The sequence below is a fragment of the Telluria sp. ZB2R32 genome, from assembly GCF_059685715.1.
The window spans coordinates 686,405-743,425 of the sequence record NZ_JCASIG010000001.1 but is presented as its reverse complement, the minus strand read 5'-3'; the positions used below and the strand labels follow the sequence as shown (position 1 = coordinate 743,425).

Genomic DNA, 57,021 nt, shown 5'->3' with positions numbered 1-57,021 from the left:
ATCGTCAATGAAATATTGTTAAGGACTGCGCATGGACGTGTTCGGACACCTCGGCCCCTATGGCCTCGAATGGCTCAACCTGCTCGTGCGCTGGCTGCACATCATCACCGGCATCGCCTGGATCGGCGCTTCCTTCTATTTCGTCTGGCTCGACAACACCATCCGGCCGCCGGCACCGGGCTCCGACCTGGCGCAAAAAGGCGTCGCCGGCGAACTCTGGGCCGTGCATGGCGGCGGCTTCTACAATCCGCAGAAGTATCTCGTCGCCCCGGCCGAACTGCCCAAGGAGCTGCACTGGTTCAAGTGGGAAGCGTATTCGACCTGGCTGTCCGGCTTTGCGCTGCTGTTCATCGTGTACTACCTGAATGCGCAGGCGATGATGGTCGACCGCAGCGTGGCCGACCTGTCGAGCTGGCAGGCGGTCGGCATCGGCCTGGGCAGCCTGGTGGTCGGCTGGCTGGTCTACGACCTGCTGTGCAAATCCCCGCTGGGCAAGCATGACCTGGCCTTTGGCGCCGTCATTTTCGTGTTCCTGGTGGGCGCCAGCTATGTGCTCACGCACCTGCTGAGCGGACGCGCGGCCTACCTGCACGTCGGCGCCATGATCGGCACCATCATGGTGGCCAACGTCGCCCACGTGATCATTCCCGGCCAGCGCAAGATGGTGAACGCGATGATGGCTGGCCAGAAGCCCGATCCCGTCTACGGCATCCGCGCCAAGCAGCGCTCGGTCCACAACAATTATTTTACGTTGCCGGTGCTGTTCCTCATGATCAGCAACCACTATGCGATGACCTACCGCCACGAACACGCCTGGGCGGTGCTGGCCGTGATTATGGCGGCCGGCGTGTTGATCCGCCACTTCTTCAACCTGCGCCACAAGGGCCGCATCGCGTGGAAGTATCCGGCCGCCGGCGTCGCGTTGCTGGCCGTACTCGCCGTGCTGATCGCGCCGCGCGCGCCGCTGGCGCAGCAGCCGGGCGTCGATGTCGCCGCCCAGTTCACGCAAGTCAAAACCATCGTCGACCAGCGCTGCGTCAGCTGCCACGCCGCCACCCCGACCCAGCCGGGCTTCGCCGCCGCGCCGGCCGGCGTGATGCTCGATTCGCCCGAACTGGTGGCCCAGCACGCGGCGCGCATCTACCAGCAGACCGTGCAACTCAAGGCGATGCCGCTGGCGAACCTCACCCACATGACCGATGCCGAACGGGCGCAGGTCGGCGCCTGGTTCGAAGCCGGCGCAAGAACTGGAAAATAAGCAGGAAAATAGTCCATGGACACAAGACAGCAGCTGCTCGACTGGATCGACGCCCACTTCGACGAACAGGTCGCATTCCTGCAATCGGTGGTGCGCATCCCGACCGATACTCCGCCCGGCAACAACGCACCCCATGCCGACGCTGTGGCGGACATGGTGTCCCAGTTCGGCTGGCAGGCCGAGCGCCATACCGTGCCGGCGCAGGACGTGCGCAACTACGGCATGGAAAGCATCACCAACCTGATCGTGCGCCGTCCCTACGGCGACGGCGGCCCGACCATCGCCCTGAATGCCCACGGCGACGTGGTGCCGCCGGGCGAGGGCTGGAGTCACCCGCCCTACGGCGCCGAGATCGAGGATGGCTTCCTGTACGGGCGCGCCGCGGCCGTTTCTAAGAGCGACTTCGCCACCTACATCTTCGCCGTGCGCGCGCTCGAAGCATTGGGCGCGCCGCTGCAGGGCGGGGTCGAACTGCATTTTACGTATGACGAGGAATTCGGCGGCTTGCTCGGCCCAGGCTGGCTGCTCGAACAGCGGCTGACGCAGCCAGATTTGGTGATCGCGGCCGGCTTCGGCTACCAGGTCGTCACCGCCCACAACGCCTGCCTGCAGCTGGAAGTGACGGTGCACGGCAAGGCCGGCCACGGCGCGATGCCCGAGACCGCACACGATGCGCTACAGGCAGCCACACGCATCCTGAACGCAATTTACGATCAGCTGCCGGAGTTAAGAAAAATTAAATCGGGCGTGCCCGGCATCGACTCGCCGACCATGCTGGTCGGGCGCATCGACGGCGGCACCAACACGAATGTCGTGCCGGGCAAGGTGGTGCTCAAGATGGACCGGCGCATGATTCCCGAGGAAGATCCGGTCGCGGTGGAAGCGGGCGTGCGCGCGCTCATCGAGAACGCGGTGGCCGGGCTGCCCGGCATCCGGCTCGAGATCCGGCGCCTGCTGTTGTCGCAGGCGCTGCGCCCGCTGCCGGGCGCCGACGCGCTCGTGGCCAGCCTGCAGCGCAATGCGCAGGCCGTGTTCGGCGAAGCGATTCCCGCCGTCGGCACGCCGCTGTATGCGGACGCGCGCCTGTACGGCGAGCGCGGCATTCCGGCCGTGATGTACGGCGCCGGCCCGCGCACCGTGCCGGAATCGAATGCGAAAAAGGCGGACGAGAAGCTGGCGCTGGAGGATTTGCGGCGGGCGACCAAGGTGGTGGCGCTGACCTTGTTCGATCTGTTGTCCGTGTAGGGCGGGCATGCACGCCGATTTGTGATACGTCCTGTGCCTGTCGATCAACGCCGGCGCTGATCGACGGATGCATCGGTGGCATGCCCACCCTACGTCCTGCTGCCCACGTTACGGTCATTCCCGTTACGGCTGCCCGGTCTGTCCCGCCTTGCCCAGCGATTCGGTCAGCCGCACCAGCCTGACGAATTCGGCGCGGTAGCCTTCCGTGTCGGCGCCGCGTGCGCCGTTGGCGAGGTCGGCGATGTCGGCATAGCTGTAGTCCGCCACCTGCGGCTCGCCGCGCAGGCGCTGGCCGAAGGCGGCCACCGCCACCGCAAAGCGCTGGTCGGGCGGGGCCGCCGCCAGCGCGCTGCGCGCCGAGGCCGCACGTACCGGCTGCTCGGCCAGGCGGCTGCTCGATTCGCCCGGCAGCTTGTAGCGCACCCGCACGAAACACAGTTCGTCGCTCTTCGACGCAAATGAAGGGGCAGGCGCCGGCCGCTTGCCGTCGCCATAGCGCAGCGGATCGACCAGCGTGCCGGCAGCACTGGCGGGTGTGATCTCGTAGATCGCGGTCACCGTGTGGCCGGCGCCCATGTCGCCGGCGTCGACCTTGTCGTCTTTGAAATCCTGGCGCGCCAGCATGCGCGTTTCGTAGCCGATCAGGCGGTAGGCGGCGACGCGCGCGGGATTGAATTCGACCTGCATCTTGACGTCGTTCGCGATCGGGAACATGGTCGAGCCGAGTTCTTCGCCCAAGGCTTTGCGCGCTTCCAGCAGCGAATCGATGTAGGCGGCGTTGCCGTTGCCCGATTGCGTCAGGCGCTGGATCAGCGCGTCGTTCAGGTTGCCGCTGCCGACCCCGAGGATCGACAGGTAGACGCCGCTCTTGCGCTTGCCGGCCACGAACTTCTCGAGTTCGCGCGGATCGGTGATGCCGACGTTGAAGTCGCCGTCGGTGGCGAGGACGACCCGGTTGACGGCGCCCTTGTCGAAGTGGCGCTCGGCCAGCGCGTAGGCGCGCTGCAGGCCTTCGCTGCCGGCCGTCGATCCGCCGGCACCGAGGGCGTCGATGGCGGCGATGATCTTGCCCTTGTCCTGGCCGGTGGTCGGTTCCAGCGCCACTGCGGTACCGCTGGCATAGGTGACGATCGCGACCCGATCTTGCGGGCGCAGGCCGTCGGCGAGCAGGCGGAAGCCCTGTTTCAGCAGCGGCAGGCGGTCCGGCGGCCCCATCGACCCGGAGACGTCGACCAGCAGCACCACGTTCAGCGGCGGCCGCGCGGCCGCCTGCAGGTCATAGCCGCGCACGGCGATGTGCAGCAACTGGTTCTCGCGCTGCCATGGGCTCGGCATCACCTCGGTGGTCAGCGCGAACGGCTGCGTGCGCGTCGCCGGCCGCGGATAGGCGTAGGGGAAGTAATTCACCATTTCCTCGACCCGTACCGCAGCCGCCGGCGGCATGCGCCCGGCATTGAGCTGGCGCCGGACGAAGGCGTAGGAGGCCGTATCGACGTCGCTGCTGAAGGTGGAGACGGGCTGCTCGGCGACCAGGATTGCCTTGTTGGCCTGCGCGTCGGGGAATTTGTCGGCGCCCGGTAGCTGTCCGATGTACGGCCCGCCCCAGGTCATGGAGGGCGAGGGCCGCACGGAGGGGTGGGCCCGCTGGTTGATGGACGAACCGGTCACCGCCACCCATTCCGACGTTACCGGCGCGGCTGCCGGCGGCGGGGGCGGTGCCGGCGGTGCCGGCGGTGCGGCCGGCGCCACCGCCACCGGCTGCGCCGTGTCCACCGGCGTGCCGCAGGCGGCCAGGAGGAGCGAAAGTACGGCGAGGGCGGGCAGCGTGGCGGACGGGCGTCTCATGGCGGGGACCTGTGGATTTATTTTTCACACAAGATGCGCCTGCGGCGGCGCCGATGCAATCGCCGTTACAAGTTGTAATCGTTTACGGCTTACCGGGCAGGCGCCTGGCGCGGCACGATCGCGAACTGCGGCGCCTTGCCGTAGTCGGGCTTCACGCTGCGCGCCATGAACACGGCCCAGGCCTTGCGGCCTGCTTCGCCGCTCACGTCGGCGGCGTACGCCAGGGCCGGCTGCATGTTCGAGGGGAAGCCCGTGGCCGAGGCCGAATAGCCACCCATGTCGCCCGGCTTGTTTTCCAGCGCCGCCGCCAGCTGGTCGCTGCCGCAGGGCAGGGCCGCCGCTTGCGGTCCGACCGTGGCCGCGTAGGCGGCGCCGATGGTGTCGAACAGGGGCGCTTCGCGCGCCGGGCGCACCGCATAAGAGTAGTTCGCGCCGGCCATCCAGCACACGCCTTCGCCGACCATGCGGCCCACCGGGAAGCGCGCCTTCCACTTGAGCAGCGGCTCGGCATTCTTGAAGCCGAGTTCAGCGACGTGGCCGACGGCCGCCGTGAAGAAGTCGTCCTGCCAGGGCGCGACACCGGTCTTGGAGCGGTACACGACGGCATACCGGGTATCCACCACGCCCAGCTTGTTCGCCGCCGGATTGCTGCTGTAGGTGGCGTTGTACCAATCCAGATTGCTGTCGAGGACCGCGGTCAGGTGACGCTTGAGCGGGTGCGCGTCCGGCGTGATGTAGGCGGCCTGGCCGAGCGTACGCAGGCTCCAGGCCTGGCCGCGTACCTGCTGCGGCGAGAACAGGCCCTGGATGTTCTTGCGGTAGCCCGGGTTCGAGGAGAAGGCGTTGTACATCGCCCAGAACTGCAGTTCCTCGAGGTAGTAATGGTCGCCCGTGACCAGATAGGGCAGGTAGGCGAAGCCTGGCTGGTGCGCGGTGTCGGCGAAATTGGGGGTCTTGCAGACTGTCTTGGGGCAGGGCGGAAACGCTTCGAACTTGCCGGTCTTCGGGTTGCGCGTGTCGGTGGCCTTGCCGAGCAGCGTCATGTACGGGTAGTCGATCAGGCTGACCGGAAGGCCAGTGCGCTTGTCGCGGTAGTGGGTGGACCAGCTGCCGGCCAGGTCGGCAGTACCGAGCGTGACCAGCTTCGCGCGTGCGTCCATGCTGAGCAGGTAAGCGGCGGCCCAGCCGGGCAGGAGGCCGAGGTCGTTGCGTCCGCCGGTGGTCGGCATCGAACGCGCCGCCAGGCCAACGCCCATCGGCTCGCTCTTCGGACCGTTCCAGTCGGCGCCCAGCCTGGCCAGCACATCGTCGCGCATCACGACCGAGCGGTCGTAGTTCGGCAGCGCGCGCGAGGCGATCAGGTAGCCGGTATCGTGGCGCAGGTGCAGCGCCGGCGCCTCGCCGGTCCAGGCCAGGGTGCGCCAGCGCGCATGGTGGTAATGGGTCAGGCCCTGCCTGGCGTAGACCTGTTTGCCGCCGGCCGTGATCGTTGCGTCGTAGGTGATGTTGCGCGGGTCGGCTTCATAGGCCCAGGCGTTTTCGACCGTGACGTCGATCCGCGCCTGCTTCGCCGCGCCATACCAGCGGATCGCGAAGCGCGCCGCCAGGTGCGGGTGTTCGGCGCCTTTCGCATTCCTCAGCGGCGCCGCCGCCTGCAGTTCGGTGACGACGGGACCCTGCAGCCAGGCCTGCGCCTTTTGCGCCTTGAACAGCGCGGCGCTCGATGCGGTGTAGCGCTCGCCATCGACGACGACGTTCACCACGGTGTCGGCCGCAGCACCGGCGCCGGACGCGTCCGCGTTCCCTGCCTTCCCAGTGGTTTTGACCAGCGCCATGCCGATATCCTTGCCGGCGCCGAGGCGCGGCAGGATCGCCGAAATGACCGCATGGCGCACCGAGCCGTCCGGGTGGCTCGCCTTGACGTCGAGCTGCAGCGGCAGCAGCGTGCCGTCGGCCAGCTTGCCGGCCAGTGTGGCGCCGCGCGCCAGGTCGCCCGGGGCGAATACCTGGCCGAAGGTGAGCGGCACGTCCGACTGCGCTGCGCGCCCGGTGCTCTCGATGACGACGCCGGTGATGCCGCCGGCCGGGATGGCGAAGGGCGCCGGGGCCGCCGCCCGCGGCGCGGCCTGCTCTTGCGTGCGCTCCGGCTGCGCTTGCGCTGCCGCCCTGGCGGTCCCCTTGCGCGCCGCTTTTCCTTCAGGCGCCGGCGCCGTCCCTGCCGCCTCGCTTTCCTGTGGCGCAGGCGCGCCATGGCGTTCGCTCAAAACCCGGCCCGGATCGATCTTGCCGGTCGACGGCAGCCCGACATAGGCGGGCGCATCGGCCTCGCCGCGGTGCTGGGCCTGGGCGGCGCCGCACAGGGCGGACACGAAAAGGAGGGAAAGGCGAAACGGCGGGCGAGGGAGCATCATGAGAGTCAATCGAAAGCTGAAACGAAAAAACGAAACCGAACAGTAAAACAAAAGGCGCCCCGCGGGGCGCCCGTTTGTTGGCGATTTACTGCTTGAGCGTACGCTCGAACAGTTTGAAGATGCGGCGGTACTGGTCGAACCAGCTCTCCGGCTGGGTGTAGGCATGGCGCTCGAGCGGGTAGCTCGCCAGTTCCCAGTTGTCTTTTTTGAGTTCGATCAGGCGCTGGGCCATGCGCACCGAGTCCTGGTAGAACACGTTGTCGTCGACCATGCCGTGCGCGATCAGGAGGTTCCCCTGCAGCTTGTCGGCGTATTCGATCGGCGACGAGATTTTATAGGCTTGCGGATCGAGGTCCGGCGTGTTCAGGATATTCGCCGTGTACTCGTGGTTGTAGGTGGTCCAGTCGGTCACCGGACGCAGGGCCGCGCCCGACTTGAAGGTCTCCGGCGCCCGCATCAGCGCCATGAAGGTCATGAAGCCGCCGTAGCTGCCGCCATAGATGCCGACATTGGCCGCATCGCCCTGGTGCTTGGCCACCATGTACCTGACGCCGTCCTGGTAGTCGACCAGTTCCGGATGGCCCATCTGGCGGTAGATCGCAGTGCGCCAGTTGCGGCCGTAACCCTGCGAGGCGCGGTAGTCCATGTCGAGCACGATGTAACCCCTCTCGACCAGCAGGTTGTGGAACATCTGCTCGCGGAAGTAGACCGGGAAGCGGTGATGGGTGTTCTGCAGGTAGCCGGCGCCATGCACGAACATCACGACCGGATATTTTTTACCGGGTTCCATCTGCGCCGGACGATAGAGTTTCGACCAGACCGGGTCGCCGCCGTCGCTCGATGGGACGGCCACGATTTCGGGTTCGATCCAGGTGCGCGCCTTGTAGTCGGCGGTGCGGGTGTCGGTCAGTCTGGTCGCCGCGCCGCCGCCGGCCGGCATGGTCGCCAGCTGCGTCGGCATGTAGCTCGACGAATAGTGCACCAGCAGCTTGCGGCTGTCCGGCGACAGGGTGAAGCGCTCGACGCCTTCCAGGTTCGTTACTTCGCGCGTGGCGCCGTCCTTGGCGTTGACGGCGCAGACTTCATAGGTGCCTGGATTCTTGCGGTTGCAGAGCATCCAGGCGGCGCTGCCATCGACGTTCCAGCGCACGTCGGTCGCTTCCCATTTGCCGCTGGTGAGCGCGCGCGGACGGCCGTCGACCGGCTGGGTGTACAGGTGCGCGTAGCCGCTTTCTTCCGACACGTACCAGAGCGTGCGGTTGTCCGGCAGCCAGCCGAAGTCGCTGTTGTCGTAGTTGACCCAGGCTTCGTCGCTGAGGCGGTGTTGCGGCTTGAGTTTGGCGGACGCCAGGTCGATGGTGGCGATCCAGCGGTCCTTGTTGTCGACGGCGCGCAGCATCACGGCGACCAGCTTGCCATCCAGGCTCCAGCGCACGGCGTCGGCGCGGTCGGCGATGCGCAGCGGGCGGTTGCCTTTCAAAGGATCGAGCTTGGCGTCGGCGCGCAGTTTGGCCAGCGGATCGGTTGCGATGCCGGGCAGGGCGTCGAAGGCGAGGTCCTGCACCTTGTTGGTGGCCAGGTCGATCAGCTTCAAACCATGCGCGGCCGGATTGGCGCGGCCCACGCGGGTGCGCTGGTCGTCCATCTCTTCGTAGCCGGACTCGGTCACGTAGCGCGGCATCTTGCCGACGCGTCCCTTTTCGGCGCCCTTGGCGGCGGTGACCACGACCAGCCAGCGGCCGTCCGGCGACAGCGCGCTGCCTTCGATCGTAACCTTGTCGCCCAGGTAGACCGGACTTGGCGCGCGGGTCGGATCGAAGCGGCGTTCTTCTTCGCTGCGCGCGCGGGCGGCGTCGCGGTCGTCTTTCGCGCGTTTCAGGGTCGTGATCAGGCGCAGCTGCATGTCGCGCAATGCGTCCGCGTCCGGCACTGCGGGGTCCTTGGCGGCGCGCGGCAGGGCGAGCGGCGCCTGCAGGCGGCTGCCGCGGTCCCAGCTGAACCAGTCGTGGCCGACGCGGAACTGCACGGCGCGCTCGTCGCTGGAATATTGCGGGTCTTCGGCCTTGACGCCGCGCGTGACCTGAACCAGTGCACCGCTTTTCAAATCGCGCTCGAACAGGTCGCCATTACGCACCATGATGGTGCGTGTATGCGCACGGTCGTAGACCACGGCCGGGCTGTCGAGATTGGCCAGCCCGGCGTCGGCTACCTTGCGTGCGCCGCCGGCGGCCGCAACGAAGGTATCGCGCAGCTGCGAGCCGGTGCGCTTCTGCTTGAAATACACGTCCTTGCCGTTCCAGCCCCACCATGCCTGTTCGACCGGATTGCCGATCCAGTCCGGATGGGCCATGGCCTGGTCGAGGCTGATCGGCGTGGGAGGGGACGTTGGCGCAGCCGTGGCCGTGGTTGCAGCGGGAAGCGCAATCAGCGCACAGAGTGGCGCGGCAAGGAAGGTCAGTGCAGGAAGTCGCATCGTGGAGTCTGGTGAGTGAGGAAATAGCTTTCTGGCTAGAAAGTGCGGATGCATTCTAGCGCAGTCACTCAGCAGCAGGGGGATTCCGGCGGCGATCAATAAAAAGCGGCCGCGTACCTTGGGGTACGGGGCCGCTGATGCGCGAGACGAGGTGCGGGTCAGGCGGGCTGCCCGGACTTGCGCGGTAGCAGCAGGGTGATGCGGACGATGACGGCGAGCGCGGCGACGCTGGCGTGGAAGTATTCGATTGGCGACATAGACATTTCCTGGTAAGTACGTTGATGTTGCGGTGCAGTATAAATGCCGTCAGGCTATAAAGGAACTTTCGGTTTGTGATGCATGCGATCAGGTTCGTGAATGTTCTGCCAGGAGACTTATTGCAGATATTGGCCGGAAGAATATCGCTTCTGTCGGAAACCGTATGAGAACTGGCGCGCTTCTTGCATTTGCGTCCAGCATGAAACGAGAAGAGAAGCGTGCCGACCCCTCACCCAGCCTGCGCATCGTCGTCGTCACCGGGGGACAGGTGGCCGCCGGTGACGCCGCCCTGGCCGCGCAGGCTTGCCGCAGCGCGGCGCTGCGCGTGGGCTTGCTGGAATCGGGCTACGACATCGTCGCCTCGCTGCCGCCGGACATCTTCCTGCCCGAGCGGATCGCCCAGCTGCAGCCGGACCTGATCATCGTCGACAGCGAGTCCGACGCGCGCGACGTGCTCGAACACATCGTGATCGCCACCCGCGACGCGCGCCGCCCGATCGTGCTGTTCACCGAAGACGACAGCGCCTCGACCATGGAAGCGGCGGTGGCGGCCGGCGTATCGGCCTACATCGTGGCCGGCCTGCGCGCCGAGCGCGTGCGCCCGGTATTGGACGTGGCGCTGGCGCGTTTCAGGCGCGAACAGAAACTGCTCGGCGAACTGGCCGACACGCGCCAGAAGCTGGCCGAGCGCAAGACGGTCGACCGCGCCAAGGGCGTGCTGATGGCGCGCCACCGCCTCACCGAAGACGAAGCCTACGGCCGCCTGCGCAGCCTGGCGATGAACAAGAACATGAGACTGGCCGAGATCGCGCAGCGCATCCTGGACGTCGAGGACTTGCTGGGCTGATCCGGCGAAAGGAAGCGCATGACTGACAAGGACGTGCACGTCGCCGGCTCGGACCGGCCCGAGAAAACCGTGCTGCGCATCGGCTTCATGCCGCTGGCCGATTGCGCGCCGCTGGTGATGGCGTCGGTGCTTGGCTTCGACGAGAAATACGGCATCGAACTGGTGCTGGAAAAGCAGCACTCGTGGTCCGCCATGCGCGACCGCCTGACGAACGGCGAGCTCGATGCGGCCCAGGCTTTATATGGCCTCCTGTACGGCCTGCAAATGGGGATCGGCGGCGCCGCGCGCGACATGGCGGTGCTGATGAACCTGAACCAGAACGGCCAGTCGATCGTGCTCGCACGCGCCATCGCCGCCGCCGGCGTCACGGACGGCGCCGGCCTGCGCGCGCTGATGCAGGCGCAGCCGCGCCGCTACACCTTCGGCCACACCTTCCCGACCGGGAACCACGCCATGTGGCTGTGCTACTGGCTGGCCGCCGCCGGCATCGATCCGATGACGCAGGCGCAGCTCGTCACCGTGCCGCCGGCGCAGATGGCGCCCAACCTGGAAGCCGGGCACATGGATGGCTTCTGCGCGGGCGAACCGTGGAGCCGGCGCGCGCTGATCGAGGCCAGCGGCGTGCTGGCCGCGCCCAGCAGCCAGGTCTGGCCGGACCACCCCGGCAAGGCGCTCGGCGCCCGCGCCGACTTCGTCGCGCGCCACCCGAACAGCTGCCGCGCGCTGGTGGCCGCCTTGCTGGAGACGGCGCGCTGGCTCGACGCTTCCCCGACCAACCGCGAAGCCGCCGCCGAAGTGCTGGCCAGCCCCGCCTGGGTCGGTGCCGACATCGCCCTCCTGCGCACCTGCCTGCTGCCGCGCCGCGCCGATTTCCCTGGCCTGCGCTTCTTCGGCGACGGCGAAGCGACCTTCCCGTGGCTGTCCGACGGCATGTGGTTCCTGACCCAGCAGCGGCGCTGGGGTTTGTTGCGCGAAGACCCGGCTTACCTCGATGTGGCCTGTGCGGTGAACCAGATCGGGCTGTATCGCGAAGCGGCGGCGCTGGCGGGAGTGGACGTGCCGTCGACGTTCATGCGCAGCAGTACATTGATGGATGGGCGGGTGTGGGATGGCAGCGATCCGGCGGGGTATGCGGCGGCGTTCGATATTCACCAACGCTGAGACACGGTAGGGTGGGCGCCCCGTGCCCACGCGGAACGACGCGCCAACGCGACGCATGCTTCACGCGTGGGCACAGGGCGCCCACCCTACGGTCAAGCACCTCGATGCCATCAGAGTGCGCCGTTCCGCATCATTAACGCGCATTGTGCACTGCAATAGAGCGTCTTCCTTCAAGCCGCTGCGCCGCACGCCCCGCACCAAGTCTGGCACGCCTCTTGCAATTACTCCAGGCAGGATCAACGGCGATCCCTTCAGCTACAAACATTGAAAAGCGCAGGTCCAACGCTGGACCCGCATCCGGACAACGGCGTCCGCCTCCCTGGTACCACCACCACGGGACGCGGACGCCTTTTTGTTTTCAACCCGAGGGATACCATGGCCAGCAAAGCGAGCAGCATCAGACTCACCGACTTCCACACGCCCCAGATGCGGGCCTTCCACCTGACCTGGGTGGCGTTTTTCATCTGCTTCTTCGCCTGGTTCGCCTGCGCCCCGCTGATGCCGGTCATCAAAGGCGAGTTCGGCCTGTCGGTGGCGCAAATCGCCAACATCAATATCGCCGCCGTCGCCATCACGATCCTGGTGCGCCTGATCGTCGGGCCGCTGTGCGACCGCTACGGCCCGCGCAAGACTTATACGGGACTGCTTGCCCTGGGCGCGATTCCCGTGCTCGGCGTCGCCTTTGCCCAGAGCTATGAAAGTTTTCTCTTGTTCCGCCTCGGCATCGGTGCGGTCGGCGCCAGCTTCGTCATCACCCAGTACCACACCTCGGTGATGTTCGCCCCGAAGGTCGTCGGTACCGCCAACGCGGCCGCCGCCGGCTGGGGCAATGCCGGCGGCGGGGCGGCGCAGGCGGCGATGCCGCTGCTGCTGGGCGCGCTGCTGATGGCGGGCGTCTCCGAAACCCTGGGCTGGCGCGTCGCGCTGATCGTGCCGGGCGTGGCGATGCTGGTGATGGCCGTCGTCTACTGGCGCTATACCCAGGACTGCCCGGCCGGTAACTTCAGCGAGCTGCGCGCCGCCGGCATCCCCTTCGAGGGCGGCGGCAAGGGCGGCTGGGCGAGTTTCAAGGCAGCCTGCCGCAACCACCGCGCCTGGCTGCTGTTCGTCACCTACGGCGCCTGCTTCGGCATCGAGATCTTCATCCACAACATCGCCGCCATCTATTACGTCGATCATTTCGGCCTGTCGCTGAAAAGCGCCGGCATGGCGGCGGCCAGCTTCGGCCTGCTGGCGCTGTTCGCCCGCGCCCTGGGCGGCTGGCTGTCCGACCGCTGCGCCCTGCGTGGTGACCTCAACAGCCGCGTCACCGTGCTGTTCGTGCTGATGGTGGGCGAGGGCCTGGGCCTGCTGTGGTTCGCGAACGCCGACGGCGTCGTCTTTGCCTTGATTGCCATGCTGTGCTTCGGCCTGTTCACCCACATGGCCTGCGGCGCCACCTATGCGCTGGTGCCCTTCGTGGCGCCCACTGCGCTGGGCGGCGTGGCCGGCATCGTCGGCGCCGGCGGCAATGTCGGCGCGGTGCTGGCCGGTTTCCTCATGAAAGGGACGGGCGACGTGCGCGACACCCTGATGATCCTCGGCGGCCTGGTCGTCGTCGCCAGCCTGTGCGCACTCGGCGCCCGTTTCAGCAGTACCGCCACCGTCGCTGCAGCAGCGCGTGCTTGAGTAATCAGGAGAGCAATATGAACGTCATCGTCATCGGCCACGGCATGGTGGGCCACAAGTTTGTCGAATCCCTCGCTGCCGCCGCACCGCACATCCACATCACGGTGCTCGGCGAAGAGCCGCGCCCGGCCTACGACCGCGTGCACCTGTCCGAATTCTTCGCCGGGAAAACGGCGGGAGACCTGTCGCTGGTCGCACCCGGCTTCTTCGAGCGCGCCAACCTTGACCTGAAACTCAACGCTAAAGTCGTCGCCATCGATCGCGCCGCGCGCAGCGTCACGCTGGCAAGCGGCGAGGCGCTCGGCTACGACAAGCTGGTGCTGGCCACCGGATCGTCTCCCTTCGTGCCGCCCATACCGGGCCGCGAACGCGCCGACTGTTTCGTCTACCGCACCATCGAAGACCTGGAAGCGATGCGCGAATGCGGCGCCCGCGCGCGGACTGGCGTCGTCGTCGGCGGCGGCCTGCTCGGCCTGGAATGCGCGAAAGCCTTGCGCGACCTGGGACTGCAAGCGCACGTAGTGGAATTCGCACCGCGCCTGATGGCGGTGCAGGTCGACGATCCGGGTGCGCGCGTGCTGCGCGGGCGCATCGAGGAACTCGGCGTCACCGTCCACACGGGGAAAAACACGCTGGCGATCGTCGATGGCGAAGCGGGCACGCACCGCATGCAGTTCGCCGACGGCAGCCACCTCGATACCGACATGATCGTGTTCTCGGCCGGCATCCGCCCGCGCGACGAACTGGCGCGCCTCTGCGAACTGGCGCTGGGGCCGCGCGGCGGCGTCGCCATCGACGACGATTGCGTCACGTCCGACCCGCACATCTACGCCGTCGGCGAATGCGCGGCCTGGCGCGGCCAGCTGTTCGGCCTGGTCGCACCGGGCTACGACATGGCGCGCACCGCTGCGCGCCACCTGCTCGGCGCGCCCGGCGGCTTCGCCGGCGCGGACCTCAGCACCAAGCTGAAACTGATGGGCGTGGACGTGGCCAGCATCGGCGACGCCCATGGCGCCGCCACCGGCAGCCGCAGCGTGCAGTACCTCGACGAGCGGCGCCAGACCTACAAGAAGCTGGTCGTCAGCGACTGCGGCAAGCGCCTGCTGGGCGCGGTGCTGGTCGGCGACGCCGCCGAATACGGCACGCTGCTGCAGATGGCCTTGAACGGCATCGCGCTGCCGGATGCGCCGGAAAGTCTGATCCTGCCGCAAGCGAGCGGCGCGCCGAAGACTGGCCTGGGCGTTGCCGCCTTGCCGGACGCGGCCCAGATCTGTTCCTGCAACGACGTCTCGAAAGGAGCGCTGTGCGCGGCGGTGCAGGATGGCGCCACCAGCATCGGCGCACTGAAAAAATGCACGAGCGCCGGCACCGCCTGCGGCGGCTGCGTGCCGCTGGTGACGCAAGTGCTCAATGCCGAACTGGCGAAGCAGGGCGTGACGGTCAGCCGCGCGCTGTGCGAGCACTTCAACCACTCGCGCCAGGAACTGCACCACCTGGTGCGCGTCGGCCGCATCAAGAGCTTCGGCGAACTGCTCGCCAAACACGGCACGGGCCTCGGTTGCGACGTCTGCAAGCCGGTCGCCGCCAACATCCTGGCCTCGACCTGGAACGATTTCGTTCTCAAACCCGAGCATGCGAGCCTGCAGGATTCGAACGACTACTTCCTCGGCAATATCCAGAAGGACGGCACCTATTCGGTGGTGCCGCGCATGCCGGGCGGCGAAGTCACGGCCGACGGCCTGATCGCGGTCGGCATGATCGCGAAAAAATACGGCTTGTACACCAAGATCACCGGTGGCCAGCGCGTCGACCTGTTCGGCGCGCGCGTCGACCAGCTGCCGCCGATCTGGGAAGAGCTGATCGCCGCCGGCTTCGAGTCCGGCCACGCCTACGGCAAGTCGCTGCGCACGGTGAAATCCTGCGTCGGCTCGACCTGGTGCCGCTATGGCGTGGGCGACAGCGCCGGCTTCGCCATCGCGCTCGAGAACCGCTACAAGGGCTTGCGTACGCCGCACAAGGTGAAATTCGGCGTCTCCGGCTGCACCCGCGAATGCGCCGAGGCACAGGGCAAGGACGTCGGCCTGATCGCCACCGACAAGGGCTGGAACCTGTACGTGTGCGGCAACGGCGGCATGAAGCCGCGCCACGCCGAACTGATCGCATCGAACCTGGACGAGGCGGCGGTGGTCAAACTCGTCGACCGCTTCCTGATGTTCTACGTGCGCACCGCCGACCGCCTGCAGCGCACCAGCACCTGGCGCGAACACCTCGAAGGCGGGCTCGATTACCTGAAACAGGTCGTGGTCGAAGACAAGCTGGGTATCGGAGACGAACTGGAAGCCGACATGCAGGCGGTGGTCGACACCTACGCCTGCGAATGGAAAAACGCGGTCGAAGACCCGGAAGTACGCAAGCGCTTCCGCCATTTCGTCAACAGCGAAGCCAAGGACGACAACGTGGTCTTCATGCCCGAACGCGGCCAGGTGCGTCCCGCCACAATCGAAGAACGCCGCCGCACCATCCCGATTGCGATTGCCAACTAAGGAGTTCGCCATGCACAGAGATATTCAACTCGATAACTGGAATGCCGTCTGCGCTTTCGACGACATCGTGCCCGACACCGGCGTGTGCGCGCTGCTGAACGGACGCCAGGTCGCGGTATTTCGCGTTGGCCAGGAACGCCTGTTCGCGATCGATAACTACGACCCGAACGCGAATGCCGCCGTGCTCTCGCGCGGCCTGGTCGGCAGCCTGGGCGAACGCATCGTGGTCGCCTCGCCTATCTACAAGCACCATTTCGATTTGCAGACCGGCGAATGCCTGGAAGCGCCGGCGCATTCGGTGAGCAGCTTTCCGGTGCGGGTCGAGAACGGCACTGTATGGGTCGCCTCATGAGAGCGAAATTGGTCGTGGTCGGTAACGGCATGGCCGGCATGCGCACGGTCGAGGAGCTGCTGAAACTGGCGCCCGAGCTGTACGACATCACTGTCTTCGGCGCCGAACCGCACGGGAATTACAACCGCGTGCTGCTCTCGCCGCTGCTGGCCGGCGACAAGCAGGTCGACGAGATCATGCTGCATCCGCGCGCCTGGTATGCGGAGCACGGCATCACCCTGCACGCGGGCGATCCGGTCGTGCGCATCGACCGCAAGCGCCGCGTCGTGATCGCCCGTTCCGGCCTGGAGGCGCGCTACGACCGCCTGCTGCTGGCGACCGGCTCGACGCCCTTCATGCTGCCGATTCCCGGCAATACGCTGGCGGGCGTGGTCGGCTTTCGCGACCTGCACGACGTCGATACGATGCTGGCGGCGGCGCACCAGGGCGGACGCGCGGTCGTCATCGGCGGCGGCCTGCTCGGGCTGGAAGCGGCGCACGCGCTCATGCGGCGCGGGATGGACGTCACCGTGGTGCACGTCGCCTCGCGCCTGATGAACCAGCAGCTCGACGGCGAAGCGGGGCGCCTGCTGAAAGAATCGCTGGAACGCTCCGGCCTGCGCATCCTGCTCGGCGCCCAGACCAGCGCCATCGTCGGTGAGGCCAAGGTGGAGGCGGTGCATTTCGCCGACGGCAGCGAATTGCAAGCCGACCTGGTCGTGATGGCCGCCGGTGTGCGCCCCAACGTGGCGCTCGGGCGCGACGCCGGCCTGCACTGCGAACGCGCGATCGTCGTCGACGACACGCTGCAAACCTACGATCCGCGCATCTATGCGGTCGGCGAATGCGTCCAGCACCGCCGCGCCACCTTCGGCCTGGTGGCGCCGGTGTGGGAGCAGGCGCGCGTCTGCGCCGCCCACCTGGCCGGCGCCGGGCATCGCCGCTACGTGCAGGCGGCGACCGCCACCAAGCTGAAAGTGACGGGCATCGACCTGTTCTCGGCGGGGGACATCGCCGGCGGACGCGACACCGAAGAGCTGGTGCTGCGCGACCGCAGCGCCGGCGTCTACAAGCGTCTCGTGCTCGATGGGACGCGCGTGACCGGCGCCGTGCTGGTGGGCGACGTCGGCGATGGTCCCTGGTATTTCGATTTGATCCAGCGCGGCGCCGATATCTCGACATTCCGCGACCGCCTGCTGTTCGGCGAGGCGCTGTGTGCGCCGGCTACTTGAATAGGGAAATCCCATGGACATGACCTTGCCCGTGCAGACCGTGCGCACCACCTGTCCATATTGCGGCGTCGGCTGCGGCGTTACGGCGACCGTGCGGCCCGGCAGCATTCCCATCATCGCGGGGGACAAGCAGCACAGCGCCAGTCAGGGCCGCCTGTGCGTCAAAGGCGCGGCCCTGGGCGAAACGCTGGATCTCGACGGGCGCCTGCTGTATCCGGCGCTGCGCACACAAGACGGCATGCGCCGCGCCAGCTGGGACGAGGCGCTCGGCCGCGTCGCCAGCGGCTTCGCCGACATCATCGCCACGCACGGCCCGGATGCGGTGGCGCTGTACGTCTCCGGCCAGCTGCTGACCGAGGATTACTACGTCGCCAATAAATTCATGAAGGGTTATGTCGGCAGCGCGAACATCGACACCAATTCGCGCCTGTGCATGTCGTCCAGCGTGGCCGGCCACAAGCGCGCCTTCGGCGAAGACCTGGTGCCGGGCTGCTACGAGGATTTCGAACTGGCCGACCTGATCGTGCTGGTCGGCTCGAACACGGCCTGGTGCCATCCGACCCTGTTCCAGCGCATCCTGCGCGCGAAGGAAGCGCGGCCTGGCTTGCGCATCGTGGCGATCGACCCGCGCCGCACCGCGACCTGCGAACTGGCCGACATCCATTTACCGGTCAAGCCGGGCACCGACGTCTGGCTGTTCAACGGCTTGCTCAGCTACCTGGCGCGGCAGGGCATCAATGACACCGCCTTCGTCGCGGCGCATACCGAAGGGTTCGGGCAGGCGCTCGCCGCCGCCGACGTCGATTGCAGCGACCCGGCCCAGGTCGCGCGCATCTGCCGCGTCGACCCGGGCCAGCTGCTTGCCTTTTACGAAGCCTTTGCCGCGACCGAAAAAACCGTCACCGCCTGGTCGCAAGGCGTGAACCAGTCCTCGAGCGGCACCGACAAGGTCAACGCCATCATCAACTGCCACCTGCTCACCGGCCGCATCGGCAAGCCCGGCATGGGGCCGTGTTCGCTGACCGGCCAGCCGAACGCGATGGGCGGGCGCGAAGTGGGCGGCCTGGCCAACATGCTGGCCGCGCACATGGACCTCGACAACCCCGCTCACCGCGACGCCGTGCAAACCTATTGGGATGCGCCGCGCATCGCCGCAAAGCCGGGCCTGAAGGCGGTCGACCTGTTCCGCGCCGTGGAAGAGGGCAGCGTCAAGGCAGTGTGGATCATCGCCACCAATCCGCTGGTCAGCCTGCCCGACGCCGACCAGGTGCGGCGCGCGCTGGACAAGTGCGAACTGGTGGTGGTCAGCGACATCGTCGGCGCCACCGACACCACCGCATTCGCCGACGTGCTGCTGCCGGCGCTGGGATGGGGAGAAAAGGATGGCACGGTAACCAATTCCGAACGCTGCATCTCGCGCCAGCGCGCCTTCCTGCCGGCGCCGGGCGAGGCGCGTGCCGACTGGTGGGCCTTGTGCGAAGTCGCGCGGCGCATGGGTTTTACTGGTTTCGATTACGCCGGCGCGCATGCGATCTTCGACGAACATGCGCGGCTGTCGGGCTGGCGCAACGATGCGGCGCAGGCGGGCCGGCGCATGTTCGACATCTCGGGCATGACAGGACTGAGCCGGCAGGCTTACGACGCGCTGGAACCGGTCCAGTGGCCGGTGCGGGATAACAAGGAAGGAACGCGCCGCCTGTTCGGCGACGGCCGCTTTGCGCATTCGAGTGGCCGCGCACGCTTCGTCGCCACGCCGCCGCGCCTGCCCGTGCACGCGGTCGACGCCGACTATCCGCTCGCCCTGAACACCGGCCGCCTGCGCGACCAGTGGCACACGATGACGCGCACCGGCAAGTCGCCGCGCCTGGCGAACCATGCGCCGGAACCCTTCATCGACCTGCATCCGAACGACGCGTTATTGTGCGGCGTGCGCGAGGGCGAACTCGCGCGCGTCACCAGCCGCTGGGGCGCGATGGTGGCGCGCGTGAGCCACGGCGGCGGCATTGCGCGCGGCAGCGTGTTCGTGCCGATCCACTGGAGCGGGCAGACGGCGTCGGATGCGCGCGTCGGCGCCATCGTCAATCCGGCGGTGGACCCGGTCTCGGGCGAGCCGGAGTTCAAGCACACGCCGGTGCGGGTCGAACCTTTTGTGGTCGAGTGGCAGGCCTTTGTGCTGTCGCGCACGGCGCTGGCGGTCGACCGGGTCGCAAACTGGACGCGCGTGCAGGGAGACGGCTTCGTGCGCTATGAACTTGGCGGGCGCGGACCGGCACATGCCGACTGGGCGCGCGACGTTTTGAAAGTGTCAGGCGAGACCGACTGGATCGAATACGACGATGCCGGCGCTGGCGTCTACCGCGCCGCGCACCTGGTGGCAGGGCGGCTGCAAGCTTGCGTGTTCGTCGCGCGCCGTGGGGCGGCGCTGCCGCCGCGCCAGTGGCTGGCCAGCTTGTTCGCGCAGGAGACCCTGGCGCCGCGTGATCGCGCGACCTTGCTGGCCGGACGCGCGCCGCACCAGGGCGCGGACCCGGGGCCGACCGTATGTTCCTGCTTCGGCGTGGGGCGCAACACGATCTGCGCGGCGATCCGCGCACAAGCGCTCACGACCACGGCGCAAGTGACGGCCTGCCTGAAGGCGGGCGGCAATTGCGGCTCGTGCGTGCCGGAGATCGGCAAGCTGCTGGTGCTGGCCCGGGACGGCGAGGCGGCGTAATGGCGGGGGAGGCAAGGCGACCCGGGCGCGGCGGGCGCCGACGCTCCGGGTAGGGGAGGGGGATTTGCGTGTCGGCTGCCGCTGGGGGCGGCGAACGCTGAACGCGAGGTCCTGCGGGTACTACGAACTAATGCTTAGCGGTTCGCCATCCAGCGCAGTTCCGCGGCCAGGTTCGGCGAATGCTTGTCGGCGTCGGCTGCCAGTGCGAACAGTTGCGCCCGGCCTTCGCGCTCGGCGATGGCGGTCGAGGCGCGGATTGCGCGTTCTTTACGGGCAGCCATCCAGCCGCCGTGGGCTGCAAACAGCTGCTCCGAGAAGCTGCGGATGGGGGCAAACAAGCCGCCGGATTGGTGGCGCAGTCCCTCGTCCTGCGCCTGGGTGATCGTTGCTGCGTTCATGTGTCGCTCCGAATAAATACTGATATGTTGCGGTGCAGTATAAATTCCTCGAGGCTATAAATATACTTTCGGTTCATGATGACTGCGATAAGCCAGGCGTATATTTATCGGGGCGTCAACGTCGGGTGACGGTAGCGCACGATTTACAACCTGCTGATCAGTGAAGGAGAATGCAAAAAAGACATGAGATGGCAAAATGACCGGAAATAGTTCACTGCTGACGTATGGATTGGCATGCATCCTCGGCGCCACCTGCGCCGCATCCGCCGCTGCCGAACCCTCCAACGCCGCAGCGCTGGCGCCCTACCAAACCCAGTTGTTCAACCTGCTCACGAACGGGAAGAGCATCCTGGACAAGAAGAATTACCATCAGCCCGCCTTTTCCGCCCGGTTCGACGCGCTGCTGGCGTCGTCAAGCCTGGCCAAGGCCGACAAGACCGGCGTCTCGCTGAAAAAGCGCCTGCTCAGCGGGCCGGCCGCGGAGGGCGCGGTGCTGACGGGCCTGCCCGGCGGCCGCCAGTTCCTGTACTACGACGCTTGCCAGGCGCACCGGTGCGACGACACCTCGCTCGGCCTGCTGTTCGATCCGGCGTCGGGCAGGATGGTCGGCAAGCTGAACCTGGACAAGCAGTCCGAATACCTGGGCGCGCCGAGCGAGTCGGAAAAACGCCTGCTTCAGCGCGCCGAGAGCCAGTAGGCCGGCAACGCGACCAGCTCTCTCCCCAGCGAGTAGAGATCGCGCGCCTCGATGTGGTTGGCATGGGCGCCATAGACCGTTCCGACGCCGGCGCGCTGCAGCGCGTAGCGGCTGCGCGTGACGTGGAAGAATTGGGTAACGACCACCGCGCTCTTGAAGCCATGCGCCGCCATGATGGCCGCGCTGTTGCGGGCGGTCGCCTCGGTGGTGTTGCCGTGCTCGTCGACCAGGATGGCGTCTACCGGAATCGTTTGCCTGTCCCTCAGGTAAGCAGCCATGACCAGGCCTTCGCTGTAGCCTTCGACGCCAGTGCCGCCGCTGACGATGATGTGCCTGAACATGCCCTGGCGGTACAGGTCGGCCGCCTTGTCGAGCCGTGCGCGCAGGCGAGCGGACGGTGTACCGTCAGGCATGACCTTCGAGCCAAGTACGACGCCGACATCGCTTGACTGAACGTCGTCGCGCACGCCATCGACGACGATGGCGCCAGCGCCGGCCAGCAGGATCGTGACGAGCAAATAGATGAGACGCCTCATGGCACGCCCAGAAACAACAAAGCCCCATTCGCTGGGGCTTTGAAATAGGGTCAGAAGTAACACTGGTCGGGGTGAGAGGATTCGAACCTCCGGCCTCTACGTCCCGAACGTAGCGCTCTACCGGGCTAAGCTACACCCCGACTGTTTGAGACGCCGCGAAAGGACGTCTCGGGAAGCATTAATATAATTTTGCTCAGTGGTTCCTGTCAACAGCGAAGCTGCAGAGTTGCAACAGGCTGTCCTTATAGGGACTGTCCGGCAGGTCGGCGATCGATTCGGCGGCGCGGCGGGCGGCGGTTTCGGCTTCGCGGCGGGTGTAGTCGAGGGCGCCGCTGGAGGTCACGGCGGCCAGCACGGCGTCGAAATGCTGCTCGTCGCCCTGCTCGATGCAGGCGCGCACCAGTTCGCGTTGTTCCGGGGTGCCGTGTTCCATCAGGTAGATCAGCGGCAGGGTCGGTTTGCCTTCGCGCAGGTCGTCGCCGACGTTCTTGCCGATCTCGGCGGCGTCGCCGGCGTAATCGAGCACGTCGTCGATCAGCTGGAATGCCGTGCCCAGCGAGCGGCCGTATTCGCCGGCCGCGGCCACTTGGGCGCTGCTCGCGCCGGCGACCAGGGCGCCCAGTTCGGCGGCGGCTTCGAACAGTTTCGCCGTCTTCGAGCGGATCACGGTCAGATAGCGCTCGTGGCTGACGTCCGGGTCGTGCATGTTCAGCAGCTGCAGTACTTCGCCTTCGGCGATCACGTTGGTGGCGTCCGACAGGATCTGCATGACGCGCATGTTTTCCAGGCCGACCATCATCTGGAACGAACGCGAATACAGGAAATCGCCGACCAGCACCGAGGCGGCGTTGCCGAACAGGGCGTTGGCGGTCTGGCGGCCGCGGCGCATCGAGGATTCGTCGACGACGTCGTCGTGCAGCAGGGTGGCGGTGTGGATGAACTCGACGACCGCTGCCAGTTCATGGTGCGCCGTGCCCCTGTAGCCATGGGCATTGGCCAGCAACAGCACCAGGACGGGGCGGATGCGCTTGCCGCCGGCGCTGATGATGTATTCGGCGATCTGGTTGACCAGACTGACTTCCGAATGCAGGCGCTGGCGGATCACCGTGTTGACCGCGTCCATGTCGGTAGCGATCGATTGGGTGATGGTGTTCTGGGCGTGAGGGGTAGCGGCGGACAAGGCAAACCTGCTGTAAGCGTTGAAAATGCGTTGATGTGCGAGAGTGCGGCGATTATACGACATGCAAGCATGAGCCGTGCCATTTCGCCAAGCGGCAGCCGTGCGGCCCGCTCCCGCGGCGCTGCCGCGGCCGTTGTCGCGATACGACGGAAGAGTTGGCGTTTGCGGCCTTTTGACGCAACAGATTGAACCGTGTATAATTCCCTGTTCCCCGGCACCAGAGAAGCGCAGCGCGGTCAGTGACCCTGTCGCCGCCGCAGGGATTTTTATTAAACAATTGATGAGGTTTTCAATCATGTACGCGGTCATAAAAACCGGTGGCAAGCAGTATAAAGTTGTCGCTGGCGAAAAACTTAAAGTAGAACAGATACCGGCAGACATTGGTTCCGAACTCACGATCGATCAGGTCCTCGCCGTTGGCGCGGGCGAGAGCATCAAATTTGGTGCTCCCCTGGTTGAAGGTGCGACGGTTCTGGTGAAGGTCGTTTCCCATGGTCGCCACGACAAGGTTCGCATTTTCAAGATGCGCCGTCGTAAGCACTACCAGAAGCGTCAGGGCCACCGCCAGAACTTCACCGAAATCCAAGTGGTTTCGATCAACGGCTAATTGCCCCTCTCTTCAAAGTCATCAAGGAGTATTTAAATGGCACACAAAAAAGGCGGCGGCACTACCCGTAACGGCCGCGATTCAGAAAGCAAGCGCCTCGGCGTGAAGGTGTACGGCGGCCAGGCGATCACCGCCGGCGGCATCATCATCCGTCAACGTGGCACCCCAGTGCGTCCAGGCACCAACGTTGGCCTGGGCAAGGATCACACCCTGTTCGCGCTGGTCGACGGCACTGTGAAATTCGTCAAGCAAGGCGTCGGTTCGAAGCAGTACGTGACCGTCGTTGCTGCCCAGGCTGCTGAAGCAGTCGCAGCCTAATTGACGTACAGCGCCGCTCCATGCGGCGCACTTTGTAAGGCGCAAGCCTTCCATCGAAAGGCTCTGCCCAAGGTAGAGCCTTTTTAGTTTTTTGGCGGTCATTATGAAGTTTATCGACGAAGCAAGAATTGAAGTCATTGCGGGCGACGGCGGCAACGGTTGCGCCTCGTTCCTGCGCGAGAAGTTCCGCCCATTCGGCGGTCCCGACGGCGGCGACGGCGGCAAGGGCGGCTCGATCTGGGCGGTTGCGGACCGGAATATCAACACGCTGGTCGACTTCCGCTATTCGAAAACCCACCATGGCCGCCATGGCGAACCTGGCCGTGGCTCCGATTGCTACGGCAAGGGCGCCGACGATGTCTATCTGCGCATGCCGGTCGGCACGCTGATCATCGACAACGTCAACGGCGAGATCATCGCCGACCTGACCGAACACGGCCAGACCGAACTGCTGGCCAAGGGCGGCGAGGGCGGCTGGGGCAACATCCATTTCAAGACCTCGACCAACCGCGCACCGCGCCAGAAGACCGAGGGCAAGCCGGGCGAACGCCGCGAGCTGCGCCTGGAACTGAAGGTGCTGGCCGACGTGGGCCTCTTGGGCATGCCGAACGCCGGCAAGTCGACGTTTATCACAGCCGTCTCGAACGCCAAGCCGAAGATCGCCGACTACCCGTTCACGACCCTGCATCCGAACCTCGGCGTGGTGCGCGTGTCGCACGCGAAGAGTTTCGTGATCGCCGACATTCCGGGCCTGATCGAAGGCGCGTCCGAAGGTGCGGGCCTGGGCCACCAGTTCCTGCGCCACCTGTCGCGTACCGGCCTGCTGCTGCACATCGTCGACCTGGCGCCGTTCGAGGCGACGGTCGATCCGGTCAAGGAAGCCAAAGCCTTGATCCGCGAACTCGAGAAGTATGACGAAGACCTGCTCAACAAGCCGCGCTGGCTGGTGCTGAACAAGCTCGACGTCGTGCCGGAAGAAGAGCGCAAGAAGCGCGTGAAGGACTTCGTCAAGAAGATGGCCTGGAAGGGCCCTGTCTTCGAGATTTCGGCCTTGAACCGCGAAGGCTGCCAGGAACTGATCAACGCGATCTACCTGCACCTGGAAGAGAAGCGCGCCATCGAAGTGCGCGTGGACGAATCGGTGCAGATGACCGAGGAAGCGCGCGGCATCAACTCGATCGATCCGGACGATCCACGTTTTAAAATCCTTGAAGACTAAGGGTTTCCGGCTCACGCGTGCGTGGGCGCGCGGCCAGCTATTGCAGCTGGTAGCCACCGCCAGTTCGCTGGCGGCGCTCGTTGCCATGCTCGACCCGGACCGGGTCGCCACCGCAATGGGCCTGTTTCTCGTTGGCGTGAACGGCTACAGCCAGTTCTACGCCATCTATGTCGGAGTCCGCCTCGCCACCGCGGGGCTGGCTATGCTGGCGGCAAGGCGGGGCGACCAGCCCATCCTCGGCGATCTCCTTGCATTATTCCTGCTCGCCCAGCCGGCCGGGCGCCTGGTCGCGGCGTTTGCGATCGGCCTGCCGACTGGCTCCTTGTTCGTCGTCAGCGGGATCGAGTTGCTGGCGGGCCTGGCCCTGCTGGCACTGCGCCCGCGGGAAAACAGAGTTCCGTCATGAACGTCACAAATCACTCCGTCATCGCCCAAGCCGGCCGCATCATCGTCAAGGTCGGCTCGTCGCTCGTCACCAACGAAGGCCGCGGCCTCGACCACGCCGCCATTGCGCGCTGGGCATTCCAGATCTCCGCACTGCGCGCCCTCGGCAAGGAAGTCGTGCTGGTCAGCTCCGGCGCCATTGCCGAAGGCATGCTGCGCCTCGGCTTTACGTCCCGCCCGCACGACATCCACGAACTGCAGGCCTGCGCCGCCGTCGGCCAGATGGGCCTGGCGCAAATCTACGAGACCAGCTTCAAGGCGCACGGCGTCAAGACCGCGCAGGTCTTGTTGACCCACGCCGACCTGGCCGACCGCGAACGCTACCTGAACGCGCGCGCCACGCTGACGACCCTGCTGCGCCTGGGCGTGGTCCCGATCATCAACGAGAACGATACCGTCGTCACCGACGAGATCAAGTTCGGTGACAACGACACGCTCGGCGCCCTGGTCGCCAACCTGATCGAAGCCGATGCGCTCGTCATCCTCACCGACCAGCGCGGCCTGTATTCCGCCGATCCGCGCAAGGACCCGAAGGCACGCCTGATCGAACGCGCGCAAGCGGGCGACGCCAGCCTGGAAGCGATGGCGGGCGGCGCCGGCAGCAACATCGGTAGCGGCGGCATGCTGACCAAGGTATTGGCCGCGCGCCGCGCCGCGCGCTCGGGCGCCCACACGGTGATCGCCTGGGGCCGCGAGCCGGAGGTGCTCACGCGCCTGGCCGCCGGCGAGGCGATCGGCACCGAACTGCACGCGCCGACCACGCGCCTGACCGCACGGCGCCAGTGGATGGTCGACCACCTGCATACGGCGGGCGAAGTCGTGCTCGACGCCGGCGCCGTCCAGAAACTGACGCAAGAGGGCAAGTCGCTGCTGCCGATCGGCGTGATCGCCGTGAAAGGCGAGTTCGGGCGCGGGCAGGTGATCACCTGCGTCAGCGAAGCCGGCGTGCCGGTCGCGCGCGGGCTGACCAGCTACACCAGCAGCGAAGTGCGCCGCATCATGCGCCGCTCCTCGCACGACATCGAAGCCATCCTCGGCTATATCGAAGGACCGGAACTGGTCCATCGCGACAACCTCGTTCTCCTCTGATCATCATGACTTTCGACCCCGCCGCCGTGGTGCAAGCCCAGCTCGACGCCTACAACGCCAAGGACATCGACGCGCTGATGCGCACCTATGCGCCGGATGCGCGCCAGTTCGTGCTGCATGGCGCGCTGCTGGCCGAGGGCCACGACGCGATCCGGCCGCGCTATGTGGCGCGCTTCGCCGAGCCGGATTTGCACGCGCGCCTGCTCGGCCGGACGGTGCTGGGGAACGTTGTCACTGACCTCGAAGTCGTGACACGTAATTTTCCCGAAGGGCGCGGGACGGTGGAGATGCTGTGCATTTACGAAGTCGTGGATGGGCGGATTCAGGCGGCGTCGTTTGCGACGGGCGTTACCACGATGATCACGGGGTAGTGGGGCTGTTGCCTGTTCCGTTCGTGGTAGGTTGAATCCGCATGGGCTCGAGAGCCCATCCTACGGTCACCGATAACCCGGATACGCAACGTATTCCGTAGGATGGGCACTCGTGGCCATGCGGATTAAACACACCAATAGCGCTACACGCAACAGCGCCACCCCATCCGCATTCCAGCCTTCCCCGTCCCAACCGACAAAACCCCATACCCTTCCGACAACTGTGTTGTGACAGGCGCACACCGCCTTCACTGCAAGCGTCTTGCCTCAGACATTTAGTTGCCGCACGGATACACTCAGATGTAGACTGGCCCCGCGGCGGCCATGCATCCTGCATGCCGGCGCCTCTTCACCAGACGCCATCATGAAACTGAGCCGTAAACTCCCCCTCTGCTTTGCCGCCGTCGCCCTCGTGGTGGCCGGCGCCGGCTTCTTCGGTTTGTACGAACTGAACAGTTCGATCAGTACCTACAGCGGCGCGGTCGCCAGCTATAGCCAGGCGCAGCGGGTCGAGGCGCTGCAGTCGAGCTTCAAGACCCAGGTCCAGGAATGGAAGAACACGCTTCTGCGCGGCAAGGACGAGGCCGAGCGCGCCAAATACTGGCAAGCCTACCAGGATGGCGAGCGCAAGGTGGCGGCGCAGGTCGCCGCGCTGCTGGACACGGTCGCAGCCGGCCCGGAGCATGACTTGCTCGAACGGTTCGGCCGCGCCCACCGGCAAATGGGCCAGGACTTCCGCAGCGGTTATGCGCAATTCGAAGCAGCCGGCTTCGATGCTGCCGCCGGCGACGCCGCCGTCAAGGGCAAGGACCGCGCCCCGACTGAATTGCTGGTGCAGGCGCGCGACGTCATTGTCGAGGACGCCGCGCACAGCGTCGCCGAGGCCAGCGCCGGCAGCCGCCGCGCCACGCTCCTGAGCCTGCTGGCGATGGTGCTCGGTTCGGCCGCGGCGATCATCGCCGGGATCGTCGTCTCGCGCTCGATCGTGCGTCCGCTCGGCCGCGCCGTCGAGGTGGCGAAGACGGTGGCCGCCGGCGACCTGCGCGCACGGATCGAGGTCACGTCGAACGACGAAACCGGCCAGCTGCTGGCGGCGCTGCGCGACATGAACAGCAGCCTGCAGCAAATCGTCACCAAGGTGCGCAGCGGCGCCGAGACGATCGCGGTGGCTTCGAGCGAAATCGCTCAGGGCAACCTCGACCTGTCGGCGCGCACCGAGCAGCAGGCCGGCGCGCTGGAAGAAACCGCCTCGTCGATGGAAGAGCTGACCTCGACCGTGAAGCAGAACGCCGACAATGCGCGCCAGGCCAACCAGCTGGCGATCAGCGCCTGCGACGTGGCGCTCAAGGGCGGCGCCATCGTCGAGCGCGCGGTCGGCACGATGGCGGCGATCAGCGCATCGTCGAAGCAGATCGTCGACATCATCGGCGTCATCGACGGCATCGCCTTCCAGACCAATATCCTGGCCCTGAACGCCGCCGTGGAAGCGGCGCGCGCCGGCGAACAAGGCCGCGGCTTTGCCGTCGTGGCGGCGGAAGTACGCAACCTGGCGCAGCGCTCGGCCACGGCGGCGAAGGAAATCAAGAACCTGATCGGCGGCTCGGTCGACCGGGTCGAGGCCGGCAGCCTGCTGGTGAACGAAGCCGGCGCCACCATGACCGACATCGTCGCCAGCGTGAAGCGCGTGATGGACATCATGGCCGAGATCAGCGCCGCCAGCAGCGAGCAGGGCGCCGGCATCGAGCAGATCAACCTTGCCGTGACCGAGATGGACACCGTCACCCAGCAGAACGCGGCGCTGGTCGAGGAAGCGGCGGCCGCGGCCCAGGCATTGCAGGAGCAGACGGTCAGCCTGAACGGGGTGGTCAGCGTGTTCAAGCTCGACGGCGACGCCGACGCGCAGCGCGGGATCGACGACCCGGCAGCGCGCAAGCGTGCGGCGCTGGGCGCCTTGCCGGCGATCATGGGGATGCGTGCCGCGCCTGCGCGCAGCGGCGGAGGCTGGCAAGCGTCCTGAAAAAAGGCCCTCACGGGCCGAATGCCGTTCAGTCAAGGGGCGTGTTACGCATTTCCAGCTAGTACCAAGCCCGGTCGCGCAATACGATTTGCGCGATATGTAGGGTGGACTCCCGAGTCCACGGCCCTCTTTATGCCGATCGAGATGCGCCACCTGGCCTGGGAGCGCGAACATACAGGCTTCTCCCAGCGTTGAAGAGTGCAACGGCACGGCCGTGGACTCGGGAGTCCACCCTGCAATTAACAAAACGCGAACAGTGTGGCAAGGCTTGGAGCTGGGAGACAGTTCGCGGCGGCTTAACTGAACAGCATTCCCCTCACGGGCCTTTTTTTACGTCTGGATCAGGCGTCCGCCAGCACCACTGGCGGCACCGGCGCCGGCGCGATCAGGCCATCGGGCGCCGGCGTCTTGTCGCGGAACTCGCACAAGTCGTTGATGATGCAGTTCCAGCACTTGGGCCGGCGCGCCACGCAGGTGTAGCGGCCGTGCAGGATCAGCCAGTGGTGGGCATCGTGCAAAAAATCCTTGGGCACGAACTTCAGCAGCTTCATCTCGACCTGGTCGACGTTCTTGCCCGGCGCGATGTTGGTGCGGTTGGAGACGCGGAAGATGTGGGTGTCGACCGCCATCGTCGGTTCGCCGAAGGCGGTGTTCAGCACCACGTTCGCCGTCTTGCGGCCGACGCCCGGCAGGGCCTCGAGCGCCTCGCGCGCGCGCGGCACTTCGCCGCCATGCTGCTCCACCAGGATCTGGCACGTGGCGATGACGTTCTTCGCCTTGTTGTTGTAGAGGCCGATGGTCGAGATATAGGTCTTCAGTTCGTCGACGCCGAGGTCGAGGATTTTCTGCGGCGTGTTGGCGACCGGGTACAGGCGGCGGGTGGCCTTGTTGACGCCGACGTCGGTCGACTGCGCCGACAGCAGCACGGCGATCAGGAGTTCGAACGGCGTCGTGAATTCCAACTCGGTGGTCGGATGCGGATTGGCGGCGCGAAAGCGCGTAAATATTTCTAAACGTTTAGCCAGATTCATTAGACAGGCTTATCTTTGGACGAAGGGTCGGCCGCGGTGGCGTTGGCATTGGCGGCGCGCAGGCGCGCCCGTTCCATGGCGGCGGCGATGATGGCGCGCTTGCGTTCCTTTTCCGCCAGTTCTTCCGGCGTGTTGGTCGCTTCGGCCGTGACTTCGCGCATCTTCTCGACCGCCTTGGCGGCCAGGCGCGCATCGTTTTCCTCGCGCTCGCGCTTCAGGCGTTCGCTGCGGAAGTCGTGCCGTGCGCGCGCCGCATCGGCGGCCTGTTGCGACCAGGCGGCCCAGCCGGTGGCTTCGCCGGTGATGGGCACCATGCTGATGCAGTCGACCGGGCAGGGCGCCACGCACAGGTCGCAGCCGGTGCACAGGCTGGGCAGGATCGTGTGCATCTGCTTGGCCGCGCCCAGGATCGCGTCGACCGGGCAGGCCTGGATGCACAGGGTGCAGCCGATGCACAGCGCTTCATCGATATAGGCGACCGGACGCGGACGCTCGAGGCCATTCGCCGGGTTGATCGGGATCACCGGGCGCCCGGTGACGGCGGACAGGCGGCGCACGCCTTCGAGCCCACCCGGCGGGCATTGGTTGATCTCGGCCTCGCCGCCGGCGATGGCTTCGGCATAGGGCCGGCATGCCGGATAGCCGCACTTGGTGCATTGCGTCTGCGGCAGCTGGTCTTCGATCAGGTCGGCAAGGGTCTTGGTCACGGCAGGGAGGGTAAGACGGGAATCAAGGCGACATTATCCGATAAATAGGGGCCTTGTGCGAAATGCACCGGCGGCACGCCGTTTGCGTGGGGGAACGTACAGAGACGGGCGCGGCTGCATGGCTTACTGGATGCCTTGCCGGCTCGCGGCCGGCCTCAATCGAGGGAGAAACCCCATGAAAAAGAATATTGCACGGGCGATGATCGCCGTCATGCTCGCCGCCAGCCTGCCGGCAATCGCCCAGGACCGCGGCTACCAGCAAAACCGCGCCCAGGAGCGCCGCGACGATCGTCGTGACGATCGTCGTGACTACCGGGACGAACGCCGCGAAGACCGCCGCGACTATCGTGACGACCGTCGCGACGCGCGCCGCGATGCGCGCGACGACCGCCGCGACAATCAAGCGCGCAACCGCGGCGCCGGTCCGCGCCACGACCTCTACCGCGGCCAGCGCCTGCCGGCGAATTATCACAACCGCCAGTACGTGGTCGACAACTGGCGTTCGCACCGTCTCAGCGCACCGCCGCGCGGCCACCACTGGGTGCAGGTCGGTAACGACTACGTGCTGGCGGCGATTGCGACCGGCGTGATTGCCAGCGTATTCCTGGGTAACTGAGTGGGTAGCCGAGTCGGTAACTGACCAGCCACAAACAAAGCGGGGCGCGCCTTCGTTAAGTGGCATATCGAACAGAGACGATCCGCCGCTAATGGCTTAATGAGCCACGGGCCGCGGCACGCGGCTCACCGCCAACAGGAGAACAGAATGAACGAATGGATTATTGCCCCCTTGCTCGAACCCGACCCGACCGGCATCGTCTCGCACACGCCGGGCCGCAGCACGGGCCCGGAAGGGGTGCCGGGCGAAGAACGTCTCGACGAGCGCCGCCATGGCGACCGCCGCGACAGCCATGATGAGGATGCCGACCCCGACTTCGGCCGTGGCGAAGACCGGCGCGAGGAAGCGGTATAAGCAAGCGGTTCAAGTGATCAGCGGCCTGGCGCCGCCGACATCCGCAGTAAAAAAAATGCCACGAGAAATCGTGGCATTTTTCACATGCGCGCTCAGTTGCGCCCAGTTGCGCTCAGTTGAATTCGCGGATGAATTCGCCCAGCTTCGGGCAGATCGTTTCGCGCCAGCGGCGGCCCGAGAAGATGCCGTAGTGGCCGGCTTTCGGCGCCACGTAGTCGCGCTTCATGTTGTCCGGAATATTGCTGCACAGGTCGTGCGCAGCCTGGGTCTGGCCGGCGCCGGAAATGTCGTCGAGTTCGCCTTCGATGGTGAACAGGGCCACCGTCTTGATGTCTTGCGGACGCACCAGCTTGTCGCCGACTTCCCAGGTGCCCTTCGGCAGGCGGAATTCCTGGAACACGGTTTTAATCGTATCGAGGTAGTACTCGGCCGGCATGTCGAGCACGGCATTGTATTCGTCGTAGAACTGGCGATGGCTTTCCGCCGATTCGTCGTCGCCGCGCATCAGGTGCTGGTAGAACTCGCGGTGCGACTGGGCGTGGCGGCCCGGGTTCATGGCGATGAAGCCGGCATGCTGCAGGAAGCCCGGATACACCTTGCGTCCGTAGCCCGGATAATTGCCCGGCACCGCGTAAATCACGGTGTTCTCGAACCACGAGAACGGCTTTTCGGTGGCCAGGTCGTTGACGGCGGTCGGCGACTTGCGCGGGTCGATCGGGCCGCCCATCATCGTCATCGTTTTCGGCAGCTTCGGATCGTTGTCGCTGGCCATCAGCGAGATCGCGGCCAGCACAGGCACGGTCGGCTGGCAGACGGAAATGACGTGCACGTCCGGGCCGAGCGCCCGAATAAAATCCTGCACGTAATAAATGTAGTCGTCCAGGTGGAACGGACCCTCGGACAGCGGCACCATGCGTGCATCGATCCAGTCGGTGATGAAGACGTCATGGTCGGGCAGCAGGGCGCGCACGGTGTCGCGCAGCAGCGTCGAATGGTGGCCCGACAGCGGTGCGACCAGCAGGACGGTTGGCTGCGCCAGTGCGGCGAAGGCGGCGTCCGACACATCTTTCTTGAAATGCACCAGTTTGCAGAACGGCCTGGTCACGAACGCGTGTTCGCGGATGGCGACCGCCTCGCCCTTGATGGTGACGGTATCGATGCCGAAGGCCGGCTTTTCGTAATCCTTGCCCAGCCGGTACATCAGCTCGTAGCCGGCGGCGATCCGCTGCGAGAACGGGGTGTGGGCGAACGGGGAAACCGGGTTGGAGAACAGCTTCGAGGACGCGTCCGCCCATTGCATCAGCGGGGTCAGGAAGGAGCGTTGCATCTCATGCAGTTGATAAAGCATAGTAATTCCTTCGTGTGGTGCGTGTTGCCCGGGCGTTTAGTCCGGACCCGTGCGCCTGTCATGGTTGCCGTGTAGGCGTCCATGCCGATGCGCGAAAATTCATCAATCAATTATAGGATAACTCGCTTGACTGGTGGAAATATCCGATTTCGTCACAAGCATATTCGCCCCACGCTTTACCCGGTTATACACCCGATTTCGGTAGGCCGTCGGTGATGCGGCACACATAAAAGAAAATGCCCCGGGAGGCCGGGGCATTGTGGTTTCCGTGTAACAGAACGACCGTGCTTATCGATGCGTCATCAGTCGAAGACTGGCGTCTCGACGCCGAGGATCTTGTGCAGCTTCGGCGAGGTCGTCGTGTACTGCATGTGGATCTTCTTGTCGGGGAAGATGTAAGGCGCCGCGCCGAAGGCTGCCAGGGCCGCTTCGTGGAAGCCCGACAGGATCAGCTTCTTCTTGCCCGGATAGGTATTGATGTCGCCCACGGCGAAGATGCCCGGCACGTTGGTTTCGAACTTTTCGGTGTCGACCACTTTCAGCTGGCGGCGCTCGATGTCGAGGCCCCATTCGGCGATCGGGCCCAGCTTCGGCGACAGGCCGAAGAAGACCATCAGCATGTCGAGCGGGACGCGGCGGGTGACGCCGTCGGCGCCGGTGACTTTCACTTCGGTCAGCTTGCCGTCGGTTTCGTCGAAGCCAGTGACCTGGCCGGTGATCAGCTGCATCTCGTATTCGTCGCACAGCGCCTTCATCTTGGCCACCGAAGCCGGGGCCGCGCGGAAGTCTTCGCGGCGGTGCAGCAGCACGACCGATTCGGCCTTGCCGACGAAGTTCAGCGCCCAGTCCAGCGCGGAGTCGCCGCCGCCGCAGATGACCAGGTTCTTGCCTTCGAACAGCGACGGGTCCTTGACGCGGTAGTGCAGCTGGCTGCCTTCGAACTTCTCGATGCCGTCGACCTTGATCGTGCGCGCCTGGAACGAACCGACGCCGGCGGCGATGAAGATGGTCTTGGTGATGAAGCGGGTGCCGGCCGAGGTTTCGACGTTGAAGCGGCCGTCTTCGCGGCGCTGCACGGTGGTCACTTCCTGGCCCAGGTGGAAGGTCGGCTCGAACGGCTCGATCTGCTTGAGCAGGTTGTCGGTCAGTTCCTGGCCGGTGCACACGGGCACGGCAGGGATGTCGTAGATCGGCTTGTCCGGATACAACTCGACGCACTGGCCGCCGACGGCAGCGAGCGAATCGATGACGTGGGCCTTGATTTCGAGGAGGCCGAGTTCGAAGACCTGGAACAGGCCGACGGGACCCGCGCCGATGATGACGGCATCGGCGTCGATGGCGCCGGCGAACGAACTGTTAGGGGCGATGCTGCCCGCATCGTGGGTGGCATTGATAGTCATGCGCAATGATCCTGTTGATTTTTGAATGGAGCGCGCCGGCTGTTGCTGCATGCCCGCTTGCGATGGCCGCTAGTGTGCCATGGATGACGCGCGCTTGCTGACGGCCGTCAAATCCGGCGCCAGCAAGCGATGGGAGAACGGCTTAGCGGACCAGCTGTTCCAGCTTGTTCTTGACGTCTTTCCACTCTTCCGCGTCGGGCAGGGCCGGCTTGGTCTTGGTGATCGACGGCCAGTTGCGCGACAAATCGGCATTGATCTTGATGAATTGCTGCTGGTCGCCCGGCACGTCTTCCTCGGCATAGATCGCGTTCACCGGGCATTCGGCCACGCACACTGCGCAGTCGATGCACTCGTCAGGGTCAATCGCGAGGAAATTCGGGCCTTCCCGGAAACAATCGACCGGGCATACATCGACGCAGTCGGTATAACGACAGCTGATGCACGATTCGGTGACAACGTGGGTCATAACAGTCCTATCTATGGTGGGGTGCCGCGGCCGTCAGCGCAAGGTGGGGCCGCCAACATGGCAAAGCACTGTATTTTAGGGCAATTCGCCTTTTCCGACAAATCAGGCTTAGACACAATATACATAAGCAAATGTGGAGGTCGCGCACGCGACCGGAACCCATATCGTAAGCCCGGGGCACCGCCCCGGGGTAACGTCCGCATCGCGCCTGCAGGACCGAATCCACACCGCATCACGCCTGCCTACCCCAACGCCCGCAAATGCGCCAACAACGCCAGCCAACCGGTCTCGTCGAAAGAACCATCCTCGACCAGCAGCACCGAATGGCAACGCTCGCCATCCTCGACCGTGATTTCCCAGCGCGGCAAATCGGCGCCGACCGCGTGCTTCGGGCCGGGGCCGGAGAAATCGGCTTGCCGCACCAATGCCTCGAGCGCCGGCCCGTCGGGGCGGCAGGCCGTGTCGAGTTCGACGCAGCGTTCGATGCCGGCGAAACCGCCGGCCATTTTCGCGCGGATCTTCACGAGGCCGCCGCCACTGCCTCGATCGCTGCCGCCGCCTGCGTGTCGCCGGACGACGGCGCCTCCACCGGCAACGCCTCGCCGGCCGGGCCGTTGCGCCCGCGCTCGGCGCACCAGCGCGCCAGCGCCTGCGCCTCGGCATCGAGCACGCGTTCGATGTTGTAGTACTCGGCCAGGTTCATGGTGCCGCAGCAGGCGCGCCGGTCCTGCTGGGCGCCGGGCGCGTCGCAGACGACGGCACTGAGGCGCTTGAAGGTGCAGGGAGCGGCCGTGGCGCTTGCCGTCGCGACCGGGGCGGGAGCGGGGACGGGTGTGGTCTCGGGAAGCTCCGCGCCCACGACTTCGCGGATCGTGAACTGGTGCCGGATCGCGTCGATGTAGGGCGCCGGCTTGCCGTCCTCCACGGCCAGGCGCAGCATTTCGTTGACGACGTCGGCATAGGTGGCGGCGATTTCGGGTGCAGCCACCAGCGCGCGCAGCACCAGCCCGCGCAGCCAGGCGGCGACCCGGTGCAGCACGGCGGCATCGTCCTCGAAGGCGGGATTGCGCTCGAGCGCAAAGGCGTCGGCCAGGATGTCGTAGACGCCGCCCGTAAATACCTGGGAAATCGCATGCACCTGGGTGCCGGCCTGCGACAGGGTCAGGTCGTTGTCGGCATTCCTCAATCCCGTGGTGCCGCCCAGCGCCAGGCCGAACTGCTCGGCGATGTCGGCGAGGAAGGTTTTATCGTGCAGGCGCGCCTTGGTCTGGGCCACCACCGCCTCGCACTGGTCGAGCTGGGACAGCGCCAGGAAGATCGCGGTCAGGTCGCCGAAAGCTTCGTGCAGCCCGCCCGTCTGCGGCGGCGCGTCGGCCAGCAGCCAGTGCGGTTTCAGGCCGTCGAGCACGGCGTGCCCGGTTTCGTGGGCAACGATGTCGAACGAGCGGCAGGTAAACACCCGGTCCTTTTGCCCGGAAGGCACGAAGTCGCCGAATTTCAGGCAGTTCTGGGTACGGCTGTAAAAGGCGTTCATCACGTTCGGCAAGCCGTAGGGGAAAATCTGCAGCGGCGCCGTGTCGATGCTGCTGTTCCACTGCCAGGGCAGCGGCATCTCGGCGCCGGCCGAGGACAGCGAGCGCTGGTACATGGTCAGGGTCTGGCGCACCACGGCAAAGGTATGGACGGCGTCGAACTGCGGCGTGTCGGGCATGGTGACGAAGTCGCCGAAAGCGTTCGGCTCGACCGGGCTGATACCGGGGTCGCCCGAGGCGATGCGGGCGTCGCGCGGGCCGGCCAGCACCACGCCCGGCAGGAAGGCCTTGCGGGTGCCCACGTCGAGCACCGAGGGGTCCTGTTTCCACATCAGCACGCGCGCGCCGAAGGCATAGGGCAGCGGCACGCTTGACTCTGGTGGCTTTTCCACTGCGCGCGGGGCGCCGGGCTGGTCGAGCAACTGCGCCGCCTTGCGGTGCTGGCGGTAGGCGGCGCTGGGTGTCGGGATGAAGGCGACCGGAGGCTGGTCGCGCTGGAAGGGAAGCGGGTCGTCGGGCAGCAGTGCGCGTTGTTGTTCCATGGCGTGATCCTCGGTGAATGAGCGTGCGGTTGACTTGGCTCAGTCGATACTCGCGTCCTCCAAGGAAGCGGTTTTGACAAGGATCAATTGCATAGCGGACTGGCATCCGGTCGATGCAACTGGCATCATGGCGGATTGTCTTGCAGATTTTGTTGAAGAGAGGAATCAGATGGCCGACATCCAGATCGTCCAGGAACACAACCTGAGCCCGGAACGGGCACGCGCCGCGGCGCAACAGGTGGCCGACAAGGTGGCCGCCGAATTCGGCATGCAATGGCGCTGGGACGGCGACGTGCTGCGTTTCGAGCGCAGCGGCGTCGAGGGCGCGCTGACCCTGGGCGCGCAGCGCGCGGCCTTGCAGATCAGGCTGGGATTGCTGATGAGTGCGTTTCGCCCGGCGATCGAGGCGAAGGTGACGGACAAGATGCGCCGGGTGTTCGCGGCGGCGTGATGTCGATTTTGTAGGGTGGAGTCCTGACTCCACGCGTTGCAGCGTTTGCAGGCCACGGAATGGATGATGGCCGGGTCATCGATCTGTCGCGATGGTCCTGGCCGAATCACCGCCGTAGCGCGTGGAGTCAGGACTCCACCCTACGAATCGCGGTTTGCAACGGGCGCAGGCGCACTGCGCGCCCGGCCGTCGGAATCGTAAAACGTCGCCGATCAGCCCTTGAGTTCTTCGATCAGATCGATGTACTGCTGCATGGCGTCCTCTTTCGAGGTGCCTTTCAGGCCATCCCATGCATCGAACTTGGCGCGGCCGACCATGTCGGTGAAGCCTGGACGCTCGCCGGTGGCGTCGCCCGCCGACGCCTGCTTGAACAGCGCGTAGATCTTCAGCAAGGTCATGTTGTCCGGGCGTTCCGGCAGGTTCTTCGAATCGGCCTGGGCCTGGGTGAACTGGTCTTGCAAGCTCATAAAAACTCCTGTGGTCTGGTTATGCGATGGGGCATTGACGTTCATGCAATGCGCGCGGCCATCTTAGCGCAGGGGACGAGAGGAAATGCGTTTTTGGGAGGTATTTTAGAGGGGATGCTCGATGTAGTGCTCGATGCAGCGCTGCCCCGCGGCGCCAGGCGGGCAGGGCAGGCTTTACTTCAATGACTCAGACGTTCAGCAGTTCAACGTCGAAGATCAGGGTCGCGTTCGGCGGGATCACGCCGCCGGCGCCGCGCGCGCCGTAGCCGATGCTGGCAGGGATGGTCAGGCGGCGCTGGCCGCCGACTTTCATGCCTTGCACGCCTTCATCCCAGCCCTTGATCACATGGCCGGCGCCCAGCGGGAACTGGAACGGGTCGTTGCGGTCTTTGCTGGAATCGAACTTGGCGCCCTGGGTGCCGTCGTCGTTGCGCAGCCAGCCGGTGTAGTGGACAGTGACGTAGGCACCGGCTTTGGCTTCGGCGCCTTCGCCGACGACGGTGTCTTCGTATTGCAGGCCGGAAGCAGTGGTAGTGGTGGACATGTTGTTCCCTCGATAATCTGTGAACGGCGATTGTAGTGCATGGCCCGGCAAACCGCCATCGGCGGCCCGCCAGTGGAATCGCGTCTACAATGCATTTTTTGTCATCAGGAGCCGCACGGCCATGCCTCTCTCGATCTCGACCACCCTTTGGAGCCCGGTGTGAACGGCGCGCTGACCGCCTGGGCACGCGCCCTGCGCGCCGGCTTTTCGCCGCGCATGATGATGCTGTCGCTGGTGCCGCTGCTGCTGTCCCTGCTGGTCTGGGGCGGTTTGCTGTGGGCCTACGGCGGGGCGCTGTTCGACTGGCTCGACGCCGTGTTCCGCGAGAACGGCTGGCTCCAGACCGGCGGCAGCTGGCTGTCGAGCTTCGGCCTGGGCATGCTGAAAGTGGTCGTGGTGCCGCTGGTGGCGATCCTGCTGCTGTTGCCGCTGATGATCGCTTCCGCGCTACTGTTCATGGGCATCTTCGCGATGCCGGCGATCGAGAAATACGTCAGCCGGCGCCAGTTCCCGAAGCTCGAACAAAAGGAGGGCGGCAGCTTTGCCGGCAGCATCTGGATGAACATCACCAGCGTGCTGGTGTTCGCGCTGCTGTGGGTGTGCACCATTCCCCTGTATGCGATCCCGCCGCTGGCAGTGGTGGTGCAGGCGGCGCTGTGGGGCTGGGTGGCCTCGCGCGTGATGAGCTACGACGCGCTGGCCGCGCACGCCAGCGCCGCCGAACGCAAGCAGATCATGCACGCGCGCCGCTGGCCGCTGCTGGGCATTGGCATGGTCTCGGGCGTGCTCGGCGCCTTGCCGGGGATCGCCTGGATGGGCGGCGCGGTGCTGGCGGTGGCGCTGTTTCCTTTCCTGGCGATCCTGTCCGCCTGGCTCTACGTGCTGATCTTCCTGTTCACCGGCCTGTGGTTCCAGTACTACTGTCTGCAGGCACTGGACGAGCTGCGCGAACGCTGTCACGAAGGGGAAATCCGAGCCTTGTAGGATGACAATACCGATGCTTGTAGGCATCAATGCCATCCCATTATCTCTGCCGTTGTTTTTTTGCGAAAAAAATCGGAGCAGGTCAAATTTGTTGAACAGGGCTTCGTGCAAAACCTGTTGATGTGGTGGAATGATGACTTGGGCAGGAAGGATCGGCGTGAAAATGGGCGCCGAATCCAGTGCCGAAAACGAACAAAAGACCACTTCAATTACTCGAACAGACCGGTCGTACGGATGGCGAGCAGGTTGACTAGGGATTGCAGGAAAAACGATTCACACCGGTTAAGCCATCATGGAAAGCACCCGCCGTTTCAAACGGCCTCGTAACGTATTTCGCGCCTTGCGCGGACAAGCCGACGGCAATGCCGCGCCCGCAATCGATGCGTCAGCGCAGGAAGCACAGGAAGCGCCGTTGCCGCCCCCCTTGCCCCATCTGTCCCTCGTCACCGAGGCCGCCGACGGCGGCGACGGGTCCGGCACGACGGCCGAACCCGAGCACGAAGGCGAACCGCCGAAGGGCAGGGGACGCGGCAAGCTGGTCCTGTTCGGCCTGTTGCTGGTGGTCGTGGCCGCCGGCTCGGCCTATGCGGTCTACGAAACGCGCACCTCGACCCTGCAGGCGAAAATCTTCGCCGGCATGATGAAGGACGTGCACTACCGCGTGGAAAAGGGTCCGAGCAACGCGATCCGCTTCCCGGCCGAGAGCCCGTACGACGCCCGCCTCGGCTATTCGCACCTGCCGGCCTTTCTGACCAAGCTGCAGACGCGCGACTACATCATCGACGCCCAGGCGCGCATGTCGCCCAAGATGCTGGAACTGGCCGACCGCGGCCTGTTCGCGACCTACAGCGAAAAGACCCGCACTGGCCTCGAGATCCTCGATTGCCGCAGCCAGCCGCTGTTCGGCACGCGCTTCCCCGAGCGTTTCTACGAGCGCTTCGACGACACGCCGCAATTGCTGGTGCAAAGCCTGCTCTTCATCGAAAACCGCGAGCTGCTCGACCCGGCCTACCCGAAACGCAACCCGGCGGTCGAATGGGACCGCTTCTCGAAAGCCGTGTTCGACAAGTCGCTGTCCGCCATCGGCATCAGCGGCGGCGGCCGCGTGGCCGGCGGCTCGACCCTGGCCACGCAGATCGAAAAATACCGCCACTCGCCGGAAGGGCGCACCGCCTCGCTGGAAGATAAACTCATCCAGATGGCCTCGGCCACGCTGCGTGCCTACCGCGACGGCGAAGACACGACCAATTCGCGCCGCCAGATCGTGCTCGACTACCTGAACACGGTGCCGCTGTCGGCCAAGCCCGGCTACGGCGAAGTCAACGGCATCGGCGACGGCATGTGGGTCTGGTACGGGCGCGACTTCAACAAGGTCGGCGCGACTTTGAAGGGCCGCATGGACACGCCGGAAGCGGTGCTGGTCTACAAGGAAGCGCTGTCGCTGATGATTGCGCAGCGCCGTCCGGCCTATTACCTCGGCGCCGGCGAAGCCGACCTCGAGACGCTGACCAACAGCCACCTGCGCGTGCTGGCGCAAGCCGGTGTGATCACGCCGCAGCTGCGCGACGCCGCGCTCGCCGTCAAGCTGAAACCGGCGCTCGGTTCCGGCGTCGAAGCCCCGGCGGCCAACACCTTCGTGTCGCGCAAGGCCGCCAACGCGGTGCGCAACCACCTCGGCTACCTGCTCGGCGAACCGCGCCTGTACAACCTCGACCGCCTCGACATGTCGGTGGTGTCGACGCTCGACTCCGAAGCCCAGCAAGCCGTCTCGGCCGCGCTGCGCCGCCTGACCACGCCGGAAGCGGCGGCGGAAGCCGGCCTGACCGGCAAGGGCATGCTCGGCAACGGCGATCCGTCGCAAGTGGTCTACAGCTTCACGCTGATGGAGCGCGGCGCCAATGTCAATTACCTGCGCGTCCAGACCGACAACTACGACCAGCCGCTCGACATCAACGAGCAGGCCAAGCTCGACCTCGGCTCGACCGCCAAGCTGCGCACGCTGGTCACTTACCTCGACATCGTCGACCAGCTGCACAAGCGCTATGGCGGGATGGACCAGAAAGCACTGCGCGAAGTGCGCATCGATCCGAAGGACCGCCTCAGCGCGTGGGCCGTCGAATACTTCCAGGGGCTGCCGGCGAATGCCGACCGCGGCCTCACGCCGATGTTGGCGGCGGCGATGGAGAGAAAATACTCGGCCAATCCGGGCGAAGGCTTCTTCACCGGCGGCGGCCTGCATTACTTCGGCAACTTCAGCAAGCTCGACAACGGCAAGATCATGACCGTGCAGCACGCGCTGCAGCAGTCGACCAACCTGGTGTTCGTGCGCATGATGCGCGACGTGGCGCGCTACTACATGTTCCAGCTGCCGGGCTCCTCGGCCGCCTTGCTCGCCGACGCCGACGATCCGCGCCGCGCCGAATACCTGGCGCGCTTCGCCGACGCCGAGGGCAAGACCTTCCTGGCCAAGTTCTGGAACAAGTACAAGGGCAAGACCTATCCGGAAGCGCAGGCGCTGCTGCTGGCCGGCGTGCGTCCGGCGGCTTCGAAGCTGGCCGCCGTGCACCGCACGATCGCGCCGAATGCGACGCTGCAGGAATTCGGCGCCTTCATCAATGCCTCGCTGCCGACCAACGAAGTCGACCAGGAACGCATCGAAAAGATGTACGAGCAGTACGCCCCGGCCAACATGTCGCTGGCCGACCGCGGCTACGTCGCCTCCACGCACCCGCTCGAACTGTGGCTGGTCGGATACCTGCGCACCCATGCCAAGGCTGGCTGGAGCGATGCGGTGAAGGCCAGCGTCAAGGAACGCCAGGAAGTCTATTCCTGGCTGTTCAAGACCAACCGCAAGAACGCCCAGGACAAGCGCATCGCCGGCCTGCTGGAAGTCGAATCCTTCCTCAAGATCCACGCCCAGTGGAAGAAGATGGGCTATCCGTTCGATTCGCTGGTGCCGTCGTACGCGACCACGCTGGGCGCGTCGGCCGACCGTCCGGCCGCGCTGGCCGAACTGATGGGCATCATCATCAACGGCGGCGTGCGCAAACCCGTCGAGCGCATCGATTCGCTGCACTTCGCCAAGGACACGCCGTACGAAACGCTGGTGAAGCGGGCGCCGAAAGTCGAGCAGGAAGTCGTGCTGGCGCCGGAAGTCGCGCGTGCGGTGGCCAATGCCATCCGCGGCGTGGTTTCGGAAGGCACCGCCAAGCGCGTCAAGACGGCATTCGCCACTGCCGACGGCAACGTGATCGCCGTCGGCGGCAAGACCGGTACCGGCGACCAGCGCTTCGACGTGTATGCCCGCGGCGGACGCCTGATCGAGTCGCGCTACGTGAACCGCTCGGCGACGTTCGTGTTCAACATCGGCGAGCGCTTCTTCGGGTCGATGACGGCCTACGTGCACGGTCCGCAGTCGGAAAACTACGACTTCACCAGCGCGTTGCCGGTGCAGCTCCTGGTGACGCTGGCGCCGAGCCTGATGCCGATGATCGAACCGCCGCAGGGTAGTGTGGGCGCCCAGCGCCAATGCGTTCGTTGACGGCTTCTGAAAAGGCGCGCCGGGCCAGCCGGCGCGCCGTCTCCAGAATCCGCAATTTCAGTTTCGTCTCGCTGCGCGACTTATTGGTCGCCTCGGGACCGACCATCATCCTCGTCACGGCTGCCTGCATCGCCGCCTATCTCTTCGTCGATCCGGCCCCGCCACGCCAGGTGCGTTTGGCTACAGGGCAGGACAACAGCGCCTACGAAGCGTTTGGCGTGCAATACGCACAGGCGCTCAAGAAGGACGAGATCGGCGTCACCCTGCAGCCGACGCTCGGCTCGCAGCAAAACCTGGAACGCCTGCGCAGCGGCGAGGCCGACATCGCCTTTGTGCAGAGCGGCTCGACCAGCGCGGAGGAAGCGGACAAGCTCGGCCTGGTCTCGCTGGGCAGCCTGTTCACCGAGCCGGTGTGGCTGTTTTTACGTGACAGCGTTAAAACGAATAACCTGACCGGCCTGCGCGGCTTGCGCATCAATCTCGGCCCGGAAGGCACGGGCGTGCCGAACCTGTTCCGGCAAGTGCTGGCCGTGAACGGCGTCGAGCCGCAGGAATTGAAGATCAGTGCGCTCGAAAACACGCCGGCCACCGTCGAGCTGCTGGCCGGGCGCATCGACGGCCTCGTATTCAGTTCGGCGCCGGAAGCGCCGCTGATCCAGATGCTGCTGCAGACGCCCGGCATCCGCCTCTTCAATTTTTCGCAGGCCGAAGCCTATACGCGGCGCCTGCCTTTTCTCACCCACGTGACGCTGCCGCGCGGGATCGTCGATCTCGGGCGCGACATCCCGGCGCAGGATTACCACCTGATCGCGCCCACGGCGACGCTGGTGGCGCGCGAGGACCTGCATCCGGCCCTGGTCGACCTGTTCGTCAAGGCGGCCGGCGAAATCCACGGCGGGGCAGGGTGGTTCCAGCAGCAGGGCCAGTTCCCGTCGCCGAAGTTCACCGAGATCCCGGTGGCCGACGAGGCGGCCAAATACTACCGCGACGGTCCGCCTTTCCTGCAGCGCTACATGCGCTTCTGGGTCGCCAACCTGTTCGAGCGGCTCTGGGTCGTGGTGGTGGCGCTGGCTGCGCTGGTGATTCCGCTTTCTAAAATCGTGCCGCCGCTGTACGTCTGGCGCGTGCGTTCGCGCGTGTACCGCTGGTATGGCGAATTGCGCGCGGTCGAGCAGACCTGGGAAGGCGTACTGGAGCGCATCGAACAAGACCGGCGCGAGATCGTGCGGGTGGACCTGCTGCGCCGCCTCGACGAGATCGAGGAGCAGGTGAACCACATCTCGGTGCCGCTCGCCTATGCGGACGGCCTGTACGGCCTGCGCGGCCACATCAATATCGTGCGCCAGCGCCTGAAAGCACCCGGCGCCGGCGACGCCTTGCCTGAGTAGCAATTCTCTGTGGAATCGGATTACACTGGCGGCCCCTGTGCAATCCGATTCCGAAAGAATTCATCATGCGTCGTCCGCTGTCCCTCCTTGTGCTGAGCGTCGTGCTCGCCTTTGGCCCCGGCATCACCTTCGCCGCCGAGGCCGATGCACCCGTCGCCAAACACAACCTGCGCGCAAGCTATACCAAGTACGAATACCGCATCCCGATGCGCGACGGCGTCAAACTCTTCACGGTGGTGTACGTGCCGAAGGACGCCGGCCGCAGCTATCCCTTCCTGATGACGCGCACGCCCTACAGCGCCGGCGTCGAGGCGCAGGGCGAGCTGCGCTACGGCGTCGACTGGTTCCCGGAGCACATCGGACCCTCGCGCGAATTCGAGGACGCCGGCTACATCTTCGTCGAACAGGACGTGCGCGGGCGCTACATGTCGGAAGGGAAGTGGCAGGAAATGACGCCGCACGGGCAGTCCAAACGCGCCGCCGGCGAGGGCATCGAAAGCCAGGACATGCACGACAGCGTGGCCTGGCTGTTGAAGAACGTCCCCAACAATAACGGCAAGGTCGGCATCCACGGCATCAGCTACCCCGGCTTCTATACGGCGGCCAGCATCATCGATTCGCATCCGGCCATCAAGGCGGCCTCGCCGCAGGCGCCGGTGACCGACCTGTACATGGGCGACGATTCGTATCACGGCGGCGCCTTCATGCTGGCCGCGAATTTCGATTTCTACGCCGCCTTTACCGAGGCGCAGAACCCGACGCCGCTGCCCAAGACCTGGGCCGAATTCGACTATGGCACCACCAGCGGCTACGATTTCTTCCTGGGGCACCTGACCCTGTCGAACATCGCCGCCAGCATGAGCCGCGAGCAGCGCGCCCTGTTCATGCCGAACATCGAGCACGACACCTACGACAGCTTCTGGCAGTCGCGCGCGATCGCGCCGCATCTGAAGAACGTCAAGGCGGCTGTGCTGACGGTCGGCGGCTGGTTCGACGCCGAAGATTTGCAGGGACCGTTCACCACCTACCATGCGATCGAAAAGCAGAATCCCGGCATCGTCAACAGCCTGGTGATGGGGCCGTGGGTGCACGGCGGCTGGGCGCGCGGCGAGGGCGCACGGCTCGGCCATGTGAATTTCGACAGCGCGACCTCGGCCTGGTTCCGCAAGGAGCTGCAATTCCCGTTCTTCGAGCAGCACCTGAAGGGCGTCAAGCCGGCGGCGCCGATCGCCGAAGTCACGGCCTTCGAAACCGGCAGCAACGTCTGGCGCCGCTACAGCGCCTGGCCACCGCAACAGGCCAAGGCGGGCACCCTGTACTTCGGCGCCGGCGGCAAGCTGGCGTGGACGCAGCCGGCGGCTGCGGCGGCGACCTACGACGAATACGTGGCCGACCCGCTCAAGCCGGTCCCCTTCATCGGCTACGCCGCCACCGGTGTGCCGAAGGAATACATGGTCTCCGACCAGCGCTTCGCCGCCACCCGGCCCGACGTGCTGGTCTACCAGAGCGAGGTGCTGGAAGAAGACGTGACGATCGCCGGTCCGGTGACGCCGAAGCTGTTCGTCTCGACCACGGGGACCGATGCCGACTGGGTCGTCAAACTGATCGACGTCTATCCGGCCGCCTATCCGCAAACGCCCGTGGAACACAAGGGCGGCGACGTTGGCGTTCCGAAAGTGGCGCTGGGCGGCTACCAGCAACTGGTGCGCGGCAATCCGCTGCGCGGCAAGTTCCGCCACAGCTTCGAGAAGCCCGAACCCTTCGTGCCGGGCAAGGTCGAAGCGCTCAGCTTCGCCATCGGCGACGTCAACCACACCTTCCGCCGCGGCCACCGCATCATGGTGCAGGTGCAGAGTTCGTGGTTCCCGCTGGTCGACCTGAATCCGCAGACCTTCACCTCGATCCCGCAAGCGAAGCCGGAGGATTTCAGGAAGGCGACCCAGCGCGTCTACCGCGCGCCCGCGTCGGCCTCGGGCGTGCAGGTGATGGTGCTGCCGGCGCATTGACGGAACGCGTAGGGTGGGCCGGGCCGCGCAGGACCCCTATGCCCACGCGGAACGACGCGCAGACACGCCATCAAAAGGCGGCAATACGAGGCATGCTTCCGCGTGGGCACGGGGCGCCCACCCTACCTCGCCAGCTTGCGCACCCCTTTCGCCAGCAGCCGGCGATGGCGCAGCCGCTCCTTCGGCCGCTCCTTGCGCAGATCGGGCCGGCCGCGCTCGTACCATGGCTTGGCGCCGGGCAGCAGGGCAGTGCGCACGGCGCGCCGCAGCGTGGTTGCCCGAATCGCGTCGATGGCCATGGCGTGCAGGCGGCGGGCCTCGCCGATGCGGCCGCGGCCTTCGAGCACGCGCAGGACTTTCCCGATTTCGGCGGCATAGCCATGGATACTTGCCGGGATGCGTGGCGCCCTGGTGTAGGCGCGCATGCGGCGGCTGGCGAATTCCCGGTTCAGGTGCGCACTCTCGTCGCGCACCACGTGTTCAGGATCGGGCAGGAAGCGTTCCGCCAGCGCGAAGTCGCCGACCGCGATCAGGGCCGGCAAGGCCGTATGCGCATAGGTGGCTGCCACGGCCGTGTCGCGCTCGAGCAGTTGCAGGAACAGCGCGCGTGTATGCGCCGCGTCGTCCAAACGTTTATCCAGCGAGGCGACGTGGCCGAACTGCGCGCGGTCGGCTGGCCCGGCCAGCAGGACGGCGGCAGCCTCGTCGCGCACCTGCGCCAGGGCCGCATGGGCTGGCGCATGGTGTTCGGCCAGCTCCCCCCAGATACTGAGCGTGTACCCCAGGGCGAGATTGCCTGCCAGTTCATGCCCCCTGGCCTGGTCATGCAGCCCGGTCACGATCGCCAGCGCTTCCTCGTAGCGACGTCGATACATCAAGTCACGCGCCTGTCCCAGCGCAGCGACGTCGGGCATCATGCCCCAACCCAGGGCAAGCCCGCCTTGCACCAGCCGCCGACCGTTTTGCGGTGCCCTTCGCCATCCTTGTCGCCTTCGAAGCCTTCCAGGATGTCGTAGGCATTGGCATAGCCGAGTTCGGTGGCCACGCGCGCACCGTGGCGCGAACGCACGCCCGAGCGGCACAGGAACAGCAGGATCTCGTCCTTGCCGGCGGCGCCTTCGAGTTGCGCACCGAATTGCGGATTCGGCTGGCCGCCCGGGTAGGTGGCCCATTCGACCGCCAGCTGCTGGCCTGGCGGCAACACCACGCGGCCGACCCAGTCGCGCTCGGCATTGGTGCGCACGTCGACCAGCTTCACGTTGGGCGCCGCCTGCAGCAGCATATAGGCTTCGTCGGGCGTGACCGCACCGGCATAGGGCTGGCCCGGTGCACGCTCGCGTGCGGCGTCGAGGATTTCCTTGGTCGTCTTCATCGCTGTCCTTGTAGATTACGCACCGTGCCGGCGCACGCTTGCCGAAACGGTGCATGGTGCATCAAAATGGTGCGCTCGCCATGTCTTGCACCAGAATGGTGCAAGTGATGAGGAGGCTGCACTGTTGGATATTTCCAGCCTGATCGGGATTTTATGGTTAAACTCCCCGCGTTCTAAAGAAGGATTATGCATTTGTTCATGTCGAAAGCGCTGGCATGGTTCCTGCATATATTCCTGCGAGCATGTCGCAGACAGGTTGACCGGTCCAAACGACCTCGCCGGTTTTGGCGACACCCCAATTTCATTCAGGAGAAACCGCATGGCAAAGACCGCCGCAGACGTGATGCAGATGGTGAAGGACAACGAAGTCAAGTTCGTGGATTTCCGCTTCGCGGATACCCGCGGTAAAGAGCAGCACGTCACCGTTCCTGTGTCGCACTTCGACCTCGACAAATTCGAGTCGGGCCACGCCTTCGACGGCTCGTCGATCGCCGGCTGGAAGGGCATCGAAGCATCGGACATGCTCCTGATGCCGGATCCAAGCACCGCCAACATCGATCCGTTCATGGAAGAAACGACGATCTTCATGCAGTGCGACGTGATCGAACCGTCGGACGGCAAGGGTTACGACCGCGATCCACGCTCGATCGCCAAGCGCGCCGAAGCGTACCTGAAGTCGACCGGCCTGGGCGACACCGCCTTCTTCGGTCCGGAGCCTGAATTCTTCATCTTCGATTCGATCCGCTGGAAAGTCGACATGTCGGGCTGCTTCGTGAAGATCGATTCGGACGAAGCCTCGTGGTCGACCAACGCCAAGACCGAAGGCGGCAACAGCGGCCACCGTCCGGCAGTCAAGGGCGGCTACTTCCCGGTGCCGCCGGTCGATAGCTTCCAGGACATGCGCTCGGAAATGTGCCTGATCCTGGAATCGCTCGGCATCCCGGTCGAAGTGCACCACCACGAAGTGGCCGGCGCCGGCCAGAACGAAATCGGCACCCGCTTCTCGACCCTGGTCGAGCGCGCCGACTGGACCCAGAACATGAAGTACGTGATCTGGAACGTCGCCCACAGCTACGGCAAGACCGCGACCTTCATGCCGAAGCCGATCAACGGCGACAACGGCTCGGGCATGCACGTGCACCAGTCGATCTGGAAGGACGGCAAGAACCTGTTCGCGGGCGACGGCTATGCTGGCCTGTCGGAAACGGCGCTGTTCTACATCGGCGGCATCATCAAGCACGCCAAGGCGCTCAACGCGATCACCAACCCGGGCACCAACTCGTACAAGCGCCTGGTGCCGGGCTACGAAGCGCCGGTGAAACTGGCGTATTCGGCCAAGAACCGTTCGGCCTCGATCCGCATCCCGCACGTGGCCAATCCGAAGGGCCGCCGCATCGAAGTGCGCTTCCCGGACCCGCTGGCCAACGTCTACCTGTGCTTCTCGGCGCTGCTGATGGCCGGCCTGGACGGCATCCAGAACAAGATCCATCCGGGCGAAGCAGCCTCGAAGGACCTGTACCACCTGCCGCCGGAAGAAGACAAGCTGATCCCGACCGTCTGCGCTTCGCTCGAAGAAGCCCTGGAAGCGCTGGACAAGGACCGCGAGTTCCTGACCCGCGGCGGCGTGTTCAGCGACGCCATGATCGACGCCTACCTGGAACTGAAAATGGGCGAAGTCCAGCGCATGCGCATGACCCCGCACCCGCTTGAATTCGACATGTACTACTCGGCATAAGCTTTTATTAAAACCGTTGCGCCACGGCATCAAAAGCTGTAAGCGCAGGTAACAAACGCGGGGAAGGCCGATGGCTTTCCCCGCGTTTTTTTATGGATGCGGTATATTCGGCTCAACCCAATCTCGCACGCCATGCCGTGCAGCTTCTACTGATGCGAATGACTACCAGTGTCACCAGGCTGGCGCTTGCCGCCGGCGTGATCTTCAGCGGCGCGGCCGAAGCCCAGACCACGGTCTACAAATGCGTCGATGCGCAAGGCCGCGTCGAGTTCACCGATACCGGCAAGAAGGGCTGCAAGGCGCTCGATTTGCCGGGCTATATTCCGGCGCCGCCCGAGCGCCGTGCGCCGGTGCCGGTTGCGCCACGCGCGACCAATGCGGCGCCCGCGGCATCCACCTCCAGTCCGTCGAACTTCCCGCGCGTGGACACCTCGCAGCAGCGCGCCCGCGACGACGACCGCCGCGGCATCCTCAACGAGGAGCTGCGCGCCGAAGAGGCCAAGCTGGCCGGCCTGCGCCAAACCTTCAACAACGGCGAGCCGGAACGCCAGGGTAACGAGCGCAACTACGCCAAGTACCAGGAACGCGTGGCCGGCATGCGCGACGACATCAGCCGCACCGAACGCAATATCGAAGCGCTGCGGCGCGAGATCGCAAACATACGATGAACCCACCTGAGCACCCGCCGCAGCCGGCCCGCTTCGCCGGCCTGGAACTGCTGGCGTCGAGCGTACTGCTGGTCGACGCCCACGACCGCGTGCGCTATGCCAATCCGGCGGCCGAGAACATGCTCGACGCCTCGCTGAAATCGCTGTCGCGCCAGACCCTGGCGGCGTTATTCTCCAACGGCGACGAACTGGCCGCCCTGTGCGAGCAGACCCGCGCCCACCAGTACGCCGACCTGCGGCAAGACTTGGCCCTGGAGCGGCCCGGCCGCGAAACCCTGCACGTGCACTCGATCGCCAGCGCGCTCGACAACGGCGAAGTGCTGATGGAGTTGCGCGAGAACGTCCAGCAACTGAAGCTCGACCGCGAAGAACGTTTTCTCGACCAGAGCCAGGCCAACAAGGAACTGATCCGCAACCTCGCGCACGAGATCAAGAACCCGCTGGGCGGCATCCGCGGCGCGGCGCAATTGCTGGAACTCGAACTGCCGCCGCTGCACCTGAGCGAACTCAGAGAGTACACACAGGTAGTCATCAAGGAAGCCGACCGCCTGCAAACCCTGGTCGACCGCCTGCTGGCGCCGCATCGCAAGCCGCATATCGTCGGCGACGTCAACATCCACGAAGTGTGCGAGCGCGTGCGTTCGCTGGTGCTGGCCGAATTCCCCAACGGGCTGTGCATCCGGCGCGACTACGACGCCTCGATTCCCGAGTTCAGGGGCGACAAGGAACAGCTGATCCAGGCGGTCCTGAACATCGTCCACAATGCCGCCCAAGCGCTGGCGGGACGCATCGCCGCGGGCGACGCCGAGATCGTCTTGCGCACCCGCGTGGCGCGCCAGGTCACGCTGGCGAAGGTCCGCTACGGGCTGGCATTAGACTTGCATATCATCGACAATGGACCGGGCATCGCACCGGAGATCCGCGACCGTATCTTCTACCCGCTGGTGTCGGGCAGGGATGGCGGCAGCGGCCTGGGGCTGACGCTGGCGCAAACCTTCGTGCAGCAGCACCTGGGCATGATCGAGTGCGAAAGCCGGCCTGGACTGACGGATTTCCGGATCCTGCTGCCATTGCCATAAGCTTTGGCCGTGTTTCCGCCGTTGTCCACGACGAATTTACTGCGGAAAGCACGACCTACATGAAACCAATCTGGATTGTCGACGACGACGCATCGATCCGCTGGGTGCTCGAAAAAGCCCTGGCGCGCGAGAATCTCGAAACGCGCAGCTTCGCCAACGCGCGCGACGCCATGGCGGCGTTCGACACCGACACGCCGCAGGTGCTGGTATCGGACATCCGCATGCCGGGCGAATCCGGCATCGACCTGCTGCAGGCCGTCAAGGCGAAGCATCCCGGCCTGCCGGTCATCATCATCACCGCCTTTTCCGACCTCGATTCGGCCGTCGCCTCGTTCCAGGGCGGCGCCTTCGACTACCTCGCCAAGCCCTTCGACATCGACAAGGCCGTCTCGCTGATCCGCCGCGCCCTGGAAGAGAGCCTGCGCGAGGCCAGCGTCGAAGCGGCGCCGGCCGAGACGCCCGAGATCCTCGGCCTGGCGCCGGCCATGCAGGAAGTGTTCCGCGCCATCGGCCGCCTGTCGCAGTCGAACGTGACGGTCCTGATCACCGGCGAATCCGGCACCGGCAAGGAACTCGTCGCCAGCGCGCTGCACAAGCACAGCCCGCGCGTGCAGCAGCCCTTCATCGCCCTCAACACGGCGGCGATTCCGAAAGACCTGTTGGAGTCCGAACTGTTCGGCCACGAGCGCGGCGCGTTTACCGGCGCCCAGGCGATGCGGCGCGGCCGCTTCGAGCAGGCCGAGGGCGGCACGCTGTTCCTGGACGAGATCGGCGACATGCCATTTGATCTGCAAACCCGTCTTCTGCGTGTGCTCTCCGACGGCCATTTTTACCGGGTCGGCGGCCACCAGCCCGTGAAAGCCAACGTGCGCGTCATCGCGGCGACGCACCAGAACCTGGAACAGCGCGTGCGCGACGGCCTGTTCCGCGAAGATTTGTATCACCGCCTGAACGTGATCCGCCTGCGCCTGCCCAGCCTGCGCGAGCGCAGCGAAGACATCCCGCTGCTGGCGCGCCACTTTCTGGTGCAGAGCGCACGCCAATTGGGCGTTGAACCGAAGCGCATGAGCGACAGCGCCATGCGTTTCCTCTCGGGCCTGGAACTGCCGGGCAACGTGCGCCAGCTGGAAAACCTGTGCAACTGGATCACCGTGATGGCGCCCGGCCAGACCGTCGAGATCAAGGATTTGCCGCGCGACCTGACCCAGGCGACGCCGACGGGCGCATCGTCCTTCGTCGCCGCGCCGGCCGAAGGCGGGGTTCCGGCGTCGGTCCCCCTGGCGCTGCCGCCGACGCCGGACGGCTGGATCGGCCTCCTGGAAATGCAGGCCGCCAGCATGCTCAGCGCCGGCCAGTTCGAGGTGATGGACACGCTCGGCAAGCAGTTCGAGTCGGCGTTGATCAAGACGGCGCTGAAGCACACGCACGGGCGCAAGAACGATGCGGCCATGCGGCTCGGGATCGGCAGGAATACGATCACGCGCAAGATCGTCGAGTTGGGAATCGACGGCGCCCGCGAGGAATAATCGCGCACGGCCGTTGTAGGGTGGGCACTTGTGCCCACGCGGTACGGCTTCGGCAGATCGGCGCAGATGCGAAAGCGGCGGTGCAGGCTTACCCGGCCTTTGTTCGCATCCACAAGACGCGGCGGTTCGACCGCGTGGGCACAAGTGCCCACCCTACGGTAATGCGTCCGCCGATGGTGTAAGCTCTTGCATCGCTGCCCCATCCATTGACACCCATGCTGATCAACTGCGTCGCCTACCAGGAAGGCAAGAAACTATCCGATATCCCGGTCGAGGATATCAGCGAGTACCTGAAACAACCCGACTGCTTCGTCTGGGTCGCGCTGCGCGATCCGGATGCGGCCGAACTGGCCAAGATGCAGGAAGAATTCGACCTGCACGAACTGGCGATCGAAGATGCCTCGCGCGGCCACCAGCGCCCCAAGCTCGAGGAATACGGCGACTCGCTGTTCACCGTCGTCCATACCGTCAACCTGAGCGGCGACGAATTGTGTGCGGGCGAGGTGGCGATCTTCGCCGGCCCGAATTACGTGCTGTCGGTGCGGCGCGATTCGACCCAGGGTTTCCTGGGCGTGCGCGCCCGCGCCGAGCGCGAGCCGCGCTTGCTGAAAATGGGGTCCGGCTTTGTGCTGTATGCGCTGATGGATGCCATCGTCGACCGCTATTTCCCGGTGGTCGACAAACTCGAATCCGATCTCGAATCGATCGAGGACCGCATCTTCGGCGGCCAGGGCGCCCAGCGCGACAACATCGAGCGCCTCTACGACTTGAAGAGCAATACGCTGGTGCTGCGCCACGCGGTGATTCCGCTGATGGATGCGGTCGGGCGCCTGCATGGCGGGCGCGTGCCCGCGCTGGCCGAGCATACGCAAGCGTATTTCCGCGACATCCACGACCATTTGCTGCGCATTGCGGGCCGCCTCGATACCATCCGCGATACCATCGCCACCGCGATCCAGGTAACGCTGTCGATGGTCACCATCGAGGAAAACGACATCAACAAAAAGCTCGCCGCCTATGCCGCGATCTTTGCGGTATTCACCGCGTTTGCCGGTGTCTGGGGCATGAATTTCGAATTCATGCCGGAGCTGAAATGGAAGTATGGCTATCCGACGGCGGTGTTCATCATGTGCGCCGTTTGCGGGTACTTGTATTACCGCTTCAAGAAGTCGGGTTGGTTATAGCCTAGCTGCGGCCTGCGGTGGCCGCGCTGCCCGCCGTGGCGACGACGATCATCCCGATCGCCAGCCATTGCATCGTGCTGAGGACTTCGCCGAGCACGACAAAGCCGGCCAGCGCGCCCACTGCCGGGCCGGCGCTGACCAGGATGCCGAACACGCGCCGCGGCAGGCGCGACAGCGCCATCATTTCCAGCGAATAGGGCAGGATCGACGACAGCAGGGCCACCATCAGGCCGCCGATCAGCACCTGCGGCGCGAACAGCGCCGCGCCGGCCTGGGCGATCCCGACCGGCACCGTGCATACGCTTGCTGCCAGCATGCCCCAGGCCACCACGTGGCCGCCGCGCAGGGTCGAGACGCGCTTGCCGAAGACAATGTACATGGCCCAGCAAAAGCCGGCGCCGAGTGCCGCGGCCACGCCGAGCGGGTCGAGCGGCGCCGAGCCTGCGCTCGGCGCCAGCAGCCACAGGCCGAAGGCGGCGCAGGCGACCCAGACGAAGTCGCGTGCGTGGCGCGAAGACAGCACCACCACCGCCAGCGGGCCGATGACCTCGATCGCGATCGCAATCCCGATCGGGATGCGCGCAAAGGCCGCGTAGATCAGCAGGTTCATCATGCCGAGCATGACGCCGTAGATGGCGACGTTGATGGCGTCGGCCCGCGCCAGGCGTGCGCGCCAGGGACGCCAGAAGGCGAGCAGCAGGATGCTGGCCAGGCCCACGCGCGTGGCCGTGATGCCGGCGCTGCCCACCAGCGGGAACAGGCCCTTGGCATAAGCCGCGCCGACATTCACCGAGACCAGCGAGCCGACGATGGCGAGGAAGGGCGCCAGTGCGCCGGCGCGCTTCCCAGTTCCTTGGGCGCCCAACCGATCAGTCCTGCAGCGCGGGCACCGGCACGCCCATGGCGAGCGCCACCGCTTCGGCCACGCGGATGCCGTCCACCGCCGCCGACATGATGCCGCCGGCGTACCCCGCGCCTTCGCCGGCCGGGAACAGGCCGCGCGTGTTCAGGCTTTGCAGGTCGTCGTCGCGGCGCTTGATGCGGATCGGCGACGAGGTACGGGTCTCGACGCCGGTCAGCACCGCGTCTTCCTTGTAGTAACCCTTGATCTGTTTATCAAACGCGACAAACGCTTCGCGCATGGCGACGATCGCATACTCGGGCAGGGAAGGGGCGAGGTCGGTCAGGTGCACGGCCGGTTTGAAGGACGGGATCACGGAACCGAATTCTTTCGAGGGCACGCCGCGCACGAAATCGCCCATCAGCTGGCCCGGCGCATCATAGGTGCTGCCGCCCAGCAGGAACGCGCGCGATTCGAGTTCGCGCTGGAAGGCGATGCCGGCCAACGGATGGCCCGGATAATCCTCGGGCGTGATGCCGACCACAATCGCGCTGTTGGCATTGCGTTCGTTGCGCGAATACTGGCTCATGCCGTTGGTGACGACGCGTCCTTCTTCCGACGAGGCCGCGACCACGGTGCCGCCCGGGCACATGCAGAAGCTGTACACCGAACGGCCGTTCGAGGCGTGGTGCACGATTTTATAGTCGGCCGCGCCGAGGATCTTGTTGCCGGCGTTCGGGCCGAAGCGACAGACGTCGATCAGCGATTGCGGGTGTTCGACCCGGAAGCCGATCGAAAACGGCTTGGCTTCGACGTAGACGCCGCGGTTGTAGAGCATCTCGAAGGTGTCGCGCGCGCTGTGACCGACCGCCATCACCAGGTGGTTGGTCGGAATGTGCTCGCCATTGGCCAACACCACGCCGCGCACCTGGCGCACGCCGCCGCTTTCGCTGACTACGATGTCGTCGACGCGCGTTTCGAAACGGATTTCGCCGCCCAGCGCCAGGATCTCGGCGCGCATCTGTTCCACCATTTTCACCAGGCGGAACGTGCCGATGTGCGGCTTGCTGACGTACATGATCTCTTCCGGCGCGCCGGATTTCACGAATTCGGTCAGCACCTTGCGTCCGTAGTGCTTCGGGTCCTTGATCTGGCTGTAGAGCTTGCCGTCCGAGAAGGTGCCGGCGCCGCCTTCGCCGAACTGGACGTTCGATTCGGTATTGAGTTTGCGCTTGCGCCAGAAGCCGAAGGTGTCGACGGTACGCTCGCGCACGACCTTGCCGCGCTCGAGCACCAGCGGATTGAGGCCCATCTGCGCCAGGATCAGCGCCACGAACAGCCCGCAGGGGCCGGTGCCGACCACGACCGGGCGCGGCGTGCCGGCCGGCGGCCGGGCGGCCTCGACGAACTTGTAGCCGGTATCGGGCGAGGGGAGGATGTACTGGTCCTTCTGCAGGCGCGCCAGCACCGCGGCCTCGTTCTTCACCTCGACGTCGATGGCGTAAATCAGGACGATCGCGGCTTTCTTGCGCGCGTCGTAGCTGCGCTTGAAGACGTTGAAGTCGATCAGGTCGATGGCATCGATGCCGAGACGCTGGAGGACCGCATCGCGCAGCGTGTGGTCGGGGTGGTCGAGAGGAAGTTTGAGTTCGTTGATTCGCAGCATGGGAAGTCCGGATGGGGCGGTCGCACTGTGCCTGTACCGCACGCGAGTGAGCGGCCGGCAAACGCGTATTTTAACCCGGCAGCGGCCTGGTGCTGTACATCGGCCGCTGGTGGAGGGGGAAATGTGTCACGTTTTTATTGCGCTGCAATATAAAAAACCGTTGTGTACCTGTTTTGTGCACCCGGTTTCCATAAATTGGCCGAATTTAAAACATGCACCCGAATGGTGCGGTATAGACAAGTTGCGGTGCATATGTTCGCTGCACTGCATCAGTTTGGTGAGAACGTTTCGTTGCTTCTAATCCAATTTAACAACAGTGTTGTTTATATGCACGTTAGCAACAGTTGTTCGTTGACACTAGCACTTTTGCTATGGTTTTATGTTTCGATCAGATAACGTTTGAACGCATTCAATCGTATTTGAGGCCGATTAATCTCTCGGCCAAAAATAATGAGGAAGTAGTGAGATAGCGCAGTACGTAGTGATTCATAAAAACTGGAAAAACAAGCTGATCCACAGAGACGCTTATAAATTGGGAAATCACATGTTGAAAAAAACCGTATTAGTTCACGCATTGACCTTGGCCTTTAGCGGCGCCGCGCTGACCGCCGCCGTCATGAGCCCGGCAATGGCGCAGTCGAACGCGACCGGTACCGTCTTCGGTACCGTCACGCCGGGTGCCGACGTCCGTGTCGTGATCGAAAATCCGGCA

49 protein-coding genes and 1 tRNA gene (1 of these 50 running past the window's edge) are annotated in these 57,021 nt (G+C 65.4%); 30 read left to right on the top strand and 20 right to left on the bottom strand.

Features of this window, described 5'->3' with window-relative positions; genetic code table 11:
• Nucleotides 1-31: 31 nt before the first annotated feature.
• Complete coding sequence (locus AC56LG_RS03165) at nt 32-1,258, top strand: urate hydroxylase PuuD (RefSeq protein ID WP_497164674.1); 1,227 nt, start codon at nt 32-34, stop codon at nt 1,256-1,258.
• A 15-nt stretch (nt 1,259-1,273) separates the two neighbouring features.
• Nucleotides 1,274-2,503, top strand: coding sequence for a M20/M25/M40 family metallo-hydrolase (locus AC56LG_RS03160; RefSeq protein ID WP_497164673.1), 1,230 nt, complete (start codon nt 1,274-1,276; stop codon nt 2,501-2,503).
• Nucleotides 2,504-2,626: 123 nt separating this feature from the next.
• Here AC56LG_RS03160 and AC56LG_RS03155 read toward each other — a convergent pair whose 3' ends face one another.
• The 3 genes from AC56LG_RS03155 to AC56LG_RS03145 all read right to left on the bottom strand — a co-directional run bounded on the left by AC56LG_RS03155 (nt 2,627) and on the right by AC56LG_RS03145 (nt 9,232).
• Entirely contained in the window at nt 2,627-4,348 is a 1,722-nt protein-coding gene (locus AC56LG_RS03155; RefSeq protein ID WP_497164672.1) for a vWA domain-containing protein, read from the bottom strand.
• Between the two features lie 89 nt (nt 4,349-4,437).
• Nucleotides 4,438-6,759, bottom strand: a complete 2,322-nt coding sequence (locus tag AC56LG_RS03150; RefSeq protein WP_497164671.1) for a hypothetical protein — start codon at nt 6,757-6,759, stop codon at nt 4,438-4,440.
• Nucleotides 6,760-6,844: 85 nt separating this feature from the next.
• Nucleotides 6,845-9,232 (bottom strand): S9 family peptidase, encoded by a 2,388-nt coding sequence (locus AC56LG_RS03145; protein WP_497164670.1) that lies wholly within the window; start codon nt 9,230-9,232, stop codon nt 6,845-6,847.
• Between the two features lie 457 nt (nt 9,233-9,689).
• On the opposite strand from AC56LG_RS03145, the gene AC56LG_RS03140 reads away from it, so the two are divergent.
• From AC56LG_RS03140 to AC56LG_RS03110, 7 genes are all read left to right on the top strand, one after another.
• Nucleotides 9,690-10,337: an ANTAR domain-containing response regulator gene (locus tag AC56LG_RS03140; protein WP_497164669.1), complete on the top strand. Its 648-nt coding sequence runs from the start codon at nt 9,690-9,692 to the stop codon at nt 10,335-10,337.
• Nucleotides 10,338-10,355: 18 nt separating this feature from the next.
• Nucleotides 10,356-11,498 carry a CmpA/NrtA family ABC transporter substrate-binding protein gene (locus AC56LG_RS03135; protein WP_497164668.1) on the top strand — a complete coding sequence of 381 codons (1,143 nt, stop codon included), beginning with the start codon at nt 10,356-10,358 and terminating at the stop codon, nt 11,496-11,498.
• 375 nt (nt 11,499-11,873) lie between these two features.
• A complete protein-coding gene (locus tag AC56LG_RS03130) occupies nt 11,874-13,166 on the top strand; it encodes an MFS transporter (protein WP_497164667.1) in 1,293 nt (430 codons plus the stop codon).
• A 17-nt stretch (nt 13,167-13,183) separates the two neighbouring features.
• A complete protein-coding gene (gene nirB / locus AC56LG_RS03125) occupies nt 13,184-15,709 on the top strand; it encodes a nitrite reductase large subunit NirB (RefSeq protein WP_497164666.1) in 2,526 nt (841 codons plus the stop codon).
• A 10-nt stretch (nt 15,710-15,719) separates the two neighbouring features.
• Nucleotides 15,720-16,061, top strand: a complete 342-nt coding sequence (nirD, locus tag AC56LG_RS03120; protein ID WP_497164665.1) for a nitrite reductase small subunit NirD — start codon at nt 15,720-15,722, stop codon at nt 16,059-16,061.
• Entirely contained in the window at nt 16,046-17,272 is a 1,227-nt protein-coding gene (locus AC56LG_RS03115; RefSeq protein ID WP_497164664.1) for an NAD(P)/FAD-dependent oxidoreductase, read from the top strand. Before nirD ends, AC56LG_RS03115 begins: the two co-directional genes overlap by 16 nt.
• A gap of 13 nt (nt 17,273-17,285) precedes the next feature.
• Nucleotides 17,286-19,985: a molybdopterin-dependent oxidoreductase gene (locus tag AC56LG_RS03110; RefSeq protein WP_497164663.1), complete on the top strand. Its 2,700-nt coding sequence runs from the start codon at nt 17,286-17,288 to the stop codon at nt 19,983-19,985.
• Between the two features lie 134 nt (nt 19,986-20,119).
• On the opposite strand, the gene AC56LG_RS03105 is transcribed toward AC56LG_RS03110, so the two are convergent.
• Nucleotides 20,120-20,383, bottom strand: a complete 264-nt coding sequence (locus tag AC56LG_RS03105) for a hypothetical protein (protein ID WP_497164662.1) — start codon at nt 20,381-20,383, stop codon at nt 20,120-20,122.
• A 196-nt stretch (nt 20,384-20,579) separates the two neighbouring features.
• Between AC56LG_RS03105 and AC56LG_RS03100 the strand changes: the two genes are divergently transcribed.
• Nucleotides 20,580-21,080, top strand: a complete 501-nt coding sequence (locus AC56LG_RS03100; protein WP_497164661.1) for a hypothetical protein — start codon at nt 20,580-20,582, stop codon at nt 21,078-21,080.
• Here the strand turns inward: AC56LG_RS03100 and AC56LG_RS03095 are convergent.
• From AC56LG_RS03095 to ispB, 3 genes are all read right to left on the bottom strand, one after another.
• Nucleotides 21,059-21,616 carry a YdcF family protein gene (locus tag AC56LG_RS03095; RefSeq protein ID WP_497164660.1) on the bottom strand — a complete coding sequence of 186 codons (558 nt, stop codon included), beginning with the start codon at nt 21,614-21,616 and terminating at the stop codon, nt 21,059-21,061. The genes AC56LG_RS03100 and AC56LG_RS03095 overlap by 22 nt on opposite strands.
• Before the next feature lie 63 nt (nt 21,617-21,679).
• Nucleotides 21,680-21,756: transfer RNA gene (locus tag AC56LG_RS03090), tRNA-Pro, on the bottom strand.
• 53 nt (nt 21,757-21,809) lie between these two features.
• A complete protein-coding gene (gene ispB, locus AC56LG_RS03085) occupies nt 21,810-22,796 on the bottom strand; it encodes an octaprenyl diphosphate synthase (protein ID WP_497164659.1) in 987 nt (328 codons plus the stop codon).
• Between the two features lie 295 nt (nt 22,797-23,091).
• Between ispB and rplU the strand changes: the two genes are divergently transcribed.
• The 7 genes from rplU to AC56LG_RS03050 all read left to right on the top strand — a co-directional run bounded on the left by rplU (nt 23,092) and on the right by AC56LG_RS03050 (nt 28,861).
• A complete protein-coding gene (gene rplU / locus AC56LG_RS03080) occupies nt 23,092-23,403 on the top strand; it encodes a 50S ribosomal protein L21 (protein ID WP_082493710.1) in 312 nt (103 codons plus the stop codon).
• A gap of 36 nt (nt 23,404-23,439) precedes the next feature.
• Nucleotides 23,440-23,721 (top strand): 50S ribosomal protein L27, encoded by a 282-nt coding sequence (rpmA, locus tag AC56LG_RS03075; RefSeq protein ID WP_192049619.1) that lies wholly within the window; start codon nt 23,440-23,442, stop codon nt 23,719-23,721.
• A 103-nt stretch (nt 23,722-23,824) separates the two neighbouring features.
• Nucleotides 23,825-24,940, top strand: a complete 1,116-nt coding sequence (gene obgE / locus AC56LG_RS03070) for a GTPase ObgE (protein ID WP_497164658.1) — start codon at nt 23,825-23,827, stop codon at nt 24,938-24,940.
• Complete coding sequence (locus tag AC56LG_RS03065; RefSeq protein ID WP_497164657.1) at nt 24,930-25,346, top strand: hypothetical protein; 417 nt, start codon at nt 24,930-24,932, stop codon at nt 25,344-25,346. The genes obgE and AC56LG_RS03065 overlap by 11 nt, the downstream gene beginning before the upstream one ends.
• On the top strand, nt 25,343-26,473 hold the full coding sequence (gene proB, locus AC56LG_RS03060) for a glutamate 5-kinase (protein WP_497164656.1): 1,131 nt from the start codon (nt 25,343-25,345) through the stop codon (nt 26,471-26,473). Before AC56LG_RS03065 ends, proB begins: the two co-directional genes overlap by 4 nt.
• A gap of 5 nt (nt 26,474-26,478) precedes the next feature.
• Nucleotides 26,479-26,844, top strand: a complete 366-nt coding sequence (locus tag AC56LG_RS03055) for a nuclear transport factor 2 family protein (RefSeq protein WP_497164655.1) — start codon at nt 26,479-26,481, stop codon at nt 26,842-26,844.
• Nucleotides 26,845-27,208: 364 nt separating this feature from the next.
• Nucleotides 27,209-28,861: a methyl-accepting chemotaxis protein gene (locus AC56LG_RS03050; RefSeq protein WP_497164654.1), complete on the top strand. Its 1,653-nt coding sequence runs from the start codon at nt 27,209-27,211 to the stop codon at nt 28,859-28,861.
• A 341-nt stretch (nt 28,862-29,202) separates the two neighbouring features.
• On the opposite strand, the gene nth is transcribed toward AC56LG_RS03050, so the two are convergent.
• Together nth and rsxB are read right to left on the bottom strand one after the other, a co-directional pair.
• Entirely contained in the window at nt 29,203-29,892 is a 690-nt protein-coding gene (gene nth / locus AC56LG_RS03045) for an endonuclease III (protein ID WP_497164653.1), read from the bottom strand.
• A complete protein-coding gene (gene rsxB, locus AC56LG_RS03040; protein WP_497164652.1) occupies nt 29,892-30,599 on the bottom strand; it encodes an electron transport complex subunit RsxB in 708 nt (235 codons plus the stop codon). The genes nth and rsxB overlap by 1 nt, the downstream gene beginning before the upstream one ends.
• A gap of 175 nt (nt 30,600-30,774) precedes the next feature.
• Between rsxB and AC56LG_RS03035 the strand changes: the two genes are divergently transcribed.
• Together AC56LG_RS03035 and AC56LG_RS03030 are read left to right on the top strand one after the other, a co-directional pair.
• Entirely contained in the window at nt 30,775-31,215 is a 441-nt protein-coding gene (locus AC56LG_RS03035) for an RcnB family protein (protein WP_497164651.1), read from the top strand.
• 147 nt (nt 31,216-31,362) lie between these two features.
• Nucleotides 31,363-31,569: a hypothetical protein gene (locus tag AC56LG_RS03030; protein ID WP_497164650.1), complete on the top strand. Its 207-nt coding sequence runs from the start codon at nt 31,363-31,365 to the stop codon at nt 31,567-31,569.
• A gap of 112 nt (nt 31,570-31,681) precedes the next feature.
• Here the strand turns inward: AC56LG_RS03030 and AC56LG_RS03025 are convergent, their stop codons facing one another.
• From AC56LG_RS03025 to AC56LG_RS03005, 5 genes are all read right to left on the bottom strand, one after another.
• Complete coding sequence (locus AC56LG_RS03025) at nt 31,682-32,917, bottom strand: polyhydroxyalkanoate depolymerase (protein ID WP_497164649.1); 1,236 nt, start codon at nt 32,915-32,917, stop codon at nt 31,682-31,684.
• Between the two features lie 302 nt (nt 32,918-33,219).
• Nucleotides 33,220-34,317, bottom strand: a complete 1,098-nt coding sequence (locus tag AC56LG_RS03020; protein WP_197986204.1) for an NAD(P)/FAD-dependent oxidoreductase — start codon at nt 34,315-34,317, stop codon at nt 33,220-33,222.
• A gap of 142 nt (nt 34,318-34,459) precedes the next feature.
• On the bottom strand, nt 34,460-34,783 hold the full coding sequence (gene fdxA, locus AC56LG_RS03015; protein ID WP_497164648.1) for a ferredoxin FdxA: 324 nt from the start codon (nt 34,781-34,783) through the stop codon (nt 34,460-34,462).
• Nucleotides 34,784-35,025: 242 nt separating this feature from the next.
• The gene (locus tag AC56LG_RS03010) at nt 35,026-35,307 is read right to left on the bottom strand and encodes a protealysin inhibitor emfourin (protein WP_497164647.1); all 282 of its coding nucleotides are present in this window, start codon (nt 35,305-35,307) and stop codon (nt 35,026-35,028) included.
• Complete coding sequence (locus AC56LG_RS03005) at nt 35,304-36,857, bottom strand: hypothetical protein (protein ID WP_497164646.1); 1,554 nt, start codon at nt 36,855-36,857, stop codon at nt 35,304-35,306. Before AC56LG_RS03005 ends, AC56LG_RS03010 begins: the two co-directional genes overlap by 4 nt.
• A 169-nt stretch (nt 36,858-37,026) precedes the next feature.
• Between AC56LG_RS03005 and AC56LG_RS03000 the strand changes: the two genes are divergently transcribed.
• Complete coding sequence (locus AC56LG_RS03000; protein WP_497164645.1) at nt 37,027-37,308, top strand: polyhydroxyalkanoic acid system family protein; 282 nt, start codon at nt 37,027-37,029, stop codon at nt 37,306-37,308.
• Between the two features lie 212 nt (nt 37,309-37,520).
• Here the strand turns inward: AC56LG_RS03000 and AC56LG_RS02995 are convergent, their stop codons facing one another.
• Together AC56LG_RS02995 and AC56LG_RS02990 are read right to left on the bottom strand one after the other, a co-directional pair.
• On the bottom strand, nt 37,521-37,775 hold the full coding sequence (locus AC56LG_RS02995) for an acyl-CoA-binding protein (RefSeq protein WP_497164644.1): 255 nt from the start codon (nt 37,773-37,775) through the stop codon (nt 37,521-37,523).
• 187 nt (nt 37,776-37,962) lie between these two features.
• Nucleotides 37,963-38,319 carry an FKBP-type peptidyl-prolyl cis-trans isomerase gene (locus AC56LG_RS02990; protein WP_497164643.1) on the bottom strand — a complete coding sequence of 119 codons (357 nt, stop codon included), beginning with the start codon at nt 38,317-38,319 and terminating at the stop codon, nt 37,963-37,965.
• A 159-nt stretch (nt 38,320-38,478) separates the two neighbouring features.
• Here AC56LG_RS02990 and AC56LG_RS02985 point away from each other — a divergent pair, with 159 nt between their 5' ends.
• From AC56LG_RS02985 to AC56LG_RS02970, 4 genes are all read left to right on the top strand, one after another.
• Nucleotides 38,479-39,303: an EI24 domain-containing protein gene (locus AC56LG_RS02985; protein WP_497164642.1), complete on the top strand. Its 825-nt coding sequence runs from the start codon at nt 38,479-38,481 to the stop codon at nt 39,301-39,303.
• 292 nt (nt 39,304-39,595) lie between these two features.
• The gene (locus tag AC56LG_RS02980; RefSeq protein WP_497164641.1) at nt 39,596-42,844 is read left to right on the top strand and encodes a transglycosylase domain-containing protein; all 3,249 of its coding nucleotides are present in this window, start codon (nt 39,596-39,598) and stop codon (nt 42,842-42,844) included.
• The gene (locus AC56LG_RS02975; protein ID WP_497164640.1) at nt 42,832-44,232 is read left to right on the top strand and encodes a TAXI family TRAP transporter solute-binding subunit; all 1,401 of its coding nucleotides are present in this window, start codon (nt 42,832-42,834) and stop codon (nt 44,230-44,232) included. The genes AC56LG_RS02980 and AC56LG_RS02975 overlap by 13 nt, the downstream gene beginning before the upstream one ends.
• Nucleotides 44,233-44,297: 65 nt before the next feature.
• Nucleotides 44,298-46,238 (top strand): CocE/NonD family hydrolase, encoded by a 1,941-nt coding sequence (locus AC56LG_RS02970; protein WP_497164639.1) that lies wholly within the window; start codon nt 44,298-44,300, stop codon nt 46,236-46,238.
• Between the two features lie 122 nt (nt 46,239-46,360).
• Here the strand turns inward: AC56LG_RS02970 and AC56LG_RS02965 are convergent, their stop codons facing one another.
• Nucleotides 46,361-47,155: a hypothetical protein gene (locus tag AC56LG_RS02965; RefSeq protein WP_497164638.1), complete on the bottom strand. Its 795-nt coding sequence runs from the start codon at nt 47,153-47,155 to the stop codon at nt 46,361-46,363.
• Nucleotides 47,152-47,610, bottom strand: coding sequence for a rhodanese-like domain-containing protein (locus AC56LG_RS02960; RefSeq protein WP_497164637.1), 459 nt, complete (start codon nt 47,608-47,610; stop codon nt 47,152-47,154). Before AC56LG_RS02960 ends, AC56LG_RS02965 begins: the two co-directional genes overlap by 4 nt.
• A gap of 319 nt (nt 47,611-47,929) precedes the next feature.
• Here AC56LG_RS02960 and glnA point away from each other — a divergent pair, with 319 nt between their 5' ends.
• The 5 genes from glnA to corA all read left to right on the top strand — a co-directional run bounded on the left by glnA (nt 47,930) and on the right by corA (nt 53,802).
• The gene (gene glnA / locus AC56LG_RS02955) at nt 47,930-49,345 is read left to right on the top strand and encodes a type I glutamate--ammonia ligase (protein ID WP_497164636.1); all 1,416 of its coding nucleotides are present in this window, start codon (nt 47,930-47,932) and stop codon (nt 49,343-49,345) included.
• Between the two features lie 158 nt (nt 49,346-49,503).
• Nucleotides 49,504-50,013, top strand: a complete 510-nt coding sequence (locus AC56LG_RS02950) for a DUF4124 domain-containing protein (RefSeq protein WP_497164635.1) — start codon at nt 49,504-49,506, stop codon at nt 50,011-50,013.
• Nucleotides 50,010-51,092, top strand: a complete 1,083-nt coding sequence (gene glnL, locus AC56LG_RS02945; protein WP_497164634.1) for a nitrogen regulation protein NR(II) — start codon at nt 50,010-50,012, stop codon at nt 51,090-51,092. Before AC56LG_RS02950 ends, glnL begins: the two co-directional genes overlap by 4 nt.
• A gap of 59 nt (nt 51,093-51,151) precedes the next feature.
• A complete protein-coding gene (gene ntrC, locus AC56LG_RS02940) occupies nt 51,152-52,618 on the top strand; it encodes a nitrogen regulation protein NR(I) (protein ID WP_497164633.1) in 1,467 nt (488 codons plus the stop codon).
• Nucleotides 52,619-52,833: 215 nt separating this feature from the next.
• Nucleotides 52,834-53,802 (top strand): magnesium/cobalt transporter CorA, encoded by a 969-nt coding sequence (gene corA / locus AC56LG_RS02935; RefSeq protein WP_497164632.1) that lies wholly within the window; start codon nt 52,834-52,836, stop codon nt 53,800-53,802.
• A 1-nt stretch (nt 53,803) separates the two neighbouring features.
• Here the strand turns inward: corA and AC56LG_RS02930 are convergent, their stop codons facing one another.
• Nucleotides 53,804-54,667, bottom strand: a complete 864-nt coding sequence (locus tag AC56LG_RS02930; RefSeq protein WP_497164631.1) for an EamA family transporter — start codon at nt 54,665-54,667, stop codon at nt 53,804-53,806.
• A gap of 4 nt (nt 54,668-54,671) precedes the next feature.
• The gene (locus AC56LG_RS02925) at nt 54,672-56,309 is read right to left on the bottom strand and encodes an NAD(P)/FAD-dependent oxidoreductase (RefSeq protein WP_497164630.1); all 1,638 of its coding nucleotides are present in this window, start codon (nt 56,307-56,309) and stop codon (nt 54,672-54,674) included.
• 544 nt (nt 56,310-56,853) lie between these two features.
• Between AC56LG_RS02925 and AC56LG_RS02920 the strand changes: the two genes are divergently transcribed.
• Nucleotides 56,854-57,021, top strand: partial view of a TonB-dependent receptor gene (locus AC56LG_RS02920; protein ID WP_497164629.1) — the beginning only. Its footprint extends 2,901 nt past the window's final position; 168 of the gene's 3,069 nt are visible here — the first part of the coding sequence; it begins with the start codon at nt 56,854-56,856; its stop codon lies beyond the right edge, outside the window.

What these genes read in the sequence shown, in the direction of transcription:
- AC56LG_RS03165 (WP_497164674.1), top strand. Translation starts at nt 32, where the DNA reads ATGGACGTGTTCGGACACCTCGGCCCCTATGGCCTCGAATGGCTCAAC.
- AC56LG_RS03160 (WP_497164673.1), top strand. Translation starts at nt 1,274, where the DNA reads ATGGACACAAGACAGCAGCTGCTCGACTGGATCGACGCCCACTTCGAC.
- AC56LG_RS03155 (WP_497164672.1), bottom strand. Translation starts at nt 4,348, where the DNA reads ATGAGACGCCCGTCCGCCACGCTGCCCGCCCTCGCCGTACTTTCGCTC.
- AC56LG_RS03150 (WP_497164671.1), bottom strand. Translation starts at nt 6,759, where the DNA reads ATGATGCTCCCTCGCCCGCCGTTTCGCCTTTCCCTCCTTTTCGTGTCC.
- AC56LG_RS03145 (WP_497164670.1), bottom strand. Translation starts at nt 9,232, where the DNA reads ATGCGACTTCCTGCACTGACCTTCCTTGCCGCGCCACTCTGTGCGCTG.
- AC56LG_RS03140 (WP_497164669.1), top strand. Translation starts at nt 9,690, where the DNA reads ATGAAACGAGAAGAGAAGCGTGCCGACCCCTCACCCAGCCTGCGCATC.
- AC56LG_RS03135 (WP_497164668.1), top strand. Translation starts at nt 10,356, where the DNA reads ATGACTGACAAGGACGTGCACGTCGCCGGCTCGGACCGGCCCGAGAAA.
- AC56LG_RS03130 (WP_497164667.1), top strand. Translation starts at nt 11,874, where the DNA reads ATGGCCAGCAAAGCGAGCAGCATCAGACTCACCGACTTCCACACGCCC.
- nirB (WP_497164666.1), top strand. Translation starts at nt 13,184, where the DNA reads ATGAACGTCATCGTCATCGGCCACGGCATGGTGGGCCACAAGTTTGTC.
- nirD (WP_497164665.1), top strand. Translation starts at nt 15,720, where the DNA reads ATGCACAGAGATATTCAACTCGATAACTGGAATGCCGTCTGCGCTTTC.
- AC56LG_RS03115 (WP_497164664.1), top strand. Translation starts at nt 16,046, where the DNA reads ATGGGTCGCCTCATGAGAGCGAAATTGGTCGTGGTCGGTAACGGCATG.
- AC56LG_RS03110 (WP_497164663.1), top strand. Translation starts at nt 17,286, where the DNA reads ATGGACATGACCTTGCCCGTGCAGACCGTGCGCACCACCTGTCCATAT.
- AC56LG_RS03105 (WP_497164662.1), bottom strand. Translation starts at nt 20,383, where the DNA reads ATGAACGCAGCAACGATCACCCAGGCGCAGGACGAGGGACTGCGCCAC.
- AC56LG_RS03100 (WP_497164661.1), top strand. Translation starts at nt 20,580, where the DNA reads ATGACCGGAAATAGTTCACTGCTGACGTATGGATTGGCATGCATCCTC.
- AC56LG_RS03095 (WP_497164660.1), bottom strand. Translation starts at nt 21,616, where the DNA reads ATGAGGCGTCTCATCTATTTGCTCGTCACGATCCTGCTGGCCGGCGCT.
- rplU (WP_082493710.1), top strand. Translation starts at nt 23,092, where the DNA reads ATGTACGCGGTCATAAAAACCGGTGGCAAGCAGTATAAAGTTGTCGCT.
- rpmA (WP_192049619.1), top strand. Translation starts at nt 23,440, where the DNA reads ATGGCACACAAAAAAGGCGGCGGCACTACCCGTAACGGCCGCGATTCA.
- obgE (WP_497164658.1), top strand. Translation starts at nt 23,825, where the DNA reads ATGAAGTTTATCGACGAAGCAAGAATTGAAGTCATTGCGGGCGACGGC.
- proB (WP_497164656.1), top strand. Translation starts at nt 25,343, where the DNA reads ATGAACGTCACAAATCACTCCGTCATCGCCCAAGCCGGCCGCATCATC.
- AC56LG_RS03055 (WP_497164655.1), top strand. Translation starts at nt 26,479, where the DNA reads ATGACTTTCGACCCCGCCGCCGTGGTGCAAGCCCAGCTCGACGCCTAC.
- AC56LG_RS03050 (WP_497164654.1), top strand. Translation starts at nt 27,209, where the DNA reads ATGAAACTGAGCCGTAAACTCCCCCTCTGCTTTGCCGCCGTCGCCCTC.
- nth (WP_497164653.1), bottom strand. Translation starts at nt 29,892, where the DNA reads ATGAATCTGGCTAAACGTTTAGAAATATTTACGCGCTTTCGCGCCGCC.
- AC56LG_RS03035 (WP_497164651.1), top strand. Translation starts at nt 30,775, where the DNA reads ATGAAAAAGAATATTGCACGGGCGATGATCGCCGTCATGCTCGCCGCC.
- AC56LG_RS03030 (WP_497164650.1), top strand. Translation starts at nt 31,363, where the DNA reads ATGAACGAATGGATTATTGCCCCCTTGCTCGAACCCGACCCGACCGGC.
- AC56LG_RS03025 (WP_497164649.1), bottom strand. Translation starts at nt 32,917, where the DNA reads ATGCTTTATCAACTGCATGAGATGCAACGCTCCTTCCTGACCCCGCTG.
- AC56LG_RS03020 (WP_197986204.1), bottom strand. Translation starts at nt 34,317, where the DNA reads ATGACTATCAATGCCACCCACGATGCGGGCAGCATCGCCCCTAACAGT.
- fdxA (WP_497164648.1), bottom strand. Translation starts at nt 34,783, where the DNA reads ATGACCCACGTTGTCACCGAATCGTGCATCAGCTGTCGTTATACCGAC.
- AC56LG_RS03005 (WP_497164646.1), bottom strand. Translation starts at nt 36,857, where the DNA reads ATGGAACAACAACGCGCACTGCTGCCCGACGACCCGCTTCCCTTCCAG.
- AC56LG_RS03000 (WP_497164645.1), top strand. Translation starts at nt 37,027, where the DNA reads ATGGCCGACATCCAGATCGTCCAGGAACACAACCTGAGCCCGGAACGG.
- AC56LG_RS02995 (WP_497164644.1), bottom strand. Translation starts at nt 37,775, where the DNA reads ATGAGCTTGCAAGACCAGTTCACCCAGGCCCAGGCCGATTCGAAGAAC.
- AC56LG_RS02990 (WP_497164643.1), bottom strand. Translation starts at nt 38,319, where the DNA reads ATGTCCACCACTACCACTGCTTCCGGCCTGCAATACGAAGACACCGTC.
- AC56LG_RS02980 (WP_497164641.1), top strand. Translation starts at nt 39,596, where the DNA reads ATGGAAAGCACCCGCCGTTTCAAACGGCCTCGTAACGTATTTCGCGCC.
- AC56LG_RS02975 (WP_497164640.1), top strand. Translation starts at nt 42,832, where the DNA reads ATGCGTTCGTTGACGGCTTCTGAAAAGGCGCGCCGGGCCAGCCGGCGC.
- AC56LG_RS02970 (WP_497164639.1), top strand. Translation starts at nt 44,298, where the DNA reads ATGCGTCGTCCGCTGTCCCTCCTTGTGCTGAGCGTCGTGCTCGCCTTT.
- AC56LG_RS02965 (WP_497164638.1), bottom strand. Translation starts at nt 47,155, where the DNA reads ATGATGCCCGACGTCGCTGCGCTGGGACAGGCGCGTGACTTGATGTAT.
- AC56LG_RS02960 (WP_497164637.1), bottom strand. Translation starts at nt 47,610, where the DNA reads ATGAAGACGACCAAGGAAATCCTCGACGCCGCACGCGAGCGTGCACCG.
- glnA (WP_497164636.1), top strand. Translation starts at nt 47,930, where the DNA reads ATGGCAAAGACCGCCGCAGACGTGATGCAGATGGTGAAGGACAACGAA.
- AC56LG_RS02950 (WP_497164635.1), top strand. Translation starts at nt 49,504, where the DNA reads ATGACTACCAGTGTCACCAGGCTGGCGCTTGCCGCCGGCGTGATCTTC.
- glnL (WP_497164634.1), top strand. Translation starts at nt 50,010, where the DNA reads ATGAACCCACCTGAGCACCCGCCGCAGCCGGCCCGCTTCGCCGGCCTG.
- ntrC (WP_497164633.1), top strand. Translation starts at nt 51,152, where the DNA reads ATGAAACCAATCTGGATTGTCGACGACGACGCATCGATCCGCTGGGTG.
- corA (WP_497164632.1), top strand. Translation starts at nt 52,834, where the DNA reads ATGCTGATCAACTGCGTCGCCTACCAGGAAGGCAAGAAACTATCCGAT.
- AC56LG_RS02925 (WP_497164630.1), bottom strand. Translation starts at nt 56,309, where the DNA reads ATGCTGCGAATCAACGAACTCAAACTTCCTCTCGACCACCCCGACCAC.